The 56,244-nt window shown below is 35.8% G+C and carries 67 protein-coding genes (2 of these 67 running past the window's edge); 41 read left to right on the forward strand and 26 right to left on the reverse strand.

Annotation, left to right across the window (positions count from 1 at the left end; translation table 11 throughout):
• From H560_RS0111765 to H560_RS0111800, 8 genes are all read right to left on the reverse strand, one after another.
• Positions 1–653, reverse strand: partial view of an enoyl-CoA hydratase/isomerase family protein gene (locus H560_RS0111765; protein WP_027380228.1) — the 5' portion only. 148 nt of this gene lie to the left of the window's left edge; 653 of the gene's 801 nt are visible here — the first part of the coding sequence; the start codon lies at positions 651–653; its stop codon lies off the left edge, out of view.
• 148 nt (positions 654–801) lie between these two features.
• Positions 802–1,266, reverse strand: a complete 465-nt coding sequence (paaD, locus tag H560_RS0111770) for a 1,2-phenylacetyl-CoA epoxidase subunit PaaD (protein WP_027380229.1) — start codon at positions 1,264–1,266, stop codon at positions 802–804.
• 190 nt (positions 1,267–1,456) lie between these two features.
• Entirely contained in the window at positions 1,457–2,206 is a 750-nt protein-coding gene (paaC, locus tag H560_RS0111775; RefSeq protein ID WP_027380230.1) for a 1,2-phenylacetyl-CoA epoxidase subunit PaaC, read from the reverse strand.
• 70 nt (positions 2,207–2,276) lie between these two features.
• Positions 2,277–2,558 (reverse strand): 1,2-phenylacetyl-CoA epoxidase subunit PaaB, encoded by a 282-nt coding sequence (gene paaB / locus H560_RS0111780; RefSeq protein ID WP_027380231.1) that lies wholly within the window; start codon positions 2,556–2,558, stop codon positions 2,277–2,279.
• 105 nt (positions 2,559–2,663) lie between these two features.
• Positions 2,664–3,602 carry a 1,2-phenylacetyl-CoA epoxidase subunit PaaA gene (paaA, locus tag H560_RS0111785; RefSeq protein WP_027380232.1) on the reverse strand — a complete coding sequence of 313 codons (939 nt, stop codon included), beginning with the start codon at positions 3,600–3,602 and terminating at the stop codon, positions 2,664–2,666.
• Between the two features lie 96 nt (positions 3,603–3,698).
• Positions 3,699–4,784 carry a 2Fe-2S iron-sulfur cluster-binding protein gene (locus tag H560_RS0111790; protein ID WP_027380233.1) on the reverse strand — a complete coding sequence of 362 codons (1,086 nt, stop codon included), beginning with the start codon at positions 4,782–4,784 and terminating at the stop codon, positions 3,699–3,701.
• Positions 4,785–6,101 (reverse strand): phenylacetate--CoA ligase family protein, encoded by a 1,317-nt coding sequence (locus H560_RS0111795; RefSeq protein WP_027380234.1) that lies wholly within the window; start codon positions 6,099–6,101, stop codon positions 4,785–4,787. It lies immediately after the preceding gene.
• A gap of 535 nt (positions 6,102–6,636) precedes the next feature.
• A complete protein-coding gene (locus tag H560_RS0111800; protein ID WP_027380235.1) occupies positions 6,637–7,215 on the reverse strand; it encodes a TetR/AcrR family transcriptional regulator in 579 nt (192 codons plus the stop codon).
• A 478-nt stretch (positions 7,216–7,693) separates the two neighbouring features.
• Between H560_RS0111800 and clpB the strand changes: the two genes are divergently transcribed.
• The 6 genes from clpB to H560_RS0111830 all read left to right on the forward strand — a co-directional run bounded on the left by clpB (position 7,694) and on the right by H560_RS0111830 (position 14,545).
• A complete protein-coding gene (clpB, locus tag H560_RS0111805) occupies positions 7,694–10,288 on the forward strand; it encodes an ATP-dependent chaperone ClpB (RefSeq protein WP_027380236.1) in 2,595 nt (864 codons plus the stop codon).
• A 220-nt stretch (positions 10,289–10,508) separates the two neighbouring features.
• The gene (locus H560_RS0111810; RefSeq protein ID WP_027380237.1) at positions 10,509–11,054 is read left to right on the forward strand and encodes a hypothetical protein; all 546 of its coding nucleotides are present in this window, start codon (positions 10,509–10,511) and stop codon (positions 11,052–11,054) included.
• 36 nt (positions 11,055–11,090) lie between these two features.
• Positions 11,091–11,738, forward strand: a complete 648-nt coding sequence (locus H560_RS0111815) for a hypothetical protein (protein WP_027380238.1) — start codon at positions 11,091–11,093, stop codon at positions 11,736–11,738.
• Positions 11,717–12,502, forward strand: a complete 786-nt coding sequence (locus H560_RS0111820; protein ID WP_027380239.1) for a sensor histidine kinase — start codon at positions 11,717–11,719, stop codon at positions 12,500–12,502. The genes H560_RS0111815 and H560_RS0111820 overlap by 22 nt, the downstream gene beginning before the upstream one ends.
• On the forward strand, positions 12,499–13,140 hold the full coding sequence (locus tag H560_RS0111825) for a response regulator transcription factor (RefSeq protein WP_027380240.1): 642 nt from the start codon (positions 12,499–12,501) through the stop codon (positions 13,138–13,140). Before H560_RS0111820 ends, H560_RS0111825 begins: the two co-directional genes overlap by 4 nt.
• A 418-nt stretch (positions 13,141–13,558) precedes the next feature.
• Entirely contained in the window at positions 13,559–14,545 is a 987-nt protein-coding gene (locus H560_RS0111830) for a zinc metalloprotease (RefSeq protein WP_027380241.1), read from the forward strand.
• 51 nt (positions 14,546–14,596) lie between these two features.
• Here H560_RS0111830 and H560_RS0111835 read toward each other — a convergent pair whose 3' ends face one another.
• The 8 genes from H560_RS0111835 to H560_RS0111870 form a co-directional block, all read right to left on the reverse strand.
• Positions 14,597–16,459, reverse strand: coding sequence for a M1 family metallopeptidase (locus tag H560_RS0111835; protein WP_027380242.1), 1,863 nt, complete (start codon positions 16,457–16,459; stop codon positions 14,597–14,599).
• Between the two features lie 225 nt (positions 16,460–16,684).
• Complete coding sequence (locus H560_RS0111840) at positions 16,685–17,518, reverse strand: endonuclease/exonuclease/phosphatase family protein (RefSeq protein ID WP_027380243.1); 834 nt, start codon at positions 17,516–17,518, stop codon at positions 16,685–16,687.
• Between the two features lie 70 nt (positions 17,519–17,588).
• A complete protein-coding gene (locus H560_RS0111845) occupies positions 17,589–17,792 on the reverse strand; it encodes a hypothetical protein (protein WP_027380244.1) in 204 nt (67 codons plus the stop codon).
• Positions 17,793–17,795: 3 nt separating this feature from the next.
• Positions 17,796–19,052 carry a S8 family peptidase gene (locus H560_RS21495; protein WP_051289306.1) on the reverse strand — a complete coding sequence of 419 codons (1,257 nt, stop codon included), beginning with the start codon at positions 19,050–19,052 and terminating at the stop codon, positions 17,796–17,798.
• Positions 19,053–19,064: 12 nt separating this feature from the next.
• Entirely contained in the window at positions 19,065–19,643 is a 579-nt protein-coding gene (locus tag H560_RS0111855; RefSeq protein ID WP_027380245.1) for a hypothetical protein, read from the reverse strand.
• A complete protein-coding gene (locus H560_RS0111860) occupies positions 19,643–20,365 on the reverse strand; it encodes a hypothetical protein (protein WP_027380246.1) in 723 nt (240 codons plus the stop codon). Before H560_RS0111860 ends, H560_RS0111855 begins: the two co-directional genes overlap by 1 nt.
• A gap of 15 nt (positions 20,366–20,380) precedes the next feature.
• Complete coding sequence (locus tag H560_RS22385) at positions 20,381–21,250, reverse strand: DUF2589 domain-containing protein (RefSeq protein WP_051289308.1); 870 nt, start codon at positions 21,248–21,250, stop codon at positions 20,381–20,383.
• A gap of 450 nt (positions 21,251–21,700) precedes the next feature.
• A complete protein-coding gene (locus H560_RS0111870) occupies positions 21,701–22,582 on the reverse strand; it encodes an SDR family oxidoreductase (RefSeq protein WP_027380248.1) in 882 nt (293 codons plus the stop codon).
• Between the two features lie 194 nt (positions 22,583–22,776).
• Between H560_RS0111870 and H560_RS0111875 the strand changes: the two genes are divergently transcribed.
• From H560_RS0111875 to H560_RS0111885, 3 genes are all read left to right on the forward strand, one after another.
• Positions 22,777–25,074 carry a GH92 family glycosyl hydrolase gene (locus H560_RS0111875; protein ID WP_027380249.1) on the forward strand — a complete coding sequence of 766 codons (2,298 nt, stop codon included), beginning with the start codon at positions 22,777–22,779 and terminating at the stop codon, positions 25,072–25,074.
• A 135-nt stretch (positions 25,075–25,209) separates the two neighbouring features.
• On the forward strand, positions 25,210–26,217 hold the full coding sequence (locus H560_RS0111880; RefSeq protein ID WP_027380250.1) for an aldo/keto reductase: 1,008 nt from the start codon (positions 25,210–25,212) through the stop codon (positions 26,215–26,217).
• 107 nt (positions 26,218–26,324) lie between these two features.
• Complete coding sequence (locus tag H560_RS0111885) at positions 26,325–27,221, forward strand: helix-turn-helix domain-containing protein (RefSeq protein WP_027380251.1); 897 nt, start codon at positions 26,325–26,327, stop codon at positions 27,219–27,221.
• 259 nt (positions 27,222–27,480) lie between these two features.
• Here the strand turns inward: H560_RS0111885 and H560_RS0111890 are convergent, their stop codons facing one another.
• Both H560_RS0111890 and H560_RS21500 read right to left on the reverse strand, forming a co-directional pair.
• Positions 27,481–28,818 carry a dihydroorotase gene (locus tag H560_RS0111890; RefSeq protein WP_027380252.1) on the reverse strand — a complete coding sequence of 446 codons (1,338 nt, stop codon included), beginning with the start codon at positions 28,816–28,818 and terminating at the stop codon, positions 27,481–27,483.
• Between the two features lie 671 nt (positions 28,819–29,489).
• Positions 29,490–30,284 carry a LexA family transcriptional regulator gene (locus H560_RS21500; RefSeq protein ID WP_155844994.1) on the reverse strand — a complete coding sequence of 265 codons (795 nt, stop codon included), beginning with the start codon at positions 30,282–30,284 and terminating at the stop codon, positions 29,490–29,492.
• Between the two features lie 87 nt (positions 30,285–30,371).
• Here H560_RS21500 and H560_RS0111900 point away from each other — a divergent pair, with 87 nt between their 5' ends.
• From H560_RS0111900 to H560_RS0112000, 20 genes are all read left to right on the forward strand, one after another.
• Positions 30,372–30,644 (forward strand): hypothetical protein, encoded by a 273-nt coding sequence (locus H560_RS0111900; protein ID WP_155844995.1) that lies wholly within the window; start codon positions 30,372–30,374, stop codon positions 30,642–30,644.
• Positions 30,645–30,646: 2 nt separating this feature from the next.
• Positions 30,647–30,796: a hypothetical protein gene (locus H560_RS22960; RefSeq protein WP_155844996.1), complete on the forward strand. Its 150-nt coding sequence runs from the start codon at positions 30,647–30,649 to the stop codon at positions 30,794–30,796.
• A 4-nt stretch (positions 30,797–30,800) separates the two neighbouring features.
• Positions 30,801–31,421 (forward strand): hypothetical protein, encoded by a 621-nt coding sequence (locus tag H560_RS22390; protein ID WP_155844997.1) that lies wholly within the window; start codon positions 30,801–30,803, stop codon positions 31,419–31,421.
• Positions 31,396–32,892 (forward strand): hypothetical protein, encoded by a 1,497-nt coding sequence (locus H560_RS0111915; protein ID WP_027380255.1) that lies wholly within the window; start codon positions 31,396–31,398, stop codon positions 32,890–32,892. Before H560_RS22390 ends, H560_RS0111915 begins: the two co-directional genes overlap by 26 nt.
• Positions 32,892–33,839, forward strand: coding sequence for an AAA family ATPase (locus H560_RS0111920; protein ID WP_027380256.1), 948 nt, complete (start codon positions 32,892–32,894; stop codon positions 33,837–33,839). The genes H560_RS0111915 and H560_RS0111920 overlap by 1 nt, the downstream gene beginning before the upstream one ends.
• The gene (locus H560_RS0111925) at positions 33,839–34,462 is read left to right on the forward strand and encodes an nSTAND3 domain-containing NTPase (protein WP_051289311.1); all 624 of its coding nucleotides are present in this window, start codon (positions 33,839–33,841) and stop codon (positions 34,460–34,462) included. Before H560_RS0111920 ends, H560_RS0111925 begins: the two co-directional genes overlap by 1 nt.
• Before the next feature lie 4 nt (positions 34,463–34,466).
• Positions 34,467–34,802 (forward strand): hypothetical protein, encoded by a 336-nt coding sequence (locus H560_RS0111930; protein ID WP_027380258.1) that lies wholly within the window; start codon positions 34,467–34,469, stop codon positions 34,800–34,802.
• A 9-nt stretch (positions 34,803–34,811) separates the two neighbouring features.
• Positions 34,812–35,045 carry a hypothetical protein gene (locus H560_RS0111935; RefSeq protein WP_027380259.1) on the forward strand — a complete coding sequence of 78 codons (234 nt, stop codon included), beginning with the start codon at positions 34,812–34,814 and terminating at the stop codon, positions 35,043–35,045.
• Between the two features lie 6 nt (positions 35,046–35,051).
• Positions 35,052–35,714 (forward strand): DUF3164 family protein, encoded by a 663-nt coding sequence (locus H560_RS0111940; protein ID WP_027380260.1) that lies wholly within the window; start codon positions 35,052–35,054, stop codon positions 35,712–35,714.
• A 121-nt stretch (positions 35,715–35,835) separates the two neighbouring features.
• Complete coding sequence (locus tag H560_RS0111950; protein WP_027380261.1) at positions 35,836–36,123, forward strand: hypothetical protein; 288 nt, start codon at positions 35,836–35,838, stop codon at positions 36,121–36,123.
• A 65-nt stretch (positions 36,124–36,188) separates the two neighbouring features.
• Entirely contained in the window at positions 36,189–36,650 is a 462-nt protein-coding gene (locus H560_RS22395; RefSeq protein ID WP_051289313.1) for a hypothetical protein, read from the forward strand.
• Positions 36,614–36,958 carry a hypothetical protein gene (locus H560_RS0111960; RefSeq protein WP_155844998.1) on the forward strand — a complete coding sequence of 115 codons (345 nt, stop codon included), beginning with the start codon at positions 36,614–36,616 and terminating at the stop codon, positions 36,956–36,958. Before H560_RS22395 ends, H560_RS0111960 begins: the two co-directional genes overlap by 37 nt.
• 2 nt (positions 36,959–36,960) lie before the next feature.
• Positions 36,961–37,428, forward strand: coding sequence for a hypothetical protein (locus H560_RS0111965; RefSeq protein WP_027380263.1), 468 nt, complete (start codon positions 36,961–36,963; stop codon positions 37,426–37,428).
• Entirely contained in the window at positions 37,428–37,802 is a 375-nt protein-coding gene (locus H560_RS21510; protein WP_027380264.1) for a conserved phage C-terminal domain-containing protein, read from the forward strand. Before H560_RS0111965 ends, H560_RS21510 begins: the two co-directional genes overlap by 1 nt.
• Complete coding sequence (locus tag H560_RS0111975; RefSeq protein WP_155845000.1) at positions 37,732–38,493, forward strand: hypothetical protein; 762 nt, start codon at positions 37,732–37,734, stop codon at positions 38,491–38,493. The genes H560_RS21510 and H560_RS0111975 overlap by 71 nt, the downstream gene beginning before the upstream one ends.
• Positions 38,486–38,704, forward strand: a complete 219-nt coding sequence (locus tag H560_RS0111980) for a hypothetical protein (RefSeq protein ID WP_027380266.1) — start codon at positions 38,486–38,488, stop codon at positions 38,702–38,704. Before H560_RS0111975 ends, H560_RS0111980 begins: the two co-directional genes overlap by 8 nt.
• Before the next feature lie 67 nt (positions 38,705–38,771).
• Positions 38,772–39,065, forward strand: coding sequence for a hypothetical protein (locus tag H560_RS0111985; protein WP_027380267.1), 294 nt, complete (start codon positions 38,772–38,774; stop codon positions 39,063–39,065).
• 7 nt (positions 39,066–39,072) lie between these two features.
• Complete coding sequence (locus H560_RS0111990; RefSeq protein ID WP_027380268.1) at positions 39,073–39,270, forward strand: hypothetical protein; 198 nt, start codon at positions 39,073–39,075, stop codon at positions 39,268–39,270.
• A gap of 16 nt (positions 39,271–39,286) precedes the next feature.
• Entirely contained in the window at positions 39,287–39,823 is a 537-nt protein-coding gene (locus tag H560_RS0111995; RefSeq protein ID WP_155845001.1) for a hypothetical protein, read from the forward strand.
• Between the two features lie 42 nt (positions 39,824–39,865).
• Positions 39,866–40,051, forward strand: coding sequence for a hypothetical protein (locus H560_RS0112000; RefSeq protein ID WP_034752732.1), 186 nt, complete (start codon positions 39,866–39,868; stop codon positions 40,049–40,051).
• Between the two features lie 119 nt (positions 40,052–40,170).
• Here H560_RS0112000 and H560_RS22400 read toward each other — a convergent pair whose 3' ends face one another.
• From H560_RS22400 to H560_RS0112040, 8 genes are all read right to left on the reverse strand, one after another.
• The gene (locus H560_RS22400; protein ID WP_051289315.1) at positions 40,171–41,382 is read right to left on the reverse strand and encodes a phage head morphogenesis protein; all 1,212 of its coding nucleotides are present in this window, start codon (positions 41,380–41,382) and stop codon (positions 40,171–40,173) included.
• A 71-nt stretch (positions 41,383–41,453) separates the two neighbouring features.
• Positions 41,454–42,722, reverse strand: coding sequence for a phage portal protein family protein (locus tag H560_RS0112010; RefSeq protein ID WP_081413968.1), 1,269 nt, complete (start codon positions 42,720–42,722; stop codon positions 41,454–41,456).
• Between the two features lie 30 nt (positions 42,723–42,752).
• Entirely contained in the window at positions 42,753–43,250 is a 498-nt protein-coding gene (locus H560_RS0112015; protein ID WP_034752735.1) for a hypothetical protein, read from the reverse strand.
• Positions 43,240–43,668 (reverse strand): hypothetical protein, encoded by a 429-nt coding sequence (locus tag H560_RS0112020; protein WP_027380273.1) that lies wholly within the window; start codon positions 43,666–43,668, stop codon positions 43,240–43,242. Before H560_RS0112020 ends, H560_RS0112015 begins: the two co-directional genes overlap by 11 nt.
• A 2-nt stretch (positions 43,669–43,670) precedes the next feature.
• Complete coding sequence (locus H560_RS0112025) at positions 43,671–44,138, reverse strand: hypothetical protein (protein WP_027380274.1); 468 nt, start codon at positions 44,136–44,138, stop codon at positions 43,671–43,673.
• Positions 44,135–45,724 (reverse strand): hypothetical protein, encoded by a 1,590-nt coding sequence (locus tag H560_RS0112030; RefSeq protein ID WP_027380275.1) that lies wholly within the window; start codon positions 45,722–45,724, stop codon positions 44,135–44,137. The genes H560_RS0112025 and H560_RS0112030 overlap by 4 nt, the downstream gene beginning before the upstream one ends.
• Positions 45,717–46,184 carry a terminase gpP N-terminus-related DNA-binding protein gene (locus H560_RS0112035; protein ID WP_027380276.1) on the reverse strand — a complete coding sequence of 156 codons (468 nt, stop codon included), beginning with the start codon at positions 46,182–46,184 and terminating at the stop codon, positions 45,717–45,719. The genes H560_RS0112030 and H560_RS0112035 overlap by 8 nt, the downstream gene beginning before the upstream one ends.
• Positions 46,185–46,469 carry a hypothetical protein gene (locus tag H560_RS0112040; RefSeq protein ID WP_027380277.1) on the reverse strand — a complete coding sequence of 95 codons (285 nt, stop codon included), beginning with the start codon at positions 46,467–46,469 and terminating at the stop codon, positions 46,185–46,187.
• A gap of 181 nt (positions 46,470–46,650) precedes the next feature.
• On the opposite strand from H560_RS0112040, the gene H560_RS0112045 reads away from it, so the two are divergent.
• From H560_RS0112045 to H560_RS0112105, 12 genes are all read left to right on the forward strand, one after another.
• Positions 46,651–47,649: an HK97 family phage prohead protease gene (locus H560_RS0112045; RefSeq protein ID WP_027380278.1), complete on the forward strand. Its 999-nt coding sequence runs from the start codon at positions 46,651–46,653 to the stop codon at positions 47,647–47,649.
• 60 nt (positions 47,650–47,709) lie between these two features.
• On the forward strand, positions 47,710–48,723 hold the full coding sequence (locus H560_RS0112050) for a hypothetical protein (protein WP_034752738.1): 1,014 nt from the start codon (positions 47,710–47,712) through the stop codon (positions 48,721–48,723).
• A gap of 66 nt (positions 48,724–48,789) precedes the next feature.
• Positions 48,790–49,206: a hypothetical protein gene (locus H560_RS0112055; RefSeq protein WP_027380280.1), complete on the forward strand. Its 417-nt coding sequence runs from the start codon at positions 48,790–48,792 to the stop codon at positions 49,204–49,206.
• A complete protein-coding gene (locus H560_RS0112060; protein ID WP_034752742.1) occupies positions 49,199–49,612 on the forward strand; it encodes an N-acetylmuramoyl-L-alanine amidase in 414 nt (137 codons plus the stop codon). The genes H560_RS0112055 and H560_RS0112060 overlap by 8 nt, the downstream gene beginning before the upstream one ends.
• Positions 49,599–50,129, forward strand: coding sequence for a hypothetical protein (locus tag H560_RS0112065; RefSeq protein WP_027380282.1), 531 nt, complete (start codon positions 49,599–49,601; stop codon positions 50,127–50,129). The genes H560_RS0112060 and H560_RS0112065 overlap by 14 nt, the downstream gene beginning before the upstream one ends.
• A 10-nt stretch (positions 50,130–50,139) precedes the next feature.
• Complete coding sequence (locus tag H560_RS0112070) at positions 50,140–51,309, forward strand: DUF2586 family protein (RefSeq protein WP_034752749.1); 1,170 nt, start codon at positions 50,140–50,142, stop codon at positions 51,307–51,309.
• A 2-nt stretch (positions 51,310–51,311) separates the two neighbouring features.
• A complete protein-coding gene (locus H560_RS0112075; protein WP_027380284.1) occupies positions 51,312–51,731 on the forward strand; it encodes a hypothetical protein in 420 nt (139 codons plus the stop codon).
• 82 nt (positions 51,732–51,813) lie between these two features.
• Positions 51,814–52,374, forward strand: coding sequence for a hypothetical protein (locus H560_RS0112080; RefSeq protein WP_155845003.1), 561 nt, complete (start codon positions 51,814–51,816; stop codon positions 52,372–52,374).
• A gap of 197 nt (positions 52,375–52,571) precedes the next feature.
• The gene (locus H560_RS0112090) at positions 52,572–54,404 is read left to right on the forward strand and encodes a hypothetical protein (RefSeq protein WP_027380286.1); all 1,833 of its coding nucleotides are present in this window, start codon (positions 52,572–52,574) and stop codon (positions 54,402–54,404) included.
• A complete protein-coding gene (locus tag H560_RS0112095; RefSeq protein ID WP_034752752.1) occupies positions 54,404–55,000 on the forward strand; it encodes a DUF6046 domain-containing protein in 597 nt (198 codons plus the stop codon). The genes H560_RS0112090 and H560_RS0112095 overlap by 1 nt, the downstream gene beginning before the upstream one ends.
• Entirely contained in the window at positions 55,000–55,965 is a 966-nt protein-coding gene (locus H560_RS0112100; protein WP_027380288.1) for a phage late control protein, read from the forward strand. Before H560_RS0112095 ends, H560_RS0112100 begins: the two co-directional genes overlap by 1 nt.
• On the forward strand, positions 55,962–56,244 hold the 5' portion of the coding sequence (locus H560_RS0112105) for a hypothetical protein (protein ID WP_034752754.1). It continues 203 nt past the right edge of the window; only the first 283 of its 486 coding nucleotides appear in the window; its start codon is at positions 55,962–55,964; the stop codon falls past the right edge of the window. The genes H560_RS0112100 and H560_RS0112105 overlap by 4 nt, the downstream gene beginning before the upstream one ends.

A 56,244-nucleotide genomic window follows, 5' to 3' on the forward strand; every position in this document is an offset into this window, starting at 1 on the left:
TTTTTAGTTAATTTAATAGCCGCAGTCGGCATATTTACCATTTTTTCAAGGATTTCCATCGATTTTGGAGCGAATTCTTCATCAGTGAAAACTTCGGCAACCAAACCGTAAGATTTTGCTTCTTCAGCAGATAATCTTTTTCCTGTGAATGCTAAATAATTAGCCAATTGTCTTCCCAATAATTTTGGCAGGAAGTAGGTTCCTCCTGTATCTGGAATTAATCCGATGTTGGAGAATGCCTGTGCAAAATATGATTTATCAACTGCCAATACAAAGTCACAAATCAATGCCAACATCGCTCCGGCTCCCACTGCAGGACCGTTTACCAATGCAACAACAGGTTTTTTACATTTTGTAATTTCCGTCACCAAAGGATTGTAATAATCTACTACAATTTTTCTGATAATATCGTTGTCATGGTGCTCGTTCCCCTGTACGAAAGCATCATCCAGATTCTGACCGGAGCAAAAAGCTCTTCCTCTTCCAGAAATGGCAACACATCTTACAGCAGGATCTTCACTGCATTCTTTAATAAAATCTTTCAGATCTGATAAAGATGGCTTTGTAAGCGCATTCATTGTGTCCGGTTGATTCAGGTAAGCAATTTTTAACTTTCCGTCAAAATGCGATTCGATATCGAGTTGTGTGTACATAGTTTCTAATTTAAAGATTAAATTATTTAAAAATTGAAGATTTATAATGCACTAATTTAACAATAATAATGTACTAATTTATCAGTTTACCAATATAACAATATTCACAGCATTGATAAATTGCTACATTATTATATTGCTACATAATTTAGTGGCATTTAAAATAATCAAAAGGCTCTAAACAGTCTAAGCACTGATATGAGGCCTTACATAATGTAGACCCGAATCGGCTGATCTGTTTTGAATTCATAGAACCGCAACGCGGACATTTTTTCGGTTTCCCGATGTGATGTTCGTCTGCTCCTTTTTCCGGAGGTGTGATTCCGTAAGCACGAAGTTTTTCTCTTGCTTCATCTGTCAGCCAGTCTGTTGTCCAGATCGGAAACATTTTGGTGACCACTTTTGCATCCCAACCGTTTTCTTTCATAATTTTGATAATGTCTTCCTCAATGGTAAACATAGCGGGACAGGCAGAATACGTCGGCGTAATTGTTACTTCACAAGAATTCTCACTGGTAATTTTCGCTTCTCTTACAATGCCCAATTCCACAATATTGATTACCGGAATTTCCGGATCGGGAACGAGTTCTAATATTTCTAAAGGATTTTTCAATCTTTTTTAATCTGAAATTTTATTTAACGCAAAGTTCGCTAAGATTTTTTTACTACTAGACGTTTTTTAAGTTCGCAAAGGCGTTTCACTCAGCAAAGTCAGCAAAGAATAAATGCTACATTGTTACGAACGCTATTTTTTTAAACCTAACAGGTTTTAAAAACCTGTTAGGTTTGTATTTTTCAAAATTTTACCAAGTACAACCCGGATACGCTCTCTGCATATACTGCAACTCACAAAGAATATATCCAAAATATTCTGTATGGTAACCTGTTCTTGATTTTGGCTGCATAAAAGGATTTGTAGGATATTCTAATTTGAAATCCGCGAAATCTTTCTGCGTAATCGCTAAAAATTCTTCGTAAAGAGCATCTGTATTCGGAGCGATATTTAAAGCGATTAAATCATCTTCTCCTTCCACTTTTGCGAATAAACCTTTTGAATATTCCCAGATATTTTCGATTGCTTTTTCTAAACGATTTTTACTTTCTTCTGTTCCCTGAGCAAAAATTTTCATCCAGGATGCAGCGTGAGTATAATGATATCTTACTTCTTTCAAAGATTTCTGAGCAATAGCAGAAAGTTCTTCATTAGTAGAATTTGATAACGCTTCGTACATCAATTTCTGATATATGGAGAAAACATACACTTTTAAAATCGTCTGAGCATAATCTTCGTTCGGAAGTTCAACCCAATGGGCGTTTACATATTCGTGCTCGTATCTTAAAAACGCCAGATCATCTTCACTTTTTCCGTTGTCAATCACTCTTGAAGCGTAAACGTAAAAGTTATTGGCCTGCCCAAGTTCATCCAACGCGATGTTTGTTAATGCAATATCTTCCTCTAAATAAGGACCTTCACCGCACCAAGCAGACAAACGCTGTCCCATAATGAAACTGTCGTCCGCTAGTTTTAATAAATAATTATATAATGGATTCATTTTTATAGAATTTAGATATTAGAGGTTAGATATTAGACTAAATTCTAGAATCTAACTTCTAACTTCTTTATTACATATTTTTCACATCGTTTGGAATGTCGTAGAACGTCGGGTGACGGTATAGTTTGTCATCAGCCGGATCGAAAAATGCTTCTTTATCCACCCCTTCCGAAGTCACAATATATTTACTTGGAACTACCCAAACAGAAGTTCCTTCTTTTCTTCTTGTATAAACGTCTCTTGCGTTCTGCAAAGCCATTTCTGCTGTTGGTGCCTGTACTACTCCAACGTGTTTGTGAGATAATCCCGGTTTAGTCTGAATAAACACTTCCCACATATCTAAATTTGCCATAAATAAAATTAAATTTAACAATGTATCAATGTACCAGTTTAACAATGAGATGCTTCGACAAGCTCAGCATGACAATGATTGTTACATTTTTACATCGGTATATTGTTATATTGAAATTTTTTCCTGTTTTTCCGCAAAAGCTGCCGCAGCTTCTTTTACCCAAGTGTTTTCTCTTTGCGCTTTTCTCTTGGTTTCGATACGTTTCTTATTACAAGGTCCGTTTCCTTTTAAGATTTCCATGAATTCATCCCACGGAAGTTCCCCGAAATCATAATGCTGTCTTTCCTCATTCCATTTTAAATCTTTATCCGGAATGGTTAATCCTAAAAATTCCGCCTGAGCAACAGTAACATCTACAAATCTCTGACGAAGGCTGTCGTTACTTTCTCTTTTCACTCTATAATTCATAGATATTTTAGAGTTTGGGGAGCTGTCGTCATTTGGACCAAACATCATTAAAGCCGGCCACCAGAAACGGTTTAACGAAGCCTGAGCCATTTCTTTCTGTTGTTTTGTGCCACGGCAAAGTGCCATCAAAATCTCGTAACCCTGTCTTTGGTGGAAAGATTCTTCCTTACAGATTTTCACCATCGCTCTTGAATAAGGCCCGTAAGAATTTCCCATCAACATCACCTGATTCATGATTGCAGCACCATCAACCAACCAGCCGATTGCGCCGATATCTGCCCAGCTTAAAGTCGGGTAATTAAATATACTTGAATATTTTGCTTTTCCTGAAAGCATATCATCGTAAGTTGCGTCTCTGTCTGCCCTGATGCTTCCATCTCCTAATGTTTCAGTTGCAGAATACAAATATAAACCGTGACCAGCTTCATCCTGAACTTTCGCCAAAAGAGCCATTTTTCTTCTCAATGAAGGCGCTCTGGAAATCCAGTTGGCTTCCGGCAGCATTCCTACGATTTCAGAATGGGCGTGCTGTGAAATCTGACGAACCAATAATTTTCTGTAATCATCGGGCATTACATCTTTTGGCTCTACTTTATTTTCGTCGTGTACGTATTGTACAAATTTTTCTAAATCCATAATTAAAATTTTTCAAATTTTAAAATGTAACAATGAATCAATTTAACAGTCTAGCAATAATTGTTACATTGGTAAACTGTTACATTGTTACATTAATCACACATCGTAATTAAGCATCACCACATTCGTTGTCGGGTGGCATTGGCAGGTAAGAACGTAGCCCCGGGCTACTTCTTCTTCGGTAAGCGCGTAGTTTTTTTCCATGAAAACCTCTCCTTCCAAAACTTCCGCTTTACACGTACAACACACTCCTCCTTTACATGCAAAAGGCACAGGAAGATTGTCTTTCAATGCTTTATCTAAGATACTCTCTTTTTTTGAATTCAAATGGAAAGAATATTCATCATCGTCGATGATTACCGTTACCATACTTTCTATATTGGCAATTGCCTTGAATTCATCACTCATTTCCTCTGTTTTTTCTTCATCCGGAGCTGTGAAATATTCAAATAAAACCTGGATAGCCGGTACTTTTTTATCTTTTTTTAAATAATCTGCAATCCCTTTGATCATGTCTGAAGGTCCGCAGATAAAATAAGTTGCTTCTTTTACATCAATATCAGCATATCTTTCAAATAAAAGCTCCAGTTTTTCAGGAGAAATTCTACCTTCAAAAATCGGGTCTTCATGCTGCTCACGGCTTACTAAATAAACAACTTTTAATCTTCCGTTAAACTGTTCAACCAACTTATCGATCTCAGCTTTTTTCATCACGTGATTCATACTTCTGTTACTGTAAAACAGATAAGCGTTTGAATTCGGCTCCTGGTAAAGACTTTCTTTGATATTCGACAACACCGGAGAAATTCCGCTTCCTGCTGCCAAACCAACATACGTTTTCACGTTTGTAGGGTGATAAGAAGTGTTGAAACCACCCATTGGAGGCATCACTTCCAGCATTTCATCCATGTGAAGATGCTCGTTGAAATATCCGGAAACTTTTCCACCTTCCAACAGCTTAACCAATACTTCCAGCGTGTTGCTTTTTTCACTCGGAGCATTGCAGATAGAATAAGAACGGCGCTCTTCGTTTCCATCGATAATCATTCGGAAATTAAGATACTGTCCCTGCTTGAACCTGAACTTATCTTTCAGTTCCTCAGGAATTTCAACGGCCACATTTACAGCGTCACTGGTATCTTTCTGAACTTTTACAGTTTTAAGTTTATAAAATGAATTCATTTATTTTTTAAGTATTCTGTTAATCTTTCCGCCTTCACATTTCGGAAGGCTGTCCTGAGCATGAATTTTCACTTTCGTGGTGATTCCTACTCTCTTTTTAATTTCGTTTTCGATGCTTTTCCCAAAGTTTCCGACAAAAATAGCATAATCATCGGTATTTTGGTTTAAATTTTCAGAAGCTATAATCTCATCATCAATTTCAACATCAATATCTAATGCCACACACATCTGTTCTTTCTCGATGGGTGTTAAATAATAATTCGGAACCACTCCCTCCACATGAGAAAACGCTTCTTCAATCTGGCTCGGATAGACATTCACCCCTCTTACAATCAGCATATCATCGGCTCTTCCGAGGATTGGCCGCATTTTAACCATTGTTCTTTTACCACTTTCGTCATAATAAAGACTTGTGATATCGTTTGTCCAGTAACGTAAAAGCGGCATTGCTTTTTTCGTTAAAGTCGTAATTACCAAAACACCCTCTTCACCAAAAGGAACCGGCTGTTTTGTAACCGGATCTAAAATTTCAGGATAAAAATGATCTTCCCAAATGTAAGAACCTCCTTTTTCTTCAAAATCTTCCATCGAAACTCCCGGACCAATAATTTCGCTCAATCCATAAATATTTGTGGCGTGAACTCCTAATCTTTCTTCGATGTGCTGTCTAATAATTTCCGTCCAGGGTTCTGAGCCTAAAACAGCATATTTTAAACTGATTTCGTCTGCCGGGATTCCCCTTTTCGCAAATTCATCAGCGATTGTTAAAGCATAAGAAGGCGAGCAACAGATCACTTCAGGGTTAAAATCTACAATTAAATCAACCTGTCTCGCTGTCATACCTCCCGAAATCGGAAGAACACTCATTCCTAATTTTTCCGCTCCGTAATGAAGACCGAGCCCTCCCGTGAAAATTCCGTAACCGTAAGCATTGTGCAACTGCATCCCCGGTTTAGCTCCGGCTGCATTCAAAGATCTCGCTACCACCTCGCTGAATAAATCAACGTCTTCTTTTGTATATCCTACCACCGTGGGTTTTCCCGTTGTTCCGCTTGAGCAGTGAATTCTCTGCAGTTCATTTTTCGGAACGGTAAATAATCCGAACGGATAATTATCTCTTAAATCCTGTTTGTAAGTAATCGGAAGTTTTGCAATATCCTTAATCGAGCTGATATCTTTTGGAGATATTCCTGCTTCATTAAATTTCGTTTTATAAAATTCCGACTTCTCTCCAAGGTAGTCTACCAATTTAGCCAACCGCTCCGATTGAAGTAGTCTCAATTGGTCGATCTTTAGATATTCAACATCAAAATCCATAACTAACTAACATTTGTTAGGTGTAAATTTAAAAATATTTTAGAACATGGCAAAATTTTTATGATTTTCGTCACATTTTGAATGATTCTATAGTTGAGAATAAGGCGCTAAGGTTGAGTTTAAGGCTGATGCTAAGAGCCTGTTTAAACTTAATATTTTTATGAATCTATTATTTAAACGCAAAGTTTAATTCCACTTTACCAATTGTCTTTAGGGAGCAAAAAACAAATGAAGTTTGCTACGCGAAGCTTGAAAAAACACCTTCATCAAATCAACATGTTGATTCTTCTTTTGCTCATTTTATAATAATCAATCTTTAAATAAAATCTTTGCGTTAAAAAATGAATGATGTTTTTTAAATTAATCAGGAAAGCTCTAAGTTTACTTTGTCATTAAGAGCAAAGCGCCGCGAAGCACGGAATCCGATGCAAAATTTTTATTGTAGCTGTTGAGATTCCTACGGAATGACAAACTAACGGCTATACTATGTAAATAAACTGTGAGATTCTTCCTTCGTCAGAATGACAAGTGTATATTATTTATTTTGATTACCCAACAACCCAAAAAGAATCTTATCCCTGATCTCATCCGTAATTTCAGTTGTAGACTCAATATTTCTTTTGAACCAGAAATAAGAATTGTTCAACGTATGAAGGATAAATCTTGTGGTAAAAGCAGATGATCTCAGTTCCCAGTTTTCAGCTTTATAAATTTCAGAAATCAGTTCCTCAACTTCCTGCTGATACTTTTTTCTTAATTCTACAAATTCCGGGAGCCTTTCTTCCAGATGCTTCCATTCATTAGAATAAATATGGGTAACATCCCTGTTTTTAAGAACAATGGACAGGTGCTTTTCTATAAATAAATTTAGCTTTTCTTTTGGAGCTATATTCGTATTTTTCACTTCCTGAAGCTCATCAAAAAATTCCTGGGCAATTCCAAAACAAATCCATTCCAGAATTTCTTCTTTTGAACGGATGTGCGCATATAAAGAAGCTGCCTTAATATTAAGCTTTGTTGCCAGATCACGTACAGAGCTGCCCATATAACCTTTCTCTTTGAAAAGTTCTACGGCTACATCTAATATTTTTCTTTGTTTTTCTTTAAGTTCCATCCGATAACCGCAAAAGTAATTATTTTGATTTTAATATTTTGATTTTCATGTTATGATTTTTGACGTAATGCTGTCACTCTGACGAAGGAAGAGTCTATAAGATTATCAAAAGGAGATTCTTCATTCCACTTCGTTCCAATCAGAATGACAGAACGCAACTTTTAATAAAGCAAAATGATTCATTATAAATCGGACTCTTCTTCCTATAATTTTTATTTAATTTAAGTATAATCGGAAAATTTGTCTTTTTAATATCACCCGAAAATATAGAATTCGGAAAATTTGTCCATTATTTTTAAAAAATCAACAATTGAATACTTTTTGTGATAAAAGAATCAGAATTAAATGATTAAATAAGATGGAGGACATCAGAAATTAGAAAATCTGATTTAAAACTTAACATTTTTTTGACTCTCATGGTCTGAAATCTGATGTCTAAAATCTATAATGAAAAAGTAAACATCAAAAATACATAAATATGAACTTAAACCAATATACCGTAAAATCACAAGAAGCCATCCAGGCCGCCCAACAGGTAGCAGTGGAGTTTGGCAACCAGCAAATAGAACCTCAACATCTCCTTGAAGGAATTTTTCAGGTGGATGAAAATATATCGCCTTTCTTATTAAAAAAATCTGAAGCAGATGCCACTTTAGTAAGAGAGCGCAACCGTGAAAATCTGGAAAGACTTCCAAAAGTACAGGGAGGAAACATTTATCTTTCACAATCTGTAAACAAAGTTTTGCTTGATGCCCCCAACATCGCAAAAAAAATGGGTGACGAATATGTAACCATCGAGCATTTATGGCTTTCATTGTTAGAAACCAATTCTGAAGTTTCGAAAATGCTTAAAGATATGGGCGTTACAAAAAGTCTTTTGGAAGGCGGAATTAAAGAATTAAGAAAAGGAAGCAAAGCTACTTCTGCAAGTTCGGAAGAGACGTATCAATCCTTAAATAAATATGCTAAAAATTTCAATGAATTAGCAGCAGAAGGAAAACTGGATCCCGTAATAGGCCGTGATGAAGAAATCAGGAGAGTATTGCAGATCCTTTCCAGAAGAACGAAAAACAATCCTATTCTGATTGGTGAGCCCGGCGTTGGTAAAACTGCCATCGCGGAAGGAATTGCCCACAGAATTATCAGCGGCGACGTTCCTGAAAACCTGATGGATAAAACATTGTATTCATTAGATATGGGAGCTTTAATTGCCGGTGCAAAATATAAGGGTGAGTTTGAAGAAAGATTAAAATCTGTTGTAAATGAAGTCATCAAATCAGATGGACAAATCATTCTTTTCATCGATGAAATCCACACTTTGGTTGGAGCCGGAGGCGGTGAAGGAGCGATGGATGCAGCGAATATTTTGAAACCAGCTTTAGCAAGAGGAGAATTAAGAGCTATCGGTGCAACGACTTTGAACGAATATCAAAAATATTTTGAAAAAGATAAAGCGTTGGAAAGACGTTTCCAGAAAGTAATGGTGGAAGAACCTGATACGGAATCCGCAATTTCTATTCTTCGTGGAATTAAAGATAAATATGAAGCGCATCACAAGGTAAGAATCAAAGATGAGGCGATTATTGCAGCGGTAGAAATGTCTCAAAGATATATTTCAGACCGATTTTTACCGGATAAAGCGATTGATTTGATTGATGAAGCTTCTGCGAAATTGAGAATGGAAATCAATTCAAAGCCTGAGGAACTGGATGTTTTAGACAGAAAGCTGATGCAGATGGAAATTGAATTAGCAGCGATTTCAAGAGAAGGAAACCAGACGAAAATTGACCATTTAAAAGAAGATATTTCGAAAATTTCTGAGCAGAGAAATGAAATCAACGCAAAATGGCTGAAAGAAAAACAAAAATCTGAAGATTTAACCCAGATTAAAAAAGATATAGAATCTCTGAAATTAGAAGCAGAAAGAGCTTCAAGAGCCGGAGATTACGCCAAAGTAGCGGAAATCCAATACGGAACACTCCGTGAAAAAGAGGAAGAGCTGAAAAAACTTGAAATCGAGATGCAAAACCATCAGAATGAGCTGATTAAAGAAGAAGTAACTTCTGAAAACATCTCTGAGGTGATTGCAAAATGGACAGGAATTCCCGTAACAAAACTCCTTCAATCCGAAAGAGAAAAATTATTAAATCTTGAAACCGAACTTCACCATCGTGTAGTTGGTCAGGATGAAGCTATTACAGCCGTTGCCGATGCCATCAGAAGAAACAGGGCGGGATTAAGTGACGATAAAAAACCAATCGGTTCTTTCTTATTCTTAGGAACAACCGGAGTTGGAAAAACCGAGCTTGCAAAAGCGCTAGCAGAGTTTTTATTTGATGATGAGAATAATATGACGAGAATTGATATGAGTGAATATCAGGAACGTCACAGTGTTTCGAGATTGGTGGGTGCGCCTCCGGGATATGTAGGGTATGATGAAGGCGGTCAATTAACAGAAGCCGTGCGAAGAAGACCGTATTCTGTAGTGCTTTTAGATGAAATTGAAAAAGCGCATCCGGATGTTTTCAATACTTTGTTACAGGTTTTGGATGATGGTCGTTTGACGGATAACAAGGGTAGAGTCGTGAATTTTAAAAATTCGATTATCATTATGACTTCCAATTTAGGTTCACACTTAATTCAGGAGAATTTTGAAAACATTACGGAAGAAAATCAGGATGAAATTGTTGATAAAACAAAAGATGAGGTTTTCGATTTATTGAAACAGACGCTGCGTCCGGAATTTTTGAACAGAATTGATGAGGTGGTACTGTTCCAGCCTTTAAGAAAAAAGGAAATCGGGAAAATTGTTACGTATCAGTTGAGAGGATTCAATGATATGCTGGCAAAAAGAAACATCATCATGACGGCAACGCAGGATGCTGTAGATTACCTGATGAATAAAGGATACGATCCGGCTTTCGGGGCAAGACCGCTGAAAAGAGTAATCCAACAGGAAGTTTTAAATAAACTGTCAAGAGAAATCCTGGCAGGAAATGTAAATGACGGCGACAGAATTACACTGGATTATTTCGAGGAGACAGGTTTGGTATTCAGACCTACAGAATTATAAGTAGTTTTTTTCATATATATTATTTTTGTAAGTAAGTGCTGTAGAGAAATCTGCGGCACTTATTTTTTATCCAAACACATCCAAATTCTTTATAATTTTAATTAAAATTTGACATCCGTAAAAACACGGTAAAGAAACAGGAAAAAGCCCTATCGATTTAACATAAAATTTTTCCGAAATTTGCAGTACCAACTAACATCTTACTATAAAAACTAGCTTTATGAAAACAAAACCTAATTTAGACGTTGAAACACTGGAGCTAAGCTCCGTGCCAAGCACACTGACTTGTGATTTTATCCAAACTCTGGTAAACAATTACAGAAACAACCATTTAAAATTTGTAAAAGATACAATAGGAGTAGATGATGCACATTCTATTCATTTTGATCTGGCGACTTTGAAGAAATTTATTTCTGATATCGAAACGGAAACGCAGAAGGTTAATCCCAATGTACCAGCAGAAGATTTAGGAATCCGTTTCTACTATGCGGCTTATCCTAAGGCCGATAATTGGGACATCATGCAAAACACCCCAATCGGCTTGGAATACGCAGAAAAACATACACTGGTAATGATCCCTACCATGAAAATGGAAGAAGAAGACGGCGAATATTTGCCTTACGACTTCAATCCTATAAGCTCTGCCGGCAGTGGCCAGGTTTTAGCCATGGCATCAAGCAGATCAGGAGAGCCTGCTGAACAATCACTTGCACAGAATCACGGAACCTTAATCCCCCCAGATAGCACAAAAACCGAGCTATTCTAAAACTTAATTATTATAATCAAATAAATCTCAAGCACAATGACTGATTTCCAAAAACTGGTATATGAATCTATGTACATTGCAGAAGGCCTTGCCGCTGTAGTATCTCTTATATTTTACAAACGTATAAAAGATCAGCCATGGAAATACTTTGTGTTTTACCTCATTTTTATCTTCCTGTGCGAATCGGTAGGAAAATGGGCAGGATATTTTATTGATTATAATAAGCAGGCATTTTTCAATTATTTTGTAATTCCTGTACAGTTCATATTTTTTTACTGGCTGTACGCAGCAAAGTCTTTTCAGAGACCAAAGCTTTTCATTACATTATCATTGGTTTACCTGCTCTCATTTATTCCAAGCGAGTTTCTTTTTTCCACAGACAAAGTCATGTTTTCATTAAACTATACTTTAGGCTGCCTGATTCTCATGATCCTTGTGGTAATGGAATATTATAAGCAGATTAATGACTCAAATATTCTTAATTTTGATAAAAACAGAATGTTTTACATTAATCTTGGAGTAACCTTGTTCTATATAGGAACCCTGCCGTTCTGGACGTTTCTGGAACTTATAAAAGCGTACCGGGAAATTTTCAATATTTATTTTGCTTATTTCCTTGTTTCGGGGATTGTCATGTACTTATTATTCTCAATTTCATTTATATGGGGAAAACAGAGCTCATAGTAACGTTAATTCTTTTCAACATATTCTTTGTGTTGTTCGTAACTGCCATCATGGTTTATATCCGAAAATACAAGCAGCGAAAAAAAGAATATTTAAATGAAATTGAAGTAAAAAACGAAGTTCACAAGCGGGAGCTACTCGCCACCCAGCTGGAGATACAGCAGGCAACCATGCAGCAGATCGGGCGGGAGCTTCATGATAATATCGGGCAGAAACTTACCCTCGTAAGCCTGTACACGCAGCAGCTTTTATATGAAAATAAAGTTCCCGAAGTGAGTGAAAGAATAGATCAGGTTTCACAGATCATCAACCAGTCTCTGCAGGATTTGAGGAGCCTTTCAAAAACTTTGACCGATGATAATATAAATCAAAAGGAAATCGTAACTTTAATACAGGAAGAAGTAGACAATACCAATTCATTTAAAAAATGTAAGGTAAGCTTTGAACACAATTTCAGTCAGCTTGACTTGGGATTTGCCCACAAAAACGTGTTGCTCAGAATCACTCAGGAATTCATTCAGAACAGTATAAAACATGCGAACTGCAAGAATATTTTCATCAATCTGAACACTTCTGAAGAATCACTTTGGGAGCTGAACATTAAAGACGACGGTGCCGGATTCGATAAATCCAATATAAAATCAAACGGAATAGGCCTCACCAACATGAAAAACAGAGCCGAGATCATCGGTGCAGATTTCAGCCTCGAAAGCCAGGAAAATAAGGGAACCTCGCTCAATATTATTTTAAAAAGACAGCCATGAAAAAAACGATAGTGATTGTAGACGATCACGTACTCATCGCAAAAGCCCTGGAAGGAATTATTGATAATTTTAAAGAATTTGAAGTCATTTACGTTGCGGAAAACGGTAAAGATCTCATTCAGAAATTTGAAAACAACAGCAAAATTCCGGACATTATTTTAATGGATATCAGCATGCCGATTATGGACGGTTTTGAGACGGTTCTCTGGCTGAAGGAACACCACCCGAACATCAAAGTAATGGCACTGAGCATGCAAGGAGACGATAAAAGCGTAATCAAGATGATTAAAAACGGAGCCAAAGGCTACCTTCTTAAAAATACCCACCCGAAAGAGCTTGAAAATGCTTTGACGAAACTCAATAACGATGGATTTTTCTATCCGGAATGGGCCTCAAAAATCATTTTCTCCAACATGAATAATGAAGACTCTGCCAATACCATCAGAATTTCCGAGCGCGAAAAGGAGTTTTTAAAATACACCGTAACAGAATTAAGCTATAAAGAAATTGCCGATAAAATGTGCTGCAGCCCTCGGACCGTAGAAAGCTACAGGGATCAGCTTTGTGATAAACTAGACCTGAAAACACGTGTAGGACTCGCTGTTTTTGCTATTAAAAATGGCTTTGCTGAATCTTAATCAAATTAAATAAGGAAGCTGGGGGCTGGAAGAGTGAAGTTATCAGAGGGTGTAAATAGTTTTCAACCTCCATTAACCCCCTTCCCCTAGCTTCAGACTTCCAGCCGACTCTCTCAAAAACTCATTCACTCATATTTACACTTCAATAAGTCCTGTCTTTTCTTGTAAGACAGGATTTATTTTTGATTAATAACTTGTGATTATCACATTTCCGTGGAATATCAAAATTTTAATAAATTATAATATTCCGAATTCAACTTATATTTTACATAAAAAACAAAAATATTATGTATTAAATATAAATAAATCAGTATTAGTATAAAATAAATATCATATCGATAACATATTTTAAAAATCGCTATTGCATATTAATTTTAAAAAAATTAATTTCATGTTCTTAATTACAAAAAAAAGAATTATGAAAAAACTATTATTTGGAATCCTTGTTCTGGGATTAGTATCATCTTGTAACAATGATAATTTGTCTAATCAGCCTGAGGATTCATCCAAAGCTCCTGAATCATCAGATCTATTTAAAAGAGGCTGTGCTTCTGAAGAAGTACGCCAGGAAGCTTTAAAAAACAATGCTCAGCTTAGACAGAAATATGAAGCATTGGAAGCCAATACTGAAAAGTATATGAATGACGTAAAACTAGGAAAGGTTCTTCCCGATGGTACGGTGGAAATCCCCGTGATTGTAAATGTTCTTTACAGAACGGCGGCAGAGAATATTTCAGATGCTCAGATCCAGTCTCAGATTACTACACTGAACGCCGATTTTTCAGCTACCAATAGTGATATTAATAAAATTCCTACTGAATTCGCTTCTGTAGCAGCAGGCAATACTGGTATAAAATTCCGCCTGGTACAGGTAAACAGAAAATCTACAACGGTAAGAAGCTGGAGAACGAATGATGCTATGAAGAAAACCTCTTCAAAAGGCTTGGACGCCACAGATCCTACTCATTATTTTAACATCTGGGTAGTAGGTGATATGGGCAGCATATTAGGATATGCAACTTTCCCTGAATCTGCCGGACTTTGGAATGACGGTGTAGTAATAGCTTCCAAATATTTCGGAAATACTTCTTCCGTTCCTTATAATTTAGGAAGAACTGCAACTCATGAAGTAGGACATTATCTGAACCTGAGACACATCTGGGGAGATGCCAACTGTGGAAATGACATGGTAGCAGATACTCCAACACAGACTACTGCAAATTATGGCAAGCCAACCTATCCTTTGCTTAATACATGTAGCGGCGTTCAGAGATCTGTAATGTTTATGAATTATATGGATTATGTAGATGATGCTGCTATGTTTATGTTCTCTGCAGGACAGAAAACAAGAATTCAATCTGTAGTTGCTGCAGCAGGACCAAGAGCCGGATTGAGAGTATATTAAAAGAAAAATAATATGTAATAAAAAAATGCCTGAGAAGATCTCAGGCATTTTTTATAGTGTTTTAGAATTATCTTCCGGAGTATAATCCATAAAAAGGCCACCGTCCAGATTCACAGATTTTACTTTTTTCTTAATGGGAATGGTAAGCATCGTCTGCTTCTGATCTTTTTCCCACAGCCCCGGTGAAAAATGAAGCTTCTCTACAGAACCGTCTTCATACGTAAGGTTTGCATCAAAAGGAATTGCAAAGCCACCCACATTATCTACATTTACCGTTAAAAGGTCGTTCATTTGGGAAACATTGGAGATTTTTAAATCAATGTAATTATTGGTGTAAAACCAGTTATTAAAAAACCAATTCAGATTTTTGCCCGAACCTGTATTCATCGAATTAAAATAATCCCACGGAATCGGGTGCTTCCCGTTCCAGTTATTCATATAATGGTGTAATGCTTTTTTGAATAAATCATCACCCAGAAAATCTTTTAATGCCAGATAAGATAAAGATGCTTTCACATAAGAGTTATTTCCGTAGCCGGCGCCGCTTACCTGTGTACTCATGGAAATGATCGGCTGATCCTGCTCTGCGGAAGGATCATTAATCCATCTTTTAACCCTGAAATTCTGATAAAACTCCTTTGCGGCAGCTTCACCGTTTTCATCTATCCCGATTAAATATTCCAGCGTTGTCGCCCAGCCTTCATCCATGAATGCATATCTTGTTTCATTGATTCCCATATAAAAAGGGAAATAAGTATGCGCAATCTCATGATCTGCCGTCAGTCTCGCATCCTGGAAGTTGTCCGGAATACTGCTGTCATTAATCATCATGGGATATTCCATATCAGCATACCCCTGAATGGCTGTCATTACATTATAAGGATATTCCACTCCCGGCCAGTTTTTTGAGAACCAATCAAGGTTGTAGCGCATCCATTCTACATAATGCTCAAAATCTTTTGCTCCGGCTTTATAGCCTGCCTGTACGCTGGCTCTTTTTGTTTTTAACTGAACACTTGCTGCATCCCAAACATAATGATTGCTTAATGCAAAACAAAAGTCCGTGATGTGATTAGCTTTAAACTTCCAGGTATTCCACTTATTGAGCTTCGTCACTTTTCCGGATTTCATTTCCTGTTCGGTGGCGATGTGCATTACTTTATCACTTTTTAATGACGCTCTGAACCTTTTTAAATATTCCGGCTGAAGAACTGCTTCGGGATTCAGAAAATCCCCTGTTGCCCAAACCACATAATTTTTCGGAGCTGTAATAGCGAAGCTGTAATCATTAAAATCATTGTAAAACTCCTGCCTGTCAGAATGCGGAATCATATCCCAGCCATTATAATCATCATATACGGAAATCCTCGGGAAAGAATAGGCTACATAAAAGGTTTCAGGGTCAATCTGCCCTTCCCTTCCGCTCTGTACCGATAAAGGATATTCCCATTCTATCTTAATTTCTGCTTTTGCCTTGGATTTTAAAGCTGAATTTAATTTTACCTTTTCAACCGTTCCCCAGTCATCACTGTTTATATTATATTTTTCACCATTTACAATAAATGATTTAATATGTAGACCTGAAGATAAAAAATCTTTTGAAACAAATCCTGATCTCGGCGACTGCGGCTTGTGAAGATTATTAACGAACCTAATGGCAAGCTCATCCAGATCATTCGGGCTGTTATTACTGTAGACTATTGTTTCCTTTCCTGAAACGGTCTTAGAGTTGGCATCCACCTTTACCTCAACATTGTAAATCCCTTTATTCTGCCAGTAATTTTTCCCCGGAGCACCAGACATATCGCGGGTTCCGTTTTCGTATGCTTTTTTAATATTTCTCGGCATATATAGTTCCTGTGCGGAAAATTGCCATGAAGCCAAAAGCAATAAACCCAAAACCAATCTTTTCATTAAAATCTTTTTATAAATAAGTATTTAATTTAACATAAAAGTAACAAAAAACAGCAATAAAATTATTACCGCCTTACAATTTTTAGATCCAAATATCACACATCGATCACTTAAAAAATTTGTCATTCCGTAGGAATTTAAGTATAGCTTATAGTATTGTGAAAAAATTCGTGCCCAGATTCCTACGGAATGACAAACTTGTAATATGTATATCGTTCAAACAAATTATTTCAAAAACGTAAGATCCACCAACACGGGAAAATGATCGGAAGGATACAGCAGATTCGGTCTTCTGTCGTTGATGTGTCTTTGGGATTTTATTTTAAAACCTTTCACGAATATATAATCAATCCTGTCTTTCGGAATTTCGTTTACATTGAATGCAGTAAAAGTTGCTTTAGGGCCATAAGGCTTTGTTTCAGAATGATAATAAGAATCCTGTAAGTTTTGTGAAATAATTTTAATCGGTTCAGAATCTTCGGTCAAATTAAAATCACCGCTCAAAATTACCGGCAAATTTTTAGGATTGATTTCTTTAATCTTTTTCAGGATCAGTTCAGAAGATTTTACCCTCGCTACATTTCCTACATGATCAAAATGAAGATTAAGCGCCATAAATTCTTTCTTCGATTTTTTATCTTTAAAAACAGCGTAGGTACAGATTCTGTTCAAAGCTGCATCCCAGCCTTTTGAGGGCTTTTCCGGCGTTTCTGAAAGCCAGAAAGTACCTGACTTCACCGGCTGAAGCCTTGTTGTATCGTAAAAAATGGCTGAAAATTCTCCTTTTTCCTTACCGTCATCTCTCCCAACGCCTACATAATCGTAGTTTTTAAGTCCGTTTTTAATATCCCTCATCTGATCGGGAAGTGCTTCCTGCACCCCGAAATAATCCGGATGATAGTACGTTAACAAATCCGCTACATCCTGTTTTCTGTTCGTCCAGGAGTTCTCTTTATCTGAGTCTACATTCAGTCTGATGTTGAAACTCATTACTTTAAGATCCTGTGAAAAACCTAACGCAAAAACCATCAGGAATACGATTGAAAATCTGAAATTCATAATCATTTATTTTAATTAACAAAGCAACAAAAATAAGACTTCTCCCGAAGAGAGAAGCCTCAAATATCAATTATATTGTTAAATTATCTTTATCTTCTTCGATGGAAAGAAAATAATCCGGGAAATCTTTTTTGGAAACCGGCTTTTCACTTTCTAGTTTTACTACCCCTATTGTTTTATAGTGAGCCGCCGGTTTTATATTTTTCTTTTTAAGTTCTGTCTCAAGATCTTTGATGTTGATGTTTTCTTTCAGAACTGCCAGATATGTTTTCATTCCTTATGCCTGTATTAATCCGCTTCCAATGTCCCTGTATTTCAAACCTTCGATAGGTTTTGCTTTGGTTTCAATCAATTCCCATATTTCTTTTGCAGATTTTTCGGGAAACTGTTCCATGAATAAGGCCGCAAGCCCTGAAACATGTGGTGCTGCCATACTGGTCCCACTCATCGTGTAATAATTGCTGCTTTTATTTTTCGCATTTTTTGAATATGAGCTTACGATATCCACACCGGGAGCACAGATATTGACATTCCCGCCATTTGTAGGATTTAAGCCACCATTGGAAAATTTTGCGACTCTCATCTGCCCGTCTATTGCACCCACCGCCATAATCGACATAGAATTGGCGGGCATGGAAACCGGTTTCGGGATAGCGGGCCTGCTGCTGTCATTTCCTGCTGCCGCTATGATCAGGCAATTATTTTCCAGTGCCCTGTTTCCTACCGTTTCAAATAAAACAGAAGGTGCATCACTCAAACCTACCGGACAGGCCAATGAAAGCGACAAAATCCTGAATTTCTTTGTAATAGCCCAGTCGATAGCATCAATAACACTGCTCGTAGTTCCTTTTCCAGCATCGGAAAGCACTTTTGCGATTTTTAAATTAGCATCTTTTGCAATTCCGTATCTTCTTCCGGTGTCCTGTCTTATATTTCCGGCTGCGACTCCGGCGCAGTGCGTTCCGTGGCCATTTGGGTCGCGATTCCAGTCTTCCCCGCTGATAAAAGATTTTCCTTCAATTTCTCTTCCCGAAAAATCTGGATGAGACAGTTCAATACCTGTATCCAAAATACAGATATCTACACCTTTTCCCGTATATTGTGTATTTGCGAGACCTAAGGCTTTCAGCCCCCACTCCATTTCTACCAAAGGTTTTTGAGGCAGCGGCTTATTTATAATATATTTTTCGAGCTCGGTGATTTTATCGATAATTTCTGAAGACTGCTTTTTTAATTCATTAATAATCGACAATTCATCAGCATGAAAAAATTCTCTTTCTTTTTCAAAGTAAACGATAGGGTTAGAATCGTTTTTAACGGCACTTTTCAGTTGTGCTTCATCCATATTTTCCACAGCAAGGACACTGAGGTTTTTATATAAAACTCCATTTTCATTATCAATCACCTGATAAGAACGGTTTTCTGAGGAAAGAAATTCCGATGAGGTGATGGTAACTTCCAATTCATTTTCCACTTTTTTGAGGGAATTTTTCTGTTGATCCTCAAGAACAACGATGTATCTTTCTTTTTCCATGACAATTTGTTTTTAGCTTAATTTTAAAATAACTTCTTCAAGAATTAAGAAAATATCTTCCGAGATCATGCTTAATCTCAGTTTTTTATTAATTCCGGAAATTTGTGTATTCTGGTTCACAAGAGAGGTCCAGAAGACTTCAATTTTGGCAACAGAATTCAGCTCTTTTACTTTATCGTCGTCCAGAATTCCGTTTTGATATAAAGAAACGATCAACCCGGAAAGTAATTCTTCCGCCTCATCCAGCTTCTTTTTTTCTTTAGCATACATTTCCATTAAAAACCCGTGAATGGTTTCCATAGCATTGAATGAAAATCCCCAAAGTGTCTCCCGTTTTGCCGAAGTGATTTTCTCCATCTGAACAGGGTTAAAACCTCTTTTTACGGTAGAAATCATGTTCATTACCTTCAACACTTCAGATTCATAAGTGGTGTTCCCTTTTGATCTTAAATATTCTAAAAATTCATTAAGAAATGCTTCAAACTGCCCGTCAAAATCAAAAGATTTCGAAAGATAAAGCTCCTGAACCCTATTAAAATGTTCCAGCAGTTCCTGAATTTTCTGTATCGTATGATGAACGAGCTCCTGCATTATTCAAAAGTTATTTGTTCGATAGCTTTTCCGTCTTTATCCTGATAAGACACGATTCTGATTCCTTCTTCTTCCATTTCCACATGAAGATTGATGAATAATTTGTCCTTGTCTTCGGCAGAATTGGTATTTGGGTCGATATAAATGTTGTTTAATTTTGAATTAATTAAACTGTATCTGTTCAGCACTTCAGAATAAATTTGTTTTAAAGCGGCAGATTCCTCTTCCGTTACGGTCCCTTCAATTGGTCTTTGCACCGGCTTTTGCGGAGTTACGGCTATTGATCTCGTCGGTAGAGGTTTGATATCCGGAGTCTGGGTTGTGGTTTCAATTTTTGAAATCCTGCTTGATTCCATCCCGCCACCGCCTCTTACATTATTCAATATCCCTTTGAAGTCATCATTCTGAATAGTTTTTGTAGAAATCGGCTGAATATTTAATTGCCTTTCTTTATTGATGACAAGAATTCTTTTGTTGACGTCTTCAATTAGTTTAGATTCATCCAGCGGGAAATTTCTGTCCGCATCAGAATCGATATCGGTGATTTTAATGGGAATGTCCATTTTTACGCTCGGAAGCGAATATCTGGGAACTTTAAAATATTTTAAATACTCGTGTTTGGCATATTCTTTTGCAATGGCTACTGCATTTTCGTCTGCTTTTTTACGAGCCTGAATTATCTCGTTATTGAGATAATTCAGGTAATCTGATAATTTGACCATGTCTCGTAAAAGTTTTTATTGAGCAAGCAATCCAAGAACTTTTTCCAAACCTGCAGGCATTTCGTCATTCGTAGCCTTTACTTTTACTCCAAGAGAATATTCTTTTTCCACTTTAATACCTGTGCTTGAAGTTCTCTTGTAAGAAACATCCACATTGAATTTTACCGGCCCGAAACCTCCTGAAGCGCCAGCTTTGATTCCGAATTCATCGCTTACGTCTTTTGTGTAGGTTGAATTTAATTTTACGTTAAAATCTACGTCGCAAGTTTCGATTCTGAAGCTGGGAACGTTCAATAGCGCGATAAAAGGAACGGAAATTTCCACATCCTGCTCAATCGTTGCATCTACGTTTGGAGTTTCTTCTTCGTTTTTGTATTCAGGATTCGGAACATGCTTTTTGTACTTGAATTCTGCCATACGAAGCTTGTTATTATCCCCGTCTTTTTCAAAGCCTACCTGCTGGATGAAGTTTACGGTACTAATTGCTGCATTCGACTGAGCCTTTACACAGGCGTCAAGCGGACCTCCGATGATTTTTGCGAAATCGATGCTTCCTAATTCTGCTGCAAAATCTGCACTTTCAGCACCTGATGTTTTGAAAACCTGATCATCGGCAGCCATTCTGCCCGCAATCATTTTCAATACTTCAGAAGATACTCCTGCAAAAGATTTTTCCCATTTCTCATCGTAGTTTTTCTTGAAATTTTCGATGATGCTTAATAAATCTTTGTTTGAAAGATTAGCCAGTTCAGCAGTTTCGATTCCTGAAACTTTTTCGTAAACGGCTGGTGTTAAGGATTTTTCTAAACCTGTTAATAGGTCGATCAATTCATTTTTTGATTTCTTGGTGTGGTTTGCTTCCAACACCGACTTTAATGTTTCCATGTTTTTTGTTTGTTTTGGTTATTAAAAAATTTCTACTGCAAATTTATGTCGCTATTAAGTGAAGTATCGCAGTAAAATTCCGAAACTTAGTACCGTAAAATCCCCCCAAATAAAAAAAGTAGATTCCCGGTGGGAGTCTACTTTTAGTTTATTTAAAGGTTTTTTTTAAACACAAAAGTCTCAAAAGAATTTTAACACTTTAGTTAATTAAGTTCATCTTGCTGATGTAAAAAAAGAACGCATACGTTTTTGAAAATCTACGATTTTCTATCTAATGCATTAAATAATTACTGGTTTGTCATTCTGACACAGACTGCAGGTCTGCGAACTTAGTTCAAAGAATCTCAACATTATTTTAAGATTCTTCACTTCACTGCGTTTCGTTCAAAATGACAAATGCATTAATTAATCTTAACTCCTTAAATTATTCTTAGTGGTTAAAATTTAAAATTAATTTGATTTTTTTGCTTTGATCATTGCTTCTAAAGCATCCCACATTTCCTGCGGAATATCTTCAAGCATATTAAATTCGCCGGCTCCCTGCAGCCATTCGCCACCGTCTATAGTCACCACTTCTCCATTCATATAAGCAGAATAATCTGAAACCAGATAAGCCGCAAGATTAGCCAGCTCCTGATGCTCTCCTACCCTTCTCAACGGAACTTTTTTCCTCATATCAAACTTTTCCTGTAAATCTCCCGGAAGAAGTCTGTCCCAAGCCCCTTTTGTAGGAAATGGCCCCGGTGCAATTGCGTTGAAACGGATGCCGTATTTTGCCCACTCTACCGCCAGAGATCTTGTCATTGCTAAAACGCCGGCTTTCGCACAGGCTGACGGAACAACGTAAGCAGAACCTGTCCAGGCGTATGTTGTTACTATATTTAAAACCGTTCCCGAAGTTTTTGAATCAATCCAATGCTTACCAATGGAAAGCGTACAGTTTTTTGTTCCTTTTAATACAATATCCAGAATAGAATCAAAAGCTGAATGCGTTAGTCTTTCTGTCGGGGAAATAAAATTTCCTGCCGCATTATTTAATAAAATATCAATTTTTCCAAATTCTTTTAATGCTGCCTCTTTCATAGCTTCTACTTCATCCCAATTCCTTACATCACACGCTACACAAAGAACTTTTCCACCGGTCTGCTCTTCCAGTTCTTTTGCTGTCCCCTGTAATTTTTCAAGGTTTCTTGAAGTGATTACCACTTTTGCGCCCAGCTCAAGGAAATATTTGGTCATTGCTTTTCCCAGACCGCTTCCGCCACCTGTTACTATTGCTACTTTATCTTTCAGTGCGTCTTCGCGAAGCATCGGCTGTGTATATAGATTCATATATTTTATTGTTTTAGTAAATTTAAGATTTTATGTGATTCCGCGAGTCATAAATGATATGCTTACAATAATAAGTATTTGCTACGGTTGATTTCGGGGCGGCGGCTTCGCCGCCGCCCCGAAATCAAAAAATTCAATCATCCGAAAAACACAATAAATTTAATTACATTTACTCTTCGAAAAAATATTCATACATGAAAAGGTCAGGAACCCCTATTTTTCTATTTCTTTTATTTTTTGGTTTAAATCTTAAAGCTCAACAATTTGAAAAATTATATCAATATGTCAATCCGTTAATCGGGACAGAGAAAATGGGACATACCTATCCCGGAGCTACGGCATCTTTTGGAGCGGTTCAACTTAGCCCGGAAACCGATACCATTTCTTATGAGCTCAACGGAAAATATAATGGTGAAGTGTATAAATATTGTGCAGGCTACCGATATGAAGATAAAACAATTGTAGGATTCAGCTCGACCCATTTCAGCGGGACAGGACATTCTGATCTAGGAGACTTTCTGGTGATGCCGACCGTTGGAAAACTACAACTAAATCCGGGAACAGCAGCCAACCCTGAAAATGGCTACAGAAGCAGATTTTCCCATCAAAACGAAAAAGCAGAAGCAGGTTATTATAAAGTAAAATTAGAAGATCATAATATTTTAGCAGAATTAACGGCTACAACAAGAGTTGGAGTTCACCGTTATACCTTTCCAAAATCCGACCAAGCACATATTATTTTGGATCTGATGGCGGGAATTTATAATTATGACGGTAAAAATGTGTGGACTTACGTTCGGGTAGAAAATGGAAATACAATCACAGGTTACCGACAAACCAACGGCTGGGCAAGAACAAGAACAGTTTATTTTGCTTTAAAATTTTCTAAGCCATTTAAATCTTATGGTCAGAAAAACTATGATGGAAAGCAGGTTTACAATGGTTTCTGGAGAAAATTTGACCAAACCAAAAACTTTCCGGAAATCGCAGGAAAAAACCTGAAAATGTATTTTGATTTTGATACAAACGAGAATGAAGCGATTGAAGTAAAATTAGCCATTTCACCTGTAAGTCAAGCCAATGCGTTGAAAAATTTAGAAAAAGAAGCCGGAAATTTATCTTTCGATCAGGTAAAAATACAGACACAGGAAAACTGGAATAAAGAATTAAATAAAATTATTATTAAAGGTTCTGAAACAGAAAAAACGAACTTTTATACGGCAATGTATCATACTTTTATTAATCCTACCACTTATACGGATGTCAACGGAGAATATAAAGGTTTAGATCAAAACATTCATAAAGCAGAAGGCTTCACCAATTATACAACGTTTTCCATCTGGGATACATACCGTGCGCTCCATCCTTTCTTTAACATTATTCAGCCAAAAAGAAACGGAGATATGGTGAAATCAATGATGGCACATTATGACCAGTTTTCTATGAAAATGCTGCCAATATGGTCACATTATGCCAATGACAACTGGTGTATGAGCGGATATCACAGTGTAAGTGTGGTTGCCGATGCGATCATTAAAGGAAATTATCAGGGTGATGCAAAAGCTGCTTTACAGGCTTGTGTCACAACAGCCAACAAAAGAGATTACGAAGGTATCGGGCAATATATTGATTTAGGATATATTCCAGTTGAGAAAAACGGAACATCGGTTTCTAATACATTGGAATATGCTTATGATGACTGGGCGATTGCTCAATTGGCGAAACATTTAGGTGAAACAGAAGTTTACAATCAATTCATCAAGCGGTCTGAAAACTGGAAAAATAACTTCGATAAATCTGCCGGATTTATGCGTCCCCGTCTTGCGGATGGAAGCTTCAAGAAGGATTTTAATGCTTTAAGCACTCACGGGCAAGGCTTTATTGAAGGAAATTCCTGGAATTACAGCTTCTTTGTTCCTCAAAACCCCGATGAATTAATTAAAATGATGGGTGGAAAGAAAAAATTCGCTTCAAAACTGGATGAATTATTCACAATGCATTTGCCGGACGAATTTTTTGCAGATACGGAAGACATTACAAGAGAAGGAATTATTGGTGGATATGTTCATGGAAATGAACCGGCGCATCATGTTGCCTATCTTTATAATTGGGCCGGACAGCCCTGGAAAACGCAGGCTCAAATCAGAAGAATTTTGGAAATGCAATATAAAGCAACGCCTGATGGATTGGGTGGAAATGATGATGCCGGACAGATGAGCGCCTGGTATATTTTAAGTTCGCTTGGCTTTTATCCTGTTGCTCCGGGTTCGGAAGATTATGCAATTGGTAGTCCTGCAATTGATCATGCGGTTTTGAATTTAGAAAACGGAAAAACTTTCGAAATTGAAGCGATTAATCAAAGTCCGAAAAACGTGTATGTTCAGAAAATTCTTTTGAATGGAAAGGAAATTAAAAATTTCATATTGAAACATTCCGATATTATGAATGGCGGAAAATTGAGCTTTTATATGAGTTCTAAAGCTAGTAAATAACCTTGTTAAGATTTTGAGGCTTGACAAGGATCAAGCTATAAAACATCAATCCGTAATTTGCATACGACAACCGTGGTTTTGCATACATCCGGTTTTTAATTTCTGCTGAATTTTGTATTAATAAAAATCAACAATATGAAATTGAATCAGGTAAAATTAGGAAATCAGGGATTAATAGTTCCGAATATTGGTTTGGGATGTATGGGAATGACTGGTTTTGGCGATGCAGATATGTACGGTAAAACCGATGAAAAAGAAGCTATCGCAACAATTCACCGGTCTTTAGAACTAGGCGGAAACTTTCTCGACACAGCCGATTTGTACGGACCTTTCAAAAATGAGCAATTGATTGCAAAAGCTATTGAAAGCAGCCGCGATCAGTATATTATTGCTACAAAATTCGGCTGGGAAATCGATGATAATGATCAGGTAACATGGAAAATCAACGGAACTAAGGATTATGTAAAAAAATCTATTGAGCGTTCATTGAAAAACCTGAAAACAGACTACATCGACCTTTACTACATGCACCGTCTCGATAAAAATACGCCGATTGAAGAGACTGTAGGAGCAATGAGCGATTTGGTAAAAGAAGGAAAAATCGGTTATATCGGATTATCGGAAGTATCTTCTGAAACGGTGGAAAAAGCACATGCCGTTCATCCAATTTCTGCGGTACAAAGTGAATACTCTTTGTTTGAAAGAACGGTGGAAGAAAAAGGAGTTATCAAAACTTTAAATGAACTGGGGATTGGTTTCGTAGCCTACTCTCCTTTAGGAAGAGGTTTTTTGTCTGGAAATATTAAAACAATAGATGACTTGCCAGAAAATGATTTCAGAAGAGGAATTCCACGTTTTCAGGGCGAACATTTTCAAAAAAATATCGAATTGGTAGAAGCTATTGAAAATATGGCTAAAGAAAAAAACATTACCTCATCACAATTGGCTTTGGCATGGATCATCAGCAAAGGAATTCTTCCAATACCAGGAACCAAACGCAGAAAATATCTTGAACAAAATATTGAAGCGGCAAACATTCATTTAAGTGACTCTGAAATTCAGAAACTGGAAAGTATTGTACCTTTGGGAACAGATACCGGAGCAACGTATGATGAGTTTGGAATGGGACTTTTGGATTATTAATTTGTAACTTTAATTGTTGAAAAGCTCACTCAAACCTAACAGGTTTTTGAAACCTGTTAGGTTTTATGACGGAAAGCTGGCCAAATTATTAAAAAGTTTAGAAAATTATGAACACTATAAAATCCATTTCAGCATTTCACAAACTGCTGTCGCTTCCAGAACCAAAACATCCTATGGTAAGTGTGATCAATCTTTATGAAAGCGTTTTTATTGAAGATGAGATCTGGAAAGGCTTTGTAAGCAGATATTATTGTGTCGCCCTCAAACGCAATGCAAAAGGAAAAATAAAATACGGACAGCAGCATTATGATTATGATAAAGGGGTGCTGAGCTTTACGGCTCCCAATCAGGTTCAATATTTGGATCTGAAAACGATGGATTGTGAAAATACAGGCTATCTGCTGATTTTTCATGAGGATTTTCTGCTGAGACATCCTTTGGCCAAGACCATTTCTTCTTACGGATTTTTCTCGTATGCTGTGAATGAAGCCCTTCATTTATCTGAAGATGAAGAAAATGACCTGCTTGAAATTCTACAAAAAATAGATAAGGAATGCCAGCATATCGATCATCATACCCAGGAAATTATTTTATCCCAGATTGAATTGTTACTGAATTATTCCAAACGCTTTTATGAGCGACAGTTTATAACAAGAAAAAGCGGAAGCCACCAGCTTTTAACGAAGTTTGAATCTTTTTTGAATGATTATTTTGAAAATGAATCCTCTGAAAAAGGGCTGCTAACCGTTCATCAAATTGCAGAAGCGATGAATCTTTCTCCGAATTATTTAAGTGACCTTTTAAGGGTTCATACCGGACAAAATACGCAGCAACACATCCATGAAAAGCTGATCAGTAAGGCCAAAGAAAAGCTTTCAACAACGGAGCTTTCGGTAAGTGAAATTGCTTATGAACTGGGATTTGAGCACGCGCAGTCTTTCAGTACTTTGTTTAAAAAGAAAACGAATATGTCGCCTTTGGAGTTTCGGCAGTCTTTTAATTAAATTTCCCACAGATTTCTCAGATTTTCACAGATGACTGCGCTCAAATATCTGCAAAATTTGGGACAAGAAAAGTTTAGTTTTAGCTGAGCCAATTGTGGGATTTCAAAATAAAAACTCTCGCAGATTTTACAGATAATACAGATTTTTAATATTAGCTATCTGCGAGATAAAAATATGTTTTGGCTAAATCCAATTGATAATGTAAATGAAAAAGCGGGCTAAAGCCCGCCCCTATTGATATAATTATTTCTTTTATAATTTACTCCTGAACCTCAAAAAGTAAACGTTCTCCGAATTTCTGCTCATTAATTTTTCCGTTTTCATAGACCAGATTTCCATTGACAAAAGTGTGGGTCACTTTAGAATGAAAATTCATTCCTTCCAACGGGCTCCAACCACATTTGTACAGAATATTTTCTTTTGCAACCGTCCAGTTTTCATTTAAATCAACCAAAACTAAATCAGCCTTATATCCTTCTCTCACGAAACCTCTTTTTTCAATTCTGAAAAGAATTGCAGGATTGTGAGCCATTTTTTCAACAATTTTTTCTAAAGAAATTTTTCCATTTCGGTAATTTTCAAGCATAACAGTCAAAGAATGCTGAACCAAAGGTGCTCCGGAGGGACATTTTGTATAGACATTTTGCTTTTCTTCCCAAGTGTGGGGCGCATGATCTGTTGCAATTACATCAATCCTGTCGTCAAGAAGTGCTTCCCAAAGACCATCTTTATCTTTCTGCGTTTTTACAGCAGGATTCCATTTGATTAATCCGCCTTTTGTTTCGTAATCTTCATTGGTGAAAGTAAGGTGATGAACACAGACTTCTGCGGTAATTTTTTTATCTTTTAAAGGGATGTCATTTCTGAAAAGTTCCGTTTCCTTCGCTGTCGACAAGTGGAAAACGTGAAGCCTTGCTCCTGTTTTCTTCGCCAGTTCAATAGCCTTCGAAGAAGATTTATAACAAGCTTCTACACTTCTGATCAAATGATGAAATTTCACAGGAATATCTTCACCATATTCATCAATATATTTTTGAGTATTGGCTTTAATTGTTGCTTCGTCTTCGCAGTGAACGGCGATCAGCATCTTTGTATTGCTGAAAATATTTTCTAATGTCTCAGGATTGTCTACCAGCATATTTCCAGTAGAAGAGCCTAAGAATAATTTGATTCCGGGAACATTTCTAGGGTTGGTTTTCAACACTTCCTCTAAATTATCATTTGTTCCACCCATCATGAAACCGTAATTGGCGTACGCTTTTTGAGAAGCGATTTCATATTTATCGGCCAATAATTCCTGTGTAACAGCATTTGGAACCGTATTCGGCTGATCAATAAAACTTGTTGTTCCTCCGGCAATGGCAGCGCGGGATTCAGTCTCTATTTCTCCTTTATTCGTTAATCCCGGTTCACGGAAATGTACCTGATCATCGATTACACCTGGCAAAAGGTATTTTCCTTCACCATCGATAATTTGGTCTGCTTCTTCAGAGATTTGGGAATCTATTTTAGAAATTAAATCATTTTCAATTAAAATATCGCTTTCAACGATCTTTCCTTCGTTTACAATTTTAACGTTTTTTATTAAGGTCTTCATTTTTTTACTTAGAAATTAGATGTTAGAGATTAGAAGTTAGTTTTTAAAATTATACATTATAAATAAGGCATCATACTGATCACTAATTTCTAACTTCTAATCTCTAACTTCTATAATAAAAGCAAAATTAAGGTTTATGAATGAATTTATGGGCAGTAAAACAAAAAGCCCAAAATAAAAAGCTAAAAAAAAGCTGAAAACGCCTATTATTAAAGGATTTGCCGATAAAAAGCCTGTTTTCAATAAATGAAACGAAATGTACTTTAACTGCCATTTAATTGCTCTTTAATTATTAATTAAATATATATATCAGCCCTCAAAAGGGGCTTTTTCTTTTATATAAGGTAAATAATTACCCGTAATACGTTTAAACGCCTTAAATAAACGTTTTTGACGGTTTCTGAATAGATAATTTATAGTTGATATTTATTGTTTTTGGTAATTAAATCAGAAGCCCAAAAAAACACCAAAAAACACTAAATTTCGCAATTGGGTGTACTAATGGGTGTACTAATGGGTGTACTTTTTGAATGTTTAAAGCATAAGAATTACGCATCAAAATGCACTAAAAACATAAGGAAAATACTAAAAACCAAAAGAAAAACACCCCAAAATAACCATTTTTTTTAATAGAAAAACAAAATAAATAATTGAAAATCAATTGATTGTGATTATTTAACATTGATTATTTTCATTATTTGCTGATAATTGGCTTCTAAATCATTCAAACGATCGTAAATATCTGCCGGGTCCGGGAAATCGAAAACCATTGCAGCCTTTATATGCCAAATTTCTTTAACCGACTTTGGGTCAATATTCTGATTTGGGTAATTTCGGCGATTATCAGATTTACAGAGTAAATTATTATACTTATCTATTCTGTTCACTACACGTTTTAATAAGCCGTCTTCAACCTCATTTGACACAACCGCATAAATTTGATTATCTTTTATGTCTTTACTCCAATTTTCCACAAATTGACCTATGGCAAAACTTTTACTTGGAATTGTTGGAAACATTGAGTTTCCTTCGGCTTCGAACATCCTGAAAATACCATTATTTAAACCCGGTAGTCTATAAGATGGTAATTTTTGTATGAATTTCGGGTCATTGTAACCTTTAATGTAACCTGCCTTTAGCGTATAAGGAACTAAAACCACATTATCTTTTGCGTGACTATCAATTGTGATAACCTGCGGGACTTTACTTTCAAAATTTACATTTGTTTCTAAAACATAAGACCCCTGCTGTCTTAACATTGGTTCTTTTCCTGATATTATGAAATCACCTGAGATGTCTACGCATTTTGCGTATATTAAGTTAACATCAAATGTATTTCTTTTATACCATGAAGATAATGTCGTTGCCGGAATCTCTAAAAATCTTGCAAATTCTGCGTCAGAATCAAACCCGTAATGCAATTTAATCTTATTGAGAATCAACGATTTATCAAAAATCATACTCATTTTGCGTAAATTTATTTTGATACATACTCAAATTGCGTATATTTGTATCGTTATCAAGACAAAAGTAAGACAAAAAAAGAAGATAAAATGAGGGAAACCGTAAAAACCGTAAAAATACCTACGAAAACAAAAATCTCCTTCTCCCCTAATAATGAGGAAGAAAGAAAGCATTTAGAGGTATTAGAAAGCCTTATAAATGACAAAAGGCGTGGTGACTGGCAAATTGTTGGTCCAATGGTGGGGATTTCACCAATGGCAGCAGAAAAAGCTTTTATCAGGGTTTACTCAAAAAACCATTTTGAAGTGATTGAAGCTTTAAGAAAGGTAATAGATCAGAGAAAAGAACTTTTAAACCAATAGATATGAAAAAAGTATTACACGCAATCTTCTGTAAAACGGTTCACGAATCAAACCCGGTAGAAGATGTAAGAACTCACGAAAAACAAATTGCGACTTGTTATCAAGTTTTCGGTATTACTATCAAAATGACGTACAAACCTTTTTTAGGATAAAAAAATGATTAAAGAAACTCCATACGAATTTTATAACGACAAACTCTGTGTCAAAGTAAAGTATCTGACTTCCGACAGAAGTCATAAAGATACTTTGCATCTAATGACTTACAGAGCGTTTAAAAAACGTATGGATTCTTTAACAAGTCCTGAAAAGCAATTACGTCGGGCTTCTATTGGAGTTGATGCATTAGTCGAATTTAGAAGTTTGTGTCAGGAATGGCAGGATTTATTAACTACTACCTTTGGTAATCCACCGGAAAAGGTAAAAGAAAATTTCTTTGCTAAACATTACTTCACCGACAACAAAGCTTTAGAGTATTTCAAAACTCATAGGTACGGCGAAAGAAACGAAAAATACTTGGACGATGAAACTGTACTGCTTTATACATATAATGCAAGTATTTTAAACACTGTATTAACGTTGAAGGCTGACAGAAAAGGGATGAAGAAAGCTCTAGGTTCTACAACGATGGATATTTGGGATTCTTTAAGCCGTGATGTCAATTCTTTTACTTTAGTTCACCATAACCTCCCAAAAAACAAAGATGCTTTACGTCGTAAAACGGTAGATTATCAAAAAAAACGGTTATGCTTCTTTGATTTCAGGAAAACTGCAAAATAGCAATGCGAAAAAAGTCGCTTCTGATGAACAAACGGCATTGATCGACGAACTATTATCAAAGCATAATAATTTCGATAATGAAATTATCTGTACGATGTATAATGCTGTCGCAAAACAATTAGGTTGGAAAGATATTACATCGGGAACCATTGCGAACCGTAAGAAGGAAAAGGAATTAGTTGTATTTGCGGGAAGAAACGGTGTGACTGAGTTAAGAAATACAATCTTAATGCAGAACAAAAGAAGAAAACCTTCCGCACCGCTTTTATATTGGACTTTGGATGGTTGGGACGTTGAATTACTTTACCAAAAAACCGAAGTAAATAAAAAAGGGCATTCCGTAACAACTTACCACAACAGACTAAACGCAGTTATAGTTATAGACCCGTTTAATTATCACATTGTAGGTTATGCAATTGGCACACATGAAACACCGGAGCTTATAAAGTCAGCTTTACAAAACGCACAGCATCATATTAACGATTTGTTCGGAGATTTTTATAAACCATATCAGATACAATCCGATAACTACGGAAGAGGTTCTTTAAAATCAGTATATGAAAGTCTATGCAATGTTTATACACCCGCTCGAGTAAAAAATGCAAAGGCAAAAGTTATCGAGCCCTGGTTTGCAAGATTTAATAATAAATACTGTAAGATGATGCCGAATTGGTCAGGCTATAATGTGACTACCGGAAGCAAAAACCAACCAAATACGGAGTTTTTAAATAAGATAAAGCACAATTTTCCGGACCAAAAAGAGTGTATAAAGCAGATTGAAAAAATGATTGAACTTGATAGAAAAGACACTATCAATGATTTCATGAAAGGTTTTGATAAAATCCCGCAGGAATTCCTTTCTACAATGTCACAAGACTATTTACTCGATGTTTTAGGAAACACAACCGGATATACAAACAAATTGGACCCGGACGGAGTTACACCGACCATTTTAGGAGAAGAAAGGTGCTATGATAGTTTCGATTTAAGCTTTAGAATGTTATCACACATTGATTGGACCATAAAATTCGACCCGCATAATCTTACTAAGGTACTCGCGGTTTCTCCTGACGGAAAACATAAGTTTCTATTACAAGAAAAATATCGCCCGTCAATGGCAATTGCAGACAGAATTCTCGAAGATGGCGCGGAATTGAAAAAAGTAAAAGACTTCAACAGTTACGCAGAAAATTACATCATTGAAGAAAGAGCCAAAAACGCCGAAGTGTTACAAGGCTTCTTCGAAGACCGCCCGGAGCTTAACGATACACTCGCAAAAATGCTTTTAACTGACAGCTTGGGTCAGCATAAAAACCAAAAATCAAAAGAAAGGCTTCAAATCGAAGTACAGGCAGAAAAAGTAAATAAAAAGATAAAAAAACAGGAAACCGCAGTAAATAATAAAAATTGGTTCCAAGAACAAAACGAATATTTAGATAATAAGCTTAACCTCAATAAATACCTACAATAATGAATACGAAAACTAAAGAAAATATCATAACAAACTTAGAATTTTACCTTGATGAAAAGGATTTGTCAGCAAATCAATTCTCTGAATTGTCAGGCGTTCCTTCGAATTATCTTTCGTTAATGAGATCAGGAAAATACACCGTTCCGGCAGGAGGTGGCAAAGAATCGGAAATCAGTGAGAAATATTGGTTAAAAATTGCAGATACAATCGGTTTTTCTATCAAAAAAGAATATTGGAAAACGATTATTACACCGCAGATGAAGCAAACTTTAGCCACTTTGGAAGATGCAAAGGAATTCGGATATACAAACGTGATTATTGGAGAAACCGGATGCGGAAAAACTTTTATTTCGGACCTCTTTGTTGCGAATGACCCCAAAGCTACGTTTAAAGTTACTGTCGGCTCAACTGATACAATAAACGATTTGCTTGATAAGATTTGCGACGTTTTAAAACTTCCTCAAAATCATTCAAAATCTAAAAAGATCACTTCAATAATAAAAGCCCTGAAAACCAAAAGGGAAAACGGAATGAAACCCGCTCTTATTTTCGATGAAGCTGAATATATGAAACAAGCTACATTATGTAACACAAAAGAGCTTCACGACCATTTAAATAAACATTGTGCTTTAGTTTTAATCGGGACCGATCAGCTAGAAGCAAAGCTTGACAAACTAAGAAAGAAAAACCGCGACGGGGTTCCACAGTTTTACCGTCGTATAAAGTTCGGGATTCGAAGATTAATCAACATTGATACGACGTTTAAAGAGTTTTTAAACGAGCTTGAAATTAAAGATAAAGAGCTTGTAAAGTTCTTACAGCAGAATTGCGAGAACTACGGAGAATTGCACGACGTCTTAGTCCCGGCAATGAGAGAAGCTGACAGATTACAGGAACCATTAACATTAAACTTGGTTAGAAGAGCCTTAAATCTTCCCGGTAACTAATGAAACAGGCAGTATCAATACATCGTCTCAGACAAATAAAGATTGATCGTCTAAATCTGAGCTTTCATTTTGAACAGGCTTTCGCCCAACCACAAAACAGGGGTGTTTGGTTTGTTTGGGGAAATTCTGCCAGTGGAAAATCGAGTTTTATTATGCAGTTGGCAAAGGAACTGGCGAGAGAGTTTAAAGTACACTATAACTCATTAGAAGAAGACTACGACGACGCTTCATTTATAGAAAGAACCGAATTATTTATGATGGACCACGTCGCCGACAAATTTTCAGTTCAGAATGATAGTTTCGACGAACTGATAGAAAGGTTAGATAAAAAGGGGTCTGCAAAAGTCGTGATAATCGATTCTGCAACATATTTCTTTAGCAATTTCAAACAATACCTTGAACTAAAGAATAAATATAAAGAAAAAATCTTCATCATAACAGGACATGCACAGGGAGCAAACCCGCGATCAGAGTTAGAAAAAGATATAATGTTCGACGCTTACATGAAAATAAGAATTGACGCCTTCGGGGCTTATTGTAAAGGTAGAAGCATTGGAGCCAACGGCGGAAAGTTCATCATTTGGAAAGAGAAATACGAAGAGTTAAACGGAACACAAAATTAATATCATGAAAAATACAGAACACACAATCCCCGCTACGGTTTTAGCAATAGACAGCATCTTTGGTGTTTTGTCTTGGTATGATCGAACGGCTTTACATCTTTTTTCAAATCAAAAAATTACTTCCGAAGAGCTGCCTGAAAGAGTTGTTTTACTTGCTACAATAATTATAGAAAATAATATTCAAGCCCCGCTAATGAAATACGGACAGGACAGGTTAAAATATTATCTGCAAGAATATAAAGAATGTGAATTTTTAGACCTCGCAAATGAATGGTTACAAGTAGAAGAATATAAAAAATATCACCCCGAAATAGCAACAAAAATTAAAATAATAAAATAACAAAACATTATGAATCCAGAAACACACAAACAACAATTACAAGAATTATTCCCTGATGAAAAATTCGTGTACATGCAAACTCGCTCTTTATATCCAACAGAAGCGAAAATCAATATTAAAAGAGAATTAACAAGGCTTGAAATTGGTCATTGTTTCTCTTTAGGAATGACAGGGATTAAAAGATCAGGTGAAGGTGTTAATATCACTTTCGATCTTCAAAAAGCATCGTTAAATTTTCAATAAAACATCATGACAACAATAGACATTACAAAACTTTCAGAAGAAGACAAAAAAAAGCTTGAAGATCAGCTTAAAACCGACAAACAAGAAAAAAAGAAAAAAAGAACCGAAGATTTGCAAACCTTCAAAAGCTTATCAGAAGATTTTATCGAAAAACATATCGATTCGTTTGTACATCACCACGAAATAACGGAATCAATGATTGAAAAGCTTTGGACCGACTTTAAACCGCTTCGGGAACTTAAAGCAAATATGTACGGCGTTAAAATCAAAAATCAAGACAGTTACACCGTAACCTCGAAAGACGGTAATTCAAGCTTTACAGTGGGTTATAATGTAACAATCGGTTTTGACGGAACAGAAAGCGCGGGAGTTGAAAAAATAAAGGAATTTTTAAAGTCTCTTTCTTCCGACGCTGAAAATGTTAAGAAACTTTCTTCCGCCGTAAACACTTTTTTAAAGCCGAACATGAAAACCGGAATGTTGAACCCGGCGAAGATCATAGAGCTTTCAAAGCTTAAATCAGAATTTAATGACGAGCGTTTCGAGGATGGTTTGCAAATAATCTTAGATGCTCAAATCCGCCGTCAAAATAGTATGTATGTAAGTGGTTTTAAATACGTCGAAATTGACGGAAAACCGAAGAAATTGGAATTCAGATTTACAATGTAACTAAGATGAAAGATATAGAATTTTTAGCAGGAATAACAACGGTTTGCTTTCTCGGAGGTTTTTTATTGGGTGTTTTAGTTTCTGCAATTATAGGTTCGTCAAGCTTTAAAAAATTAAAAAAATGAAAAGACCAACATTAGAACTTGAGATAGAAAAAAAAGTTTCTGAACTGAGTTTAAAACTAATTAAAGAAAAGAGACAGCAAATTTTGCTGTATTGCTTTACAAAAAGGAATTATAAGAATTTCGATATTAAAAATATATCTCATAAATATGAGAAAGTACAAAATTTTTCTTTAGAAGTTCTTACAGTAAGATATAACGATGATCTTTTGTTTAGAGAATATCCGACGGGAACTTTTCCACATCTTTTAAATAAAAGATACGAATTAGCAGACGATTTAAAATAATATCCTAAACGGTTTTTAATTGGCGGTTCGATTCCGCCAATAGGAGCAAAATTAAAATTACAGATATGAAACCACAAGAAGAATTAAAAGTACTTTTTTCGCATAGAAGCGCGGTAGAAGTAGCAATGGAAATCTTCGGATTTTCAGGACGCAGAACCACTATTATTGATGATCTGACAGACGAGGAAGCATTAAAGCTTCTTTCAATCCATACGCCGAACGAAGAAAATTTGGAACAGGAGTTTAACGAATTAAAGGAAGAGCTTTTTAAAAAAGGCTGGAAAGCCAAAATTTTAAAATTGGCAGAAAAAACCGGGATTAAAGACCCGAACGATTTTTACAAATTTAATAATTGGATGCTTACAAGTAGCAGGTTTAAAAAGCATTTAAACGCTCATTCAATTGATGAATTAAAAGATTTGTTTAAACAATTGCATGGTGTAAAAAGTAATAATGCGAAAAGTGCTAAAAAACCCATGACAAAAGCTTGGTGGAAAAATGGAAAAGAAAAAATAAATATGAACTAATGCTTAAAAAGAGAAAATCCCCGCTTCACGCTCTTTTCCCGGAGCGTGAAGCCATAAGAATAACCCCAATAAATAAAAATAAAATGGAAACAATAAAATTAATTCCCGTGTCTGGGCTTCCGTTAGAAAAAGAAGTGAAAATTGACGGTTACAGCTACATATACAAAGGTCAGCACACCGTAAAAAAGGCAGGAATAAAAAAGTCAATGTATATTTTCAAAGGGCTTAATATCGAATTTGATAGAGAATTTCCTGTTACTCAACCTCCTACTTTTAAAATGGTTAACGGATTACTAATAAAGAATTGATTATGGGCTTAGCGGTTTATGTATATAAAAATTTCGTATTGGTAAACAACGAAAATGACGATTGCGATTTTCTGATAAAGAAATTTAATGACCCGTATATGGATAGATGTTTAAACTTAGAAGATGGTTATTATTCAGCAGAATTAGTTTATAGAAAGCCATCTTATTCATATTCAACACACAATGAATTTAGAAGAAAATTAGCTTCTTTATTTAATGTTACCGATCAGATAATTTGGAATAATCCAAGTAAATATAAAGATTTACCATTCTTCGAGTTAATAAATTTTCCTGATAATGAAGGTGCAATGAATTTTGAGACTTGTACTAAACTACATAAAGACTTTTTAAAGTATAACGATATTTTTAAAGCTCTTAATTCTTCACCCTCACATTATTACTCTTATTACGAAGATTGGATGGAATTGTTTGAAAGTGTAAAAGAGAACCATGTAGCAATATTTATGTAATGAAACAGAATACAGAAACAATAACACCGGAGCTTGAAATTTTAAAGTTCTTTAATGAGACTACCGGAAGGAGCCAAAGACCTTTAAAAAGCAATTTAACGCCAATTAAAGCGCGTTTAAAGGACGGTTACACGATAGAAGAGATTAAGAAGGTAATTGTTGTTAAAACATTGGATTGGAAAAACAACCCGGATATGTCAAAACACCTTTGTATCGAAACTATTTTCAGAGCGTCGAAGTTTGAAAAATATTTAAATCAGGTTCTCGACATAGAGCAAAACCCACAACTTTACCAAAAGCATTATGAAAAGCTTAATAAAATCGAGCGAAGCGCAGCAGACAACGTTGATGATCTTAAAGCCATGTTCGGGTGATAAAGAAGCCTTTAACGCGATCGCTAAAATAGAGCAAAGTCTCACCATTAAGGATGCTATAAAATACGGTGAGTTGATTATGAAGCAAGGCGCAAAATATGAGGTAGTGATCGAGATAATAAAAATTATTGAGTTTTATTTGAAAATTACCGGAAAAGAGCTTGAAAGTTATCAGACACAAATTTTAGCGGGTGATCTGTACGATAAATTCAGAACCGATACACTCGAAGATGTGATTTTGTTGTTTAAAATGATTCGTACAGGTGATTTGGGAAAGCTTAAATACTATGATAGTTTTCACGACAAAATAATGGCTTATGTCCCCTTATTTTTCCAATACAAGGCAGAACAAAGGGAAAAACTAATCGAAGCAAAAAAACGACAAAGAAAGCTGAAAGAAGACAACACCGAAATGTCGGAAGAAGCTTATCAGAAGTTTACAGAACTACAAAATAGGATTTCAAACCCCGTTCAGGCTTCCGTAAAGATTTTCAGTGTAAAAGATGTTTTAAGCAGTATGGATAGCTATCTCGAAAATTTGCCCGAAAGCTGTAAGAAATTATCTGATAGTGATCTAAAGTATGAAATAATGCGGACGCAATATAGCAGTAAAACGGCTCATGAAATTTTACTGCAGGAACAGCAGAGAAGAAAAGATCAAAAACCTAAAAAGAAAAAGAAAAATGACTAAAATAAATGGATATTGGTATAATCACGATGAAATTGTCGAAGCATTACAGAAAAAAGGCTACACAATTATTCGTGAAGAGAATGAGCCCGACAAAAGAGGTAGTGTGATTGTTGATTGGTACGCAATAAAAGGTGATGAAAAACCAAATGTTTTGAACGAATTAAAAAGCGTAGCATTAAAAGAATTTCACAAAAAACCGCCATTAATCTAAAGGTTACGGATTTCCGTAACCTTTTTTTGTAACAAATTGTAAATTTGTCTTTCAAAAGCTCTCACACATGACAGAATATAGAATAAATTCTCAGAACGATATGATCGATTTAATATTATTGGCTTTGAAAGAAGTTTCCGTCGGGATTGGACTTTCAATTGCATGTGATATTGAATTGCTAAAAGGTGATTATTCCTCAACAATTAAATTTGCTCCAAAAGACGGTATAAATATTAAGCATTCAGATTTTTTTATGTTAGGTTATTTTGTAGGAAGGGATTTTGAAAAGCATACATGCAAAAAATGCGAACAAAAAAAGCATGTTTTACTCAGCTCAATAAAATCTAAAAAAAATAAATAAATTTGACATGAAAAAGCAGAAAAGAAAAATTACGATTACTGTTGAATTTGAGAATGATAAACTTCCTAAAACTGACGATATGATAGAATTAGAAGGTGAAATTATAGAAGCTTTGAAAGAAGCATTGAACCAAGATCGATTCGTAATTAAAAATATGGAAGTTCAGACACCTTTAAACATAAAAATTGAATCTATAATAATTTAATAAGTAATACTATAAAATGAAAAAACTATTATTATTTTTACTCTTCTCAAGCTTTGCATTTGGGCAAAACTTCACACAAGACACAATAATGTCAAATAATAATCCTGCATCAATTATCAGGATTGGAAACAATAAAATCTACATAACGCAGAATAAAGAAAAGCAAACGCCCTATGTTAAACAAAAAGACGGTTCTTTTCTTTCAAATGGAGTTCCACGCATTGAAGTAAAACAGGATTCAAAACCCGTTAATAAAAACCCGGAATTGTTGGTCGATGAACTTTTTAATAAAATGAAGCTGAACGGGAAGTCAACGAAAGAAATACTTCAAATTGACGATAAAAAAGTGTTTGTCGGCACTCAATACCTTCAAAAAGAAAAAAAGATATTTAAAGGCTTCTTTTACCCTTTAAAAGATAGGTTTATTGTTATCTATGTTACCATGAATTATAATTCCGAAGATGATCGCTTTGAAACCGATAAAGCCATCAATGAAATGTTTGAAAGTGGGTTTATGGTTTTAGAAGATTATTATTTACTTCGCAAGGTATAACGTCAGCTTGTATAATTAAAAACGACTCTTTATATTTGCTATATGAGTAGAAAAGAGCGTTTAACGTTAAGAAATAAAAAAGTCCGGGAATACTTTGAAACTCTCGAAAAAAAGCATCCGCAGTGGAAGCTTTCAGCATTATTGGAAGAAACTGCAAATCAATTTCCGCCGATTTCTTCCGCTACCGTTTCCGCAATTTTAAAAAAAAACGGAGCGTATGCGGATTAAATATTTTTTTATATATTTGTAACATATTTACATCGAGATACTTAAAATCAGTATAAAGAAGCATTCGCGGGGAAACCCAAGAAAGCCCGAATGATAAGAGCCCTTTTTTAGGGCTCTTATTATTTTATAAGTTTGTGAAGGTCTAAAAATTCACGTTCAATCATTTGTTCTCTCGAAAGATGTACAGCTTTTCCTTTGTACTGAAAAAACATTCCTCTGATATTTTTTCCTCTTTCAGGCGTTATTTTCCTTTGTAGATTTCTAACCAATGTATTTATATCCAAATCTTTTATTAAATCGAAATCCCAAACAATATAATATGGTAGTTGCTGCGGGTTGATATTCTTATTGAGCATTTGAGCTTTAGAACCGTCAATGCCGTTTAAAATACCTTTGGAAACGTTTTCTACAGACTTTCTGTCACCGAAAAACATTTTATTGATAAGGTATTCTGGGTTCGGGAAATTTTGCTTTTCTACGTGTTCCCGTATATGAAAATCAAACTGCGTTTGTTTTGCGCAAATATTAGCTATCTCAAAATTTCTTTTAAAATCCTGTTTTTGAAAATTCGGGCTTGTTGTTACAATTCCTTTGGCGTCCTTATCTCTTTGGGCGGAAACACGATCAATATTATCTTTAATGATCGTTTCCTTTTCCTTTTTGCTTAAATCTTTCGAGTAAGCAGTTTCAGGAAATATTTTTCCACTTTGTGCCGGGTTATTCTGAAATTCTAACTTTAATTGTAAACCTCCTTTAATTTCCGTTGTTTCCTCGTCGGTTTGTTCAATATCACATCTACAACCCCAATCTAAAGGTGGTGTATGTGTAGACCAGAACGGGTCATTATACGGGCGGATAGTTCCGTCAAGTATTTTGTGTTCCGGGCGGACTCTTCCGTCTTTTACGCTTACAAGCTTTAAATTTGGGTAAAGATCAAGATTGCTTTCATAATCTTTCATTTTTCCCGCCATCTGTGCCGTTGCGACCGTTTGGTGATATTCCGCTTCAAGCCATCTTACGTTATAATCGTCCGAAACCTTGTAAGCTTCTTTCTTAAATTCAGACCAGGGCAGTAATTTTCCGTCTTTTGTTAAAAGGTCCTGTAAAGCCTGTTTAAATGACGTTTCTTTAAAAGCGGAAAACTCGGAAATATTTAATTTTAGTGAGCTTGATAGTTCTTCATCATAAAATAATGATTCAGGATTGAAACCTTCGTCAATTCCTTTTGCTAACTTATCGTAGTAATGTTTTCTTAGTTTTTCGCTTGTTTCTTCCGAAACATCTTTCTCGTCGAATAATTCCCGGATATATTGCTCAATAAGCCTACTCAAACTATAATCTGCTGTCAGACTTACCGTTTCATGTTCACAACATTTAGAACGGTAATTGAGTTGGAGCAGGCTTAGTCCTTTTTTGGGTGTTCAGGCTTTGCGGTTTGAGTTCCCGGCATACTTTCAATTTCAGAACCGTAAGTTTCCTCTATGTAGGATTGTTTAAGCACATAGCCGTTTTTCAAAAAAACATCATCTATTTTAATTTGTTCGCTAGGGTCCTTAATTTGTGCAACTGAAATTTTATAACCGTCAGGAATAGAATAACCGTGAAAACGCATCACCGGAAGAAGTAAGTCATTTAAAATTGAAAGTTCTTTCTTTTCGTCTGCATAGATCAGCTCTTTTAATGTGTTTTCATGTACGGTTCCCTGTGATTTGGAACTTCCGTTTTCGGTTGTCATTGTCTGATGCAAAAACAACATTGAAAGTTCTGATCTCAAAGCTTGTATTTTTTGCAAGAATACATTAAAAGCATCGGTTTTGCTGTTCTCCTTTATTTCTATATCAGTACCGATCGGGAAAACTCCATACGCAGACGAGCCCATTTCTTCCAACCATTCCGCAACTTCATTTTTTACCGTTTCAGATTGTGACGCGATTTTCGCGATACGAATAGGAACGCCGTATAATTCCTCGAATTCGTCCCAACTTCCCCAAGAGTGACGTTTTAAAATTGTGTAGGGTGCTGCCTTCTCTAATAATCCTACTTTATCATACATTTGAACCTCTACCAAAAATTCGGGAAATTCTCGATAATTAAATGCACTATTAAGGTTCGTTAAATCTGTGACAAATAAACCAAGCTCCGGGATTGTATGGTGTCTTGATAAAAGTTCAACTTTCTTTATTTCTCCTTTTTCAACTTCTTTAATCCAAATAACGCCAGTGCCATAATAAACCGTTTCATGAACGATTTGAATAAAATTTTCAAACCAAGATTTCTCCTTTATAAATTCTGTAAGCTTATCGTCTTTTTTACCTTCTTTATTGACGATAATAAAGTCTTTATTTGTGGTCCTGAACGTTCTATTTTGGGTAATTCCGGTTAGCTGACCGTCAAGCATAATATCTTCGTACACTTCCTGCAAAAGATAGTTTCGGGGATTTTCCCGGCTGTATCTCGCCTGTCTTGCTGCAATCCAATCGTTGATCTCTTTACGCCAAAGCCTTCTGTTCTGACGTATTGCGTCAAGCATTAAATTTGTAACCTTATTTACATCGAAAGAATCTTTTCCCGATAATTTTAGAGGTTTTTTTACAAGGTTCCCGGCGATTCCGGTTTTTGATTGTCCGTAACCAATATTTCTTTTTATATCTGTTGAATTTTGAGTAAACATATTTAATATTTTTTTAGCGATTGCTTTAGCTTATCTGAAATGATTATCAAGTGTTCGTTTTACTTTATCAAAGATTCTACGTTCTAAATAGGCAGATTTTCCGATCATTTGACGTTTTGGTAAATTTCCGGTTCCGGCGTTGTGATATTCTGCATAACCTTTATAGGTGTAAAAACCGACTTGCTTTCTGCTTTTATTTCTTTTGGCTCTCCATGAGTTCCTTAATTTATCCCCGCCCGTATCGTGACCCGTTAAAATGGCTCTTCCTATTTCTCTTTGACCGAACTTTGTTAAATCACCCTGACGACCTCGTCGGTTACTACGATAACGAGTTAAATCGTTGCCGTCTTTATCAGTGGTTTTTCTCGCCTGCCATTTTCGCAAACCATTGTCATTAAAACCTTCGTCATTGAAATTTTTTCTAATAAAGTTCAAACCCTCAACCTCTATAATTCGTAATGCCTGATCGGGGATTTGATCGGCAGCTCTATTCAGTAATCTTTGAAGATCGCGTAAATTACCAGCCATTTTTATAAGATTTATTACTTCCAAGTTTCATGAAAGGGACTTCTTTGTCAGGTACTCCGTCACCGTCTGTATCGATTTTTTTCGGTGGAAGATTTGCTTTTCTTTTCCCGGTCGAAATTTCTTCGAGCCATTTCATTGCCTCGTCATAATCCGAACGGTCCAAAGCTCCCGGTTTTCTCCTTTTCTGAACCATGTAATAGATTATATCCTTTACATATTTTAAAACTGTTTTTGACCGTTTATCGCCCGTTTGTCCGAATATCTCGTCAGTATCATAATACGGACCGAGATTCGTTATAAATATATCGATAACTTCGTCGATAACTTCTGTAATTGCCTGTTCTTCGGTTCCTACTAAAATATCTATGAATGATTTCGGAGCTTTAGTTGTAAGCTCATTAATTGTTAAAAATGGCATGATTAAATGTTTAATTTTTTGTTGGTATATTTTCCTGCGAGCTTTCTGTAAACTCGTGTATCAAAGGTTTGACGGTATGCAAATAAACCGTCCATATCCTGCTCTTCTGTTTCGTCGTCAGTTTGTTGTAATGGTGTAAACTGATCGCCTTTAAGAAATTGCAGTTTTTCCGCTATTTTATCCATCAAATCAATTTCATTAAGACCGTGTTCCGGGTCCTGTGTTCCGTTGTGCTGATCTAACCATCCATCGCGACAATAAAGAACCACATCGATTGACGCTTCGCCTTCTTGGTTTTGTTCTGTCATGGTTGTATAAGAAATACGGTTGATTCTTACGAGAGCTGCAACAAATAAATTCGGGAATTTATCGCTTTGCATTTGCTTACGTTCGAGGTCTACTAAATCCAGTTCGGGAATAGTCATTAACTCTTCTTTTACCTTTATAAATAGTTCTTTTCGTGGTGTCATACTCTGCGTTTTCTTTTTTTACCTAAAGCAGGTTTACTGCTTTTTTCCTCTTTTGAAAAACCGAAATAAGTTTGTGATAGTGTTATACCCCGTTCCAATGTATCCGGTGCATCATCATTTGAAGTTGTCCCTTTTTCAAATGCTAAAACCTGTTTCATAAAAATGTCGTAATGCTGTTTAGATCGTACTTTTAAAGATTCATCCCAATAGAGGATTTTTCTAAATAATGCATTTGTTATTCCGGCAGAAATACGATTATGTTTGTCTCCTTCTTGATGAAGTCCAATTGGTATATTAGGGCAATTATTATCTTCTGCCGATTGCAAAATAATAGGAGTATATACAGCTTGTTGAGCTGCTGTTGCGTCAAAAAACCCCATCATATTATAACCTTTTCGAAGGTACTTTTTGAACCATTCTGCACGAACTTCCATTGCTGAATTTATTTCACACCTTTCGCAGAAAACTTCCAATACAAAAAGTTTGATTCCCTTGATTCCTAGCAAAACACCCGCTTTATAATCACCCGGTCCCGTATAGGATAAATCCCAATGATCTAAGATTCCGTCAAAAATTTCATTTTCTGCAATTTTTGTGTGGATGATTGTATCTGCTTTAAAAAGTTTACCTTCTTCAATTGGGTTGTTGAAGTCTTCCCTCTGTGAGGTGTAATAGTCATCATCTTCGACAATTTCAATAACATCTGCTCTTGTATATCGTTCTTTCCATGATGGTTCCCAATCTGTTCTTTTTCTGCAATCTTCAGCAGTAATATTCTTGGTCGCCAAATCAACCCGACTAATATCTAAGTGCTTACTATCTTTAAATTTTTCTTTTATAAAATCAAGTAAACCATCTTTAACGATATAATTATTAGGAATAATTAATCGACCTCTTTCTTTATGAAAAGCTTTTTTTAAATCTCCCGTAATTTTCTCGCCATATTTCCGGACCATCTTCGGATTGTTAGCTCTCTCTCTGTCTTCGCAATCATCTACACTTGCAAAGTCCGGTCTATACTGTCCGAATCTCAAACCTCTAAAAGGTTGATTTAATCCTAAAGCCTTAAAAAATCTACCATCCTTTGTTTGAAATTCTCCATCTGCCCAATTACCATAGCTCAATTGTTGTCCGAAATCTTTGATAATTCTTTCGTTACTTTCAAAATGCATTTGCAAATCACTAAGGAGAATTTTTGATAAACCTTCATTAGCTCCAATCAGAACAGCAAAAAATAATTGATCGTTTTCTTTGAGATGTAAAATATTACCTACATTGGTATGAATTGATTTTGCAGCTCCACGATACCACTCACGGAATTGTCTTATTTTATTATCATTAAAAACCTTTTGATAACTGTCGTGATGAAATTGTGAACTTGGAGCGTCAGCCAAAGGAAGACCTGAATTTACACCAAAGTAATAGTCAAAGAATTCAATATAATTCTCAGGCATTAAAAGACGTTTGATTCTGTCTTTTTGTTGATCGGTACTTTCATTTTCTAAAGATTTATAGGTTGCATCCTTTATCATCTTCGAAAGCATGAAATACCTTTCCTTAGCTTCCTTTAGTTCGGTTTTAGTCATTTTGTAGTAATTCTGTTACATATTCATCGAATTCAATTCTTACCTCCTTAATCTTTTCCAATAGTATATCTCTTTTTTTACCCTGTGATTTACCTGCTTTTTCAAGCATGAAAGAACAAAAGCCGTCAAGAGTTTCCATTGTATAAACTGCTTTTTTTCTGCTGTCATTTAACCTGTCAAAAGCAGCGGAAATTTTTGAAAGATCATCTGCTTTATGTGTTGGTTTCCTCCCATCTTTAATGTCTTGAACATATTGCAGGATTAACTTTTTAATTTCTGAGGGTCTTATATTGTTCAGTTCTCTTTCCTTTTCCCACTCAAACTTTTCTCTCCAATTTGATAAAGTTTTAACCCCAATACCGATAATTTCAGAAATTGATGTAAGCGTAAAACCCTTTATGAATAAATCTTTACCCTGACTTTTTTTATAGTCACTGTCTGATGCCGTTAGTCTTGCCATTTATTGAATATATTTTGCGTCAATGTTTAAAGTTTCCTGATCGGTGAAAGAGATGTTTTTAACTTTCAAGCCGTCATGTTCAAGGTTCTTTTTTGCTTCAATAAGGAAGTCCATCGGGTCTTCACTGTTAAGCATTAATTCCATTCCCACACCTAATTCGGGAGACTTTTTAAATTCTCCTTTGTTGGCGATAAGAATATGCTGTACGTGTTGATCGTCGCTCTCAGATAATGAGAAATCACCGTTTTTAATTTCCAAATCGTCAGTAAATGTTAAATCCTGCATTCCTTAATTATTTCAAGCAAAATTCCATTTAATAAGGCTTTATAAAAATTTGGCTTTTAATGATTAGAGATTTTTTCACAATGGTTTTAAAGTTTCTGTGAACCGTTATTCAGTGATTTTTTTCGGGGCTTTTGATACCGCAATTTTGCTTCATCAAAACGAAACAAAACAGGAAAAAAGAATGACGCACAAGTTTATAGTAAATACCGAAAATGTAAACACATACGGTTATAGAATTTTAACTGCGGGGATTGATTATGAACAGTATATGCGTAATCCTGTGGTTTTGTATATGCACAATCGTAGTACATATAATGCAAAAGGAACGGAAGTTATCGGAAGGTGTGTTAAACTTTATGTAGAAAACAACGAACTGATAGCAGAAATCGAATTTGATACTGACGACGACTTTGCAAAAACTATCGCCGGAAAAGTTGAAAGAGGTTATTTAAGAATGGTTTCACTTCATGCAGATGTGATCGAGCAATCTTCTGACACCGAATTAATACTTCCGGGACAAAAATTTGAAACTATTACCAAATGTAAACTCGTAGAAATTTCAATAGTTGACATTGGCGGTAATGACGACGCGTTAAAACTTTCTAATGGAAACGGTCAACCCTTCGAATTAAAATTACTCAATCAAAAAACCGAAAATAATATGTCAGATTTTAAAAGTGTTGCGCTTGCTTTAGGTAAAAGCATTGACAGCAACGAAACCACAGTTTTACAGGCTGTAAACGACTTAAAACTATCTAAAGATAAAGCAGAAACAGAACGCGACGAATGGAAAGAAAAATTCGTTTCTCTTCAAAAAAGTGAAGCTACAACATTAGTAGATAAAGCCGTTTCGCTTGGGTTAATTCCTGAAGACTTGAAAGACGCTCAAATTGTTGCTTTTGAAGCAGATTTCGACGGACAAAAAACAAAGCTTTCTAAGCTTATCGAAGATAAAGAAGGAGAAAACAACAAAAACGGAATACAAAATTCTATTTCTGCTGCTGTAAGTCTATCAAAAGATACTAAAACGCAAGTACAAGCGAACGAAAAAGAATCTTTCGATTATTTGAGACAACACAACCCGGTAGAACTCGCAAGAATCCAAAAAGAAGACCCAACCAAATACGCGCAATTGGGAAAAGATTTCGCATCAGGTGTTCGATATAAAGGAGGTAAGTAAAGCCCCCTTTAAACATTATTTAAAATCAATTTAAAAAACTATTTCAATACAATAAAAATTATGAAAAAAAGACTTTCATTATCAGGTTTGGGGATTAACTTATTTTTGGCTTTCATCACTTCTTTTGTGGTAAGTCAATTTGTGGAAATCAACCCTTTACTACTTACTTTCGGTATGGTTGGTTTGCATACAGTAGTTACCTATTTCAAACCGATTCATAAAGGAGTGCTTCAAGAAGGTTTATTAACCGAAGTTTGGACCTCGCAATTAATCGAAAATCCTTTGCCCGATCATTCATTCGTTTTAGAATCGCAGGATTTATCAGAATGGGTTGAACATAATACAATTAATTTGGTCGAAGCTGGCGTGGAACCTACGGTTTATGAAAACTATTTCGAAGGTAACGAAGACCCGCTTCCAGTTGAAAATATTACAGATATTCCTCATTCTGTGGTATTGAAAACCTATTCAACCGCTCAAACTCGACACAGAAGTTTACAGGAAATTGAATTGAGCTATAAGAAAATGCAAAGTGTTCTAAAAAGACACAAAGATTCATTGGCTAAAAATATGGGTGCGAGAGCAGCCTTTGCTTGGACGCCTGCCGTAACAAACGCTTTCAATAAATTAATGAATTTAACTGCTGACGATTCAATTATTGATGCAGTTATTGACCTTAAAGCGTTCTTCGGAGGTTTTGATATGTCTGTTAACCTGAACGTTTGTTTTAATGCCGATCACTTGGCAAGAATCAGAAAAGAAGATAAAAAACTATACAAAGAAATTCTTAACGAAAAACAAATGTATGGTTTCAAGGTTCATGAATATTCTAAAACGCCTTTGTTTACTTCTGCCGGAACTAAAAAACCTATGGGTTCAGCAGCAGAAGCGGGAGACAAAAAATCATCTTTCTTGTGGTCTTCCGACGAAACATTCAGATGTCTTGGAGATGTTGATATGTACGCAACCCTAAAAGATTCGGGCTTACAAGCTGATACCGTTTCATTTGCTCAAAGAGCATTAATCGGGGCTATGAGAGCTAATAATCCGAAATACTTCGCAGGTATCATTTAATAATTATACAGCTAATAAAAAAGGCTGTTTCATATAATAAAACAGCCTTTTATAAAAATCAAACCTATGTCATTAGATAAAAAAGTTCAAAATTATTTTGAAAGAAACCCTTTTGAAACAAAAGTTTACAGCACTTCTGACGAAACCCTCTTTTCTGTAAATTCTAAAACTTTTGCCGTAAACCACGCAAGAACATTAGAAGACAAAGAAGTGACTACACACGAAAAATCGGGTATTGCTGTGGAAAATAAAGTTCCTGTAAAATCGGAAACAAAAACAAACGCCGATGCGGGCAAAAAAAGCCCGGCAGAAATGAAGGCGATAAAAGACAAAGCAAAAGCTGATTATATCGCTTTATTCCAAAAGGAACCCGACAGCAAATTATCTGCTGAAAAAATTCAAGCATTGATCGATGCTGAAAACGAACGTCTGGAAAAACAACATTTAGAAAAAAATCAAAATCCCGTATCAGGTAATGAATAGAAATATAAAGTACATAGCCGTGCATTGTACCGCTACGCAACCGACCGCGACAGTGTCTGCAATCCAAAATTATTGGAAAAACGAAAAAGGGTGGAAAATGCCCGGCTACCACTTTATTATAACTGCTGACGGGCAAATTGTGAATTTACTTCCTATTACAGAAGTTTCTAATGGTGTTAAAGGTTTTAATTCAGTAACGATTAATGTTTGTTATATCGGCGGAATTGATGCCAAAGGAAAGCCAAAAGACACGAGAACGGAAGCACAAAAGGCAAGTTTACTAAAAGTCCTCAAAGACTTACGAAAACAATTCCCGAAAGCTATTATTCAAGGACACCGGGATTTCCCAAAGGTTGCAAAAGCCTGTCCGAGCTTCGATGCGAAAAAAGAATATGAAAACATTTAAAATATTTCTCTTCTTTTTATTAATAATGCTTTTGACAGCCTGCCGTTCATATCGGCAGGTTACTCAAAACAGCGATTCAAAAAAAGAAGTACTAAAGGAAAAAAAAACGGTTTATAAAGACACTGTTTTTTTTACAAATTCCGCGAAAACATCATTTAATATTCCGATTTCGGAAATTTCAAACAGATGTACTGAAACCCTATTTAAACCCCGTTTAAATGGACTTTCTACACAATTAAAGGAAAAGCCAAAAACAAAGGTTTGGACACAAAAAAACGGTAACGCTACCGCAAAAATTGAATTAAAAGGTGATTCGCTAAAAATATCTGCCGAATGTGATAGTCTCGCGATAGCAGCTAAAATAAAAGAGTATTACGAAAAGGAGTTTACAAACTCTGAAAGTAATTCTAATAACAGCCGTGAAGAAAAAACCGGAACAGGCTTTTTTGGTGGGTTTGTAAACATTTTAATTGCTCTTATTGTCGGGTTTGTACTTGGAAAATTAATCAAATTTTAAAATAATAATAATGGGAGGACTACCTAAAATTACATTTATTATAGCAAACAACGGTCTTGGTTTAGTTACTGCGGATATCCAAAAAACGCCGGGCTTAGTAATTACCGGAAACACCGTAGCCGACAAAATCACTATCGGAGAAAGTAAACAAATTTTCTCTTTGGAAGATGCGGAAAATTTGGGTATTACTGTCGTAGAGAATCCTTTTGCTTATAAACATATCAAAGCATTTTACGATTATGCCGGGAACGGTGCAGAGCTTTGGTTTATGCTAACAAGTGATGCAACACCGCTCGAAGATGTTGCGTCCAATACAGAAAATTTCGCAAAAAAGCTTCTCAATGATGCAGGCGGAAAAATTCGAGTATTGGCACTTTGTAAAAAAGCTTTAGGAACCGAAACAATAGAAAACGGAATCGATGGCGATGTTCATAAAGCCGTTGTAAATGCTCAGCAACTTGCACAAGAATTCTCTGATAAATATTTTCCTTTCAGGACCATTATTTCTGCAAACAGTTTCAACGGAAATGTGACAGATTTAAAAGACTATCAGACAACCGAATTTAACAGGGTTTCACTCTTATTGGCAAATACCGACGGTGCAAAAGAAGCATCTATCGGTTTAGCTTTAGGAAGATTAGCTTCTACGCCTGTTCAAAGAAATATTGGAAGGGTGAGAGACGGAGCCGTTGAAAGTTTAGCAGCTTATTTCACAAACGGTGCAAAAGTTGAATCGTTGACGACTTCTTGGGATACAATAGCCGATAAAAATTACATTTTCCTTAGAAACTTTCCCGGACGTTCAGGGTTTTATTTTACAGACGACCCAACTTTAACCAAAGATAACGACGATTTCAGAAGCCTTGCAAATGGTTTTGTAATGGACAAAGCGGTGATTATCGCTTACAACGTTCTCGTTGAAAACTTTAACGATGAAATTCCGGTAACTCCTTCGGGAACAATTCACCCGGCAATTGTTAAGTCATGGCAAAATGATGTAGAAAACAACATCAATACATTAATGACGGCTAACGGCGAATTAAGTAGCTGTTCTGTTTTCATTGATGAAACGCAAGCCGTTTTACTAAACAATAATATGGAAGTATTAATCGGGCTACAACCTGTTGGCTACGCAAAAACAATCATTGTAAAAATTGGTTTCACTACAAATACTGAATAAAAATGGCAGATAATTATAACTCAAAACAATATCGTTGGAAGGACCTATCAATCACTTACGGCGGAAGAATTATCGAAGGTATTACTGAGAATGAATATGAAGTCGAAGTCGAAGACGATTTTCTTTACGGTCGCGGTGATGAACCTCACGATATTGTACAAGGAAATAAGTCTTATAAAGGAAAAATCACGATTTGGCAATCTGAGTTAGAAGCGATGATTCGAGACGCTCCTAACAAAGATATTACAAAGCTGAAAGCGGATATAGTAAACACTTATTCCGGTGATGAAGGCGAACAATCCGTAACCGATATATGTAAAAACGTTAGGTTCGGAAGCTATAAAAAAGCCTTTAAACAAGGTGATAAGAATATGCTGGTCGAAATTGCTTACAAATTCACAAAACTATTACTTCAACAGTAAACTTTTTCATATCTAAATTTTAATGGAACCCGCTCGGATTGGGCGGGTATTTTTAAAAACAACAATCAAAAAAATCAATAAAATGTCAAAAGAAACAAAATCATTAGAAGAAAAAATCAACGGATGGAAACAACAATACGGCGGTGTGTTTGAGCTTCCGATTGATGATAAAATCTGCTATTTAAGAGAACCAAAAATCGAAGATTATAAAAAGGCATTTATCGCAATGCAAAATGACGGTGAGGTCGGTTTTGGTGAAACAATGATAACCGAACTTTGGTTAGAAGGTGATAATGTTATCAAAACCGATAACGACTATTTTACGCCTGCAAAAAAAGAAATCATGAGAATGTTGAACTATGACGAACCCGAAATTAAAGAGGTTGGAGATAGACAACATGAAATTGTGATCGGTGATGTAAGAACAGTTATTCGCGTAATCACAAAAGAAGATTTAAAGGCAGCAGAAAGAAGAAACCCAAGCGGGAAACCTTTTGTAACACAGGCAGCCCTTTATGATCTTGTAAAAGTTTCGGCTGACCCGGAATTCGAAGATAGGAATAACGCTACAATTAGATTTCCACTATATCAGGCAATCGAGAAAGTACAAAACAAAAAAATTGCACAGCTAAAAAAGCTTTAAACGACGCGATTATTGATGAAAATGACGCGTCGGCTTATGAATACGCTGATAATTTAAACATCCGCTTATTAGATGGCTATTTGAGCTACTATATGCACATACCAAACCCGGAATTACTGTCTGTTGAAGATTGGGCTGATAAAATTCAACTTCTTCATTTTATCCGGGAACAGGAAAAAAAATCAACACAACAATAAATGAACGCTTACGAGTTTATCCTTAAAATGAGAGATTATGCAACGTCCGGGCTACGTAATGTAGCTCAACAGTTGGGCGTTGTGGATAGACAGGCGAATCAGGTTAATAATAGGCTAAGAACTACGGAAAGTGTTTCCCGAAGCTTGGGTAATACTTTAGGAGGTTTAAAAGGAAAACTTATCGGATTATTTGCCGGGTTTTCCTTATTAGCCTTCACAAATCAAGTTATAGAAGCACGGGCGGAATATGAGAAATTCGATGCCGTCCTTACTAATACATTTCAAAATAAAGATGTCGGACAGGGCGCGCTCGCATTACTCACCGATTTTGCAGCTAAAACGCCCTATCAGTTAAACGAGCTTACTGGGTCTTTTATTAAGTTGGTGAATCGTGGGGTTTTACCGACCCGTAACGAGTTAACCGCGCTTGGTGATCTTGCTTCATCGCAAGGAAAGTCTTTCGATCAATTAACTGAGGGTATTCTTGATGCTCAAACAGGTGAGTTTGAGAGAATGAAAGAATTTGGAATCAAAGCTTCAAAAAGTGGCGATTCTGTTTCATTGACTTTTAAAGGTGTAACAAAAACCGTTAAAAATAATGAGGAAGCAATCTATGGGGCTGTTTTAGCTTTCGGACAAATGAAAGGTGTTGCAGGCTCAATGGATGTCATTTCTAAAACTTTAGGCGGTAGAATATCAAATCTAAAAGATCAGTGGTGGAGTTTTCTTGTAGCTGTCGGCGGTTATTCCGGCGGAATTCTTGGGGACTTCTTAGGGGTTGCAAGTGAAGGATTAGAATTCTTGAAGAATAACCTTCCATATGTCGCACATTGGTTTGAATTGCTTTGGAAGTTTATATCACCTTTAGTACAAACTTTAAAAGTATTCTTTAAAGAAGCTTTTCAAGGTGTATTGGGTATTTCAGATTCAAAAAGTGCTTTAGAATCTTTCGGAAATGTAGCAGTCGGTGTTTTAATGTTCATTGACTGGTTAACTACCGGATTGGTACAGTTCATTGATTGGATAAGACCACTAGCTCCATATTTATTGGATGCAGCAATCGCTTTCGGAGTATTTAACCTTGTAATGTCTCTTAACCCTGTCAGTTTAATTATTATTGGAATTATTGCGTTAATGACTGTTATCGGGATGGTTACGAAATATACCGACGGTTGGGGGGCTTCATGGGTTGCTGTGAAAGATTTATTTAAAGCTGTTTGGAATCAGATCGGAGTAACCTTTGATTGGTACGTCGAAAGGTTTAAGTACAATTTTGACATGATTATTCTTAAAGCGAAAGAGGTCGCGGAAAATGTTAAAAACTTTTTCAAGTCGGGCGATGATGTCACAAATACGGCGTCGGCAGAAATTGAAAAGAGACAGGCCGCTTGGGCAGCTAAACAAAAGGAAATCTTCTCACAAAGTGCTAATAATGCTAAAACAATTGTGAATTCTGTTAAGAATATCGGTATAACGGTTGATAAAGACGGGATTTCGAGAGATTTTAAGAAAATCAAAGATTCTTTCAAAGGATTAGGCGGGGATAAAATGGGTGACCCAAAAGCATACGAAGATTATTTAAAAAATAATAAAGGTATGCCGAAAGCTCCGGGAATGGCTGACGATAAAAAGAAGAAAGGTAAAAAAGACGGTGACGGAATTGTCGCGGGTGGTTCCAAACAAATGCACATTGTAATCAACATAAATAAACTTCAAGATCAGACGGTAATTCATGTTGACAGCACACAAAAAGGTGTCGAAAAATTGGGAGATGCAATCCAAGAAGAAATATTAAGAGCTGTAAATAGTGTAAACCAAATGCAAACAATATAATGGCGGATTTTGATTTAAAAGAGCTTGTCGCGAAAGTGCATAATAATTATATCGGTCCTTATTTTCCTGAATGGTGGAAGAAAAATAAATCAAAATTTGAACTTCCTTCATTAATGGGAATCGGTCGCGAGCTTGTACTTGGTGGAACCTATTTTCAGACGCTAAAAGTAGCTTATAAAGGTGAAGAATTTGATTTTCCAAATGAGCCTTTAATAACAATGAGTTTGGCAAAAACCATAGTAGAAACGGCTACCGTTGGCGATGAAAGAATAGGAACCGTAAAAGAATACATCACTACCGAAGATTATCAGTTAACAATACGTGGTGTTTGTGTAAATGAGGACCCGGAAAAAAGAGAGCTTTACCCGGCAGAACAGGTTCAGGAGCTTCACAGAATTGTTGCAATTAATGATAGTTTAGAAGTTTTAAGCAATCCATTTTTATTGCTTTTTGATATTAAAAATATTGTTATTAAAAATGTTGAATATGATGAAATGTCTGGTCAACAGGGCTTACAGAAATATACAATTACTGCTGTTTCCGATCAAGACTTTTACGCGGACTTAGCAGAAAAAGAAAAAACAAATCTACCGTAATGTTTATACTAAAGGGAAAAATACAAATAGGTGATTTTATTTTTCGTTCAATAAATGAAGTTGAAATCACTAAAAGTGTCGAAGATTTGGTCGATACCGCAATCGTTAAAATGCCTTCAAAATTCAAGGTTAGAAATGACGGAGAATTGAAATACACTGAGGAAATAATAAAACCTGGCGATAAAGTCACAATTACTTTAGGTTATGCCGGAAAATATGAAGGTGTCGAATTTGTCGGTTTTGTTTTAAGTGTAGGTTCTAAAATCCCGCTTGAAATTAAGTGCGAAGATTCTATGTATTTATTGCGTAGAAAAAACATTACCAAAGCTTTTGAGAAAACTACTCTTAAAGAAATTTTGCAGGAAGTTGTTTACGGAACTGGGATAAAATTGTCTGACAAAATTCCGGGAATGGAAATCGACAAATTTATTATCAAGCAAGCTAACGGAACACAGGTTTTGCAAAAGCTTAAACAAGACTTTGCTTTGAGTGCTTATTTGGATGATGAAGGTAAACTTTATTGTGGCTTACAGGAACTTAATAATATCGGTCAGGAAGTTATTTATGATCTCAACTATAACCTTGTTGAGAACAATCTTGAATATAAAACAGAAGACGAAAAAAAACTAAAAATAAAATACACTTACATCGATAAAAAAAATCATAAAAAAAGTGTTGAGGTTGGAGACAGTGACGGGGAATTACGAACGTTTCATACTTCGGTAGTTTCTGACGAGAAAAAGCTCGAAGAGATGGCAAGAGCGGAATTGAAGAAAAACAAATATTCAGGTTTCGAGGGTTCCGTCACATCATTTCTTATTCCGTATGCTACACGGGGAATGGCAGCAGTCATTAGAGATAAAAAGCACAAAAACAGAGAAGGTAAATATTTTATAAAAAAAGTAGTCACGTCTTACGGTATGAATGGCGCACGGCGAGAGGTTACATTAAGCAATAAATTATGAATAAGGCTTTACAGGATGCTTTGGCGAAACTTGGAAAAAGAGGTGTTGATACTTTCCCTGCGGAAGTTATTTCTGTGGATAAAGAAAACGGCGTCTGTAAAGTAAGTGACGGAGAAATTGAATATACAGACGTACAGCTTTCTGCAACTGTGGAAGAAAACGGAAAACGTTTTTTTCTGTTTCCTAAAGTCGGAAGTTTTGTATTAGTATCGCCGATAAATGAAGATTTACACAGGCTGTATGTTGAGTTTTTTAGTGATATAGAAGATTTTGATTTAC

The organism is Chryseobacterium daeguense DSM 19388 (assembly GCF_000430825.1).
GTDB lineage: Bacteria > Bacteroidota > Bacteroidia > Flavobacteriales > Weeksellaceae > Chryseobacterium > Chryseobacterium daeguense.

What these genes read in the sequence shown, in the direction of transcription:
- paaC (WP_027380230.1), bottom strand. Translation starts at nt 2,206, where the DNA reads ATGAATCCATTATATAATTATTTATTAAAACTAGCGGACGACAGTTTC.
- paaB (WP_027380231.1), bottom strand. Translation starts at nt 2,558, where the DNA reads ATGGCAAATTTAGATATGTGGGAAGTGTTTATTCAGACTAAACCGGGA.
- paaA (WP_027380232.1), bottom strand. Translation starts at nt 3,602, where the DNA reads ATGGATTTAGAAAAATTTGTACAATACGTACACGACGAAAATAAAGTA.
- H560_RS0111790 (WP_027380233.1), bottom strand. Translation starts at nt 4,784, where the DNA reads ATGAATTCATTTTATAAACTTAAAACTGTAAAAGTTCAGAAAGATACC.
- H560_RS0111795 (WP_027380234.1), bottom strand. Translation starts at nt 6,101, where the DNA reads ATGGATTTTGATGTTGAATATCTAAAGATCGACCAATTGAGACTACTT.
- H560_RS0111800 (WP_027380235.1), bottom strand. Translation starts at nt 7,215, where the DNA reads ATGGAACTTAAAGAAAAACAAAGAAAAATATTAGATGTAGCCGTAGAA.
- clpB (WP_027380236.1), top strand. Translation starts at nt 7,694, where the DNA reads ATGAACTTAAACCAATATACCGTAAAATCACAAGAAGCCATCCAGGCC.
- H560_RS0111810 (WP_027380237.1), top strand. Translation starts at nt 10,509, where the DNA reads ATGAAAACAAAACCTAATTTAGACGTTGAAACACTGGAGCTAAGCTCC.
- H560_RS0111815 (WP_027380238.1), top strand. Translation starts at nt 11,091, where the DNA reads ATGACTGATTTCCAAAAACTGGTATATGAATCTATGTACATTGCAGAA.
- H560_RS0111820 (WP_027380239.1), top strand. Translation starts at nt 11,717, where the DNA reads ATGGGGAAAACAGAGCTCATAGTAACGTTAATTCTTTTCAACATATTC.
- H560_RS0111825 (WP_027380240.1), top strand. Translation starts at nt 12,499, where the DNA reads ATGAAAAAAACGATAGTGATTGTAGACGATCACGTACTCATCGCAAAA.
- H560_RS0111830 (WP_027380241.1), top strand. Translation starts at nt 13,559, where the DNA reads ATGAAAAAACTATTATTTGGAATCCTTGTTCTGGGATTAGTATCATCT.
- H560_RS0111835 (WP_027380242.1), bottom strand. Translation starts at nt 16,459, where the DNA reads ATGAAAAGATTGGTTTTGGGTTTATTGCTTTTGGCTTCATGGCAATTT.
- H560_RS0111840 (WP_027380243.1), bottom strand. Translation starts at nt 17,518, where the DNA reads ATGAATTTCAGATTTTCAATCGTATTCCTGATGGTTTTTGCGTTAGGT.
- H560_RS0111845 (WP_027380244.1), bottom strand. Translation starts at nt 17,792, where the DNA reads ATGAAAACATATCTGGCAGTTCTGAAAGAAAACATCAACATCAAAGAT.
- H560_RS21495 (WP_051289306.1), bottom strand. Translation starts at nt 19,052, where the DNA reads ATGGAAAAAGAAAGATACATCGTTGTTCTTGAGGATCAACAGAAAAAT.
- H560_RS0111855 (WP_027380245.1), bottom strand. Translation starts at nt 19,643, where the DNA reads ATGCAGGAGCTCGTTCATCATACGATACAGAAAATTCAGGAACTGCTG.
- H560_RS0111860 (WP_027380246.1), bottom strand. Translation starts at nt 20,365, where the DNA reads ATGGTCAAATTATCAGATTACCTGAATTATCTCAATAACGAGATAATT.
- H560_RS22385 (WP_051289308.1), bottom strand. Translation starts at nt 21,250, where the DNA reads ATGGAAACATTAAAGTCGGTGTTGGAAGCAAACCACACCAAGAAATCA.
- H560_RS0111870 (WP_027380248.1), bottom strand. Translation starts at nt 22,582, where the DNA reads ATGAATCTATATACACAGCCGATGCTTCGCGAAGACGCACTGAAAGAT.
- H560_RS0111875 (WP_027380249.1), top strand. Translation starts at nt 22,777, where the DNA reads ATGAAAAGGTCAGGAACCCCTATTTTTCTATTTCTTTTATTTTTTGGT.
- H560_RS0111880 (WP_027380250.1), top strand. Translation starts at nt 25,210, where the DNA reads ATGAAATTGAATCAGGTAAAATTAGGAAATCAGGGATTAATAGTTCCG.
- H560_RS0111885 (WP_027380251.1), top strand. Translation starts at nt 26,325, where the DNA reads ATGAACACTATAAAATCCATTTCAGCATTTCACAAACTGCTGTCGCTT.
- H560_RS0111890 (WP_027380252.1), bottom strand. Translation starts at nt 28,818, where the DNA reads ATGAAGACCTTAATAAAAAACGTTAAAATTGTAAACGAAGGAAAGATC.
- H560_RS21500 (WP_155844994.1), bottom strand. Translation starts at nt 30,284, where the DNA reads ATGAGTATGATTTTTGATAAATCGTTGATTCTCAATAAGATTAAATTG.
- H560_RS0111900 (WP_155844995.1), top strand. Translation starts at nt 30,372, where the DNA reads ATGAGGGAAACCGTAAAAACCGTAAAAATACCTACGAAAACAAAAATC.
- H560_RS22960 (WP_155844996.1), top strand. Translation starts at nt 30,647, where the DNA reads ATGAAAAAAGTATTACACGCAATCTTCTGTAAAACGGTTCACGAATCA.
- H560_RS22390 (WP_155844997.1), top strand. Translation starts at nt 30,801, where the DNA reads ATGATTAAAGAAACTCCATACGAATTTTATAACGACAAACTCTGTGTC.
- H560_RS0111920 (WP_027380256.1), top strand. Translation starts at nt 32,892, where the DNA reads ATGAATACGAAAACTAAAGAAAATATCATAACAAACTTAGAATTTTAC.
- H560_RS0111925 (WP_051289311.1), top strand. Translation starts at nt 33,839, where the DNA reads ATGAAACAGGCAGTATCAATACATCGTCTCAGACAAATAAAGATTGAT.
- H560_RS0111930 (WP_027380258.1), top strand. Translation starts at nt 34,467, where the DNA reads ATGAAAAATACAGAACACACAATCCCCGCTACGGTTTTAGCAATAGAC.
- H560_RS0111935 (WP_027380259.1), top strand. Translation starts at nt 34,812, where the DNA reads ATGAATCCAGAAACACACAAACAACAATTACAAGAATTATTCCCTGAT.
- H560_RS0111940 (WP_027380260.1), top strand. Translation starts at nt 35,052, where the DNA reads ATGACAACAATAGACATTACAAAACTTTCAGAAGAAGACAAAAAAAAG.
- H560_RS0111950 (WP_027380261.1), top strand. Translation starts at nt 35,836, where the DNA reads ATGAAAAGACCAACATTAGAACTTGAGATAGAAAAAAAAGTTTCTGAA.
- H560_RS22395 (WP_051289313.1), top strand. Translation starts at nt 36,189, where the DNA reads ATGAAACCACAAGAAGAATTAAAAGTACTTTTTTCGCATAGAAGCGCG.
- H560_RS0111965 (WP_027380263.1), top strand. Translation starts at nt 36,961, where the DNA reads ATGGGCTTAGCGGTTTATGTATATAAAAATTTCGTATTGGTAAACAAC.
- H560_RS21510 (WP_027380264.1), top strand. Translation starts at nt 37,428, where the DNA reads ATGAAACAGAATACAGAAACAATAACACCGGAGCTTGAAATTTTAAAG.
- H560_RS0111975 (WP_155845000.1), top strand. Translation starts at nt 37,732, where the DNA reads ATGAAAAGCTTAATAAAATCGAGCGAAGCGCAGCAGACAACGTTGATG.
- H560_RS0111980 (WP_027380266.1), top strand. Translation starts at nt 38,486, where the DNA reads ATGACTAAAATAAATGGATATTGGTATAATCACGATGAAATTGTCGAA.
- H560_RS0111985 (WP_027380267.1), top strand. Translation starts at nt 38,772, where the DNA reads ATGACAGAATATAGAATAAATTCTCAGAACGATATGATCGATTTAATA.
- H560_RS0111990 (WP_027380268.1), top strand. Translation starts at nt 39,073, where the DNA reads ATGAAAAAGCAGAAAAGAAAAATTACGATTACTGTTGAATTTGAGAAT.
- H560_RS0111995 (WP_155845001.1), top strand. Translation starts at nt 39,287, where the DNA reads ATGAAAAAACTATTATTATTTTTACTCTTCTCAAGCTTTGCATTTGGG.
- H560_RS0112000 (WP_034752732.1), top strand. Translation starts at nt 39,866, where the DNA reads ATGAGTAGAAAAGAGCGTTTAACGTTAAGAAATAAAAAAGTCCGGGAA.
- H560_RS0112010 (WP_081413968.1), bottom strand. Translation starts at nt 42,722, where the DNA reads ATGTTTACTCAAAATTCAACAGATATAAAAAGAAATATTGGTTACGGA.
- H560_RS0112015 (WP_034752735.1), bottom strand. Translation starts at nt 43,250, where the DNA reads ATGGCTGGTAATTTACGCGATCTTCAAAGATTACTGAATAGAGCTGCC.
- H560_RS0112020 (WP_027380273.1), bottom strand. Translation starts at nt 43,668, where the DNA reads ATGCCATTTTTAACAATTAATGAGCTTACAACTAAAGCTCCGAAATCA.
- H560_RS0112025 (WP_027380274.1), bottom strand. Translation starts at nt 44,138, where the DNA reads ATGACACCACGAAAAGAACTATTTATAAAGGTAAAAGAAGAGTTAATG.
- H560_RS0112030 (WP_027380275.1), bottom strand. Translation starts at nt 45,724, where the DNA reads ATGACTAAAACCGAACTAAAGGAAGCTAAGGAAAGGTATTTCATGCTT.
- H560_RS0112035 (WP_027380276.1), bottom strand. Translation starts at nt 46,184, where the DNA reads ATGGCAAGACTAACGGCATCAGACAGTGACTATAAAAAAAGTCAGGGT.
- H560_RS0112040 (WP_027380277.1), bottom strand. Translation starts at nt 46,469, where the DNA reads ATGCAGGATTTAACATTTACTGACGATTTGGAAATTAAAAACGGTGAT.
- H560_RS0112045 (WP_027380278.1), top strand. Translation starts at nt 46,651, where the DNA reads ATGACGCACAAGTTTATAGTAAATACCGAAAATGTAAACACATACGGT.
- H560_RS0112050 (WP_034752738.1), top strand. Translation starts at nt 47,710, where the DNA reads ATGAAAAAAAGACTTTCATTATCAGGTTTGGGGATTAACTTATTTTTG.
- H560_RS0112055 (WP_027380280.1), top strand. Translation starts at nt 48,790, where the DNA reads ATGTCATTAGATAAAAAAGTTCAAAATTATTTTGAAAGAAACCCTTTT.
- H560_RS0112060 (WP_034752742.1), top strand. Translation starts at nt 49,199, where the DNA reads ATGAATAGAAATATAAAGTACATAGCCGTGCATTGTACCGCTACGCAA.
- H560_RS0112065 (WP_027380282.1), top strand. Translation starts at nt 49,599, where the DNA reads ATGAAAACATTTAAAATATTTCTCTTCTTTTTATTAATAATGCTTTTG.
- H560_RS0112070 (WP_034752749.1), top strand. Translation starts at nt 50,140, where the DNA reads ATGGGAGGACTACCTAAAATTACATTTATTATAGCAAACAACGGTCTT.
- H560_RS0112075 (WP_027380284.1), top strand. Translation starts at nt 51,312, where the DNA reads ATGGCAGATAATTATAACTCAAAACAATATCGTTGGAAGGACCTATCA.
- H560_RS0112080 (WP_155845003.1), top strand. Translation starts at nt 51,814, where the DNA reads ATGTCAAAAGAAACAAAATCATTAGAAGAAAAAATCAACGGATGGAAA.
- H560_RS0112090 (WP_027380286.1), top strand. Translation starts at nt 52,572, where the DNA reads ATGAACGCTTACGAGTTTATCCTTAAAATGAGAGATTATGCAACGTCC.
- H560_RS0112095 (WP_034752752.1), top strand. Translation starts at nt 54,404, where the DNA reads ATGGCGGATTTTGATTTAAAAGAGCTTGTCGCGAAAGTGCATAATAAT.
- H560_RS0112100 (WP_027380288.1), top strand. Translation starts at nt 55,000, where the DNA reads ATGTTTATACTAAAGGGAAAAATACAAATAGGTGATTTTATTTTTCGT.